55 protein-coding genes (2 of these 55 cut by a window edge) are annotated in these 57,671 nt (G+C 53.6%); 23 read left to right on the forward strand and 32 right to left on the reverse strand.

Features of this window, described 5'->3' with window-relative positions:
• A protein-coding gene (locus VLV32_02380) for a lytic transglycosylase domain-containing protein (protein HUL40743.1) crosses the window boundary here: on the forward strand, nucleotides 1–115 show its end. It extends 395 nt beyond the left edge of the window; 115 of the gene's 510 nt are visible here — the last part of the coding sequence; the start codon falls outside the window, past its left edge; it ends in the stop codon at nucleotides 113–115.
• Nucleotides 116–125: 10 nt separating this feature from the next.
• Here VLV32_02380 and VLV32_02385 read toward each other — a convergent pair whose 3' ends face one another.
• Complete coding sequence (locus tag VLV32_02385; GenBank protein HUL40744.1) at nucleotides 126–650, reverse strand: TlpA disulfide reductase family protein; 525 nt, start codon at nucleotides 648–650, stop codon at nucleotides 126–128.
• Between the two features lie 243 nt (nucleotides 651–893).
• On the opposite strand from VLV32_02385, the gene VLV32_02390 reads away from it, so the two are divergent.
• The gene (locus tag VLV32_02390) at nucleotides 894–2,477 is read left to right on the forward strand and encodes a hypothetical protein (GenBank protein HUL40745.1); all 1,584 of its coding nucleotides are present in this window, start codon (nucleotides 894–896) and stop codon (nucleotides 2,475–2,477) included.
• A 28-nt stretch (nucleotides 2,478–2,505) separates the two neighbouring features.
• Here VLV32_02390 and VLV32_02395 read toward each other — a convergent pair whose 3' ends face one another.
• Nucleotides 2,506–3,738 (reverse strand): YihY family inner membrane protein, encoded by a 1,233-nt coding sequence (locus VLV32_02395; GenBank protein HUL40746.1) that lies wholly within the window; start codon nucleotides 3,736–3,738, stop codon nucleotides 2,506–2,508.
• A 62-nt stretch (nucleotides 3,739–3,800) separates the two neighbouring features.
• Here VLV32_02395 and wrbA point away from each other — a divergent pair, with 62 nt between their 5' ends.
• Nucleotides 3,801–4,391: an NAD(P)H:quinone oxidoreductase gene (gene wrbA / locus VLV32_02400; GenBank protein ID HUL40747.1), complete on the forward strand. Its 591-nt coding sequence runs from the start codon at nucleotides 3,801–3,803 to the stop codon at nucleotides 4,389–4,391.
• The gene (locus VLV32_02405) at nucleotides 4,388–5,083 is read left to right on the forward strand and encodes a DUF2470 domain-containing protein (protein HUL40748.1); all 696 of its coding nucleotides are present in this window, start codon (nucleotides 4,388–4,390) and stop codon (nucleotides 5,081–5,083) included. The genes wrbA and VLV32_02405 overlap by 4 nt, the downstream gene beginning before the upstream one ends.
• Before the next feature lie 125 nt (nucleotides 5,084–5,208).
• On the opposite strand, the gene VLV32_02410 is transcribed toward VLV32_02405, so the two are convergent.
• From VLV32_02410 to VLV32_02460, 11 genes are all read right to left on the reverse strand, one after another.
• Nucleotides 5,209–5,613, reverse strand: a complete 405-nt coding sequence (locus VLV32_02410; protein HUL40749.1) for a hypothetical protein — start codon at nucleotides 5,611–5,613, stop codon at nucleotides 5,209–5,211.
• A 443-nt stretch (nucleotides 5,614–6,056) separates the two neighbouring features.
• Complete coding sequence (locus tag VLV32_02415; protein HUL40750.1) at nucleotides 6,057–7,142, reverse strand: hypothetical protein; 1,086 nt, start codon at nucleotides 7,140–7,142, stop codon at nucleotides 6,057–6,059.
• A 158-nt stretch (nucleotides 7,143–7,300) separates the two neighbouring features.
• A complete protein-coding gene (locus VLV32_02420) occupies nucleotides 7,301–7,549 on the reverse strand; it encodes a GlsB/YeaQ/YmgE family stress response membrane protein (GenBank protein HUL40751.1) in 249 nt (82 codons plus the stop codon).
• 53 nt (nucleotides 7,550–7,602) lie between these two features.
• Nucleotides 7,603–7,923 (reverse strand): hypothetical protein, encoded by a 321-nt coding sequence (locus VLV32_02425; protein HUL40752.1) that lies wholly within the window; start codon nucleotides 7,921–7,923, stop codon nucleotides 7,603–7,605.
• Nucleotides 7,924–8,034: 111 nt separating this feature from the next.
• Nucleotides 8,035–8,244 carry a hypothetical protein gene (locus VLV32_02430; GenBank protein HUL40753.1) on the reverse strand — a complete coding sequence of 70 codons (210 nt, stop codon included), beginning with the start codon at nucleotides 8,242–8,244 and terminating at the stop codon, nucleotides 8,035–8,037.
• Between the two features lie 269 nt (nucleotides 8,245–8,513).
• The gene (locus VLV32_02435) at nucleotides 8,514–10,058 is read right to left on the reverse strand and encodes a 2-isopropylmalate synthase (protein HUL40754.1); all 1,545 of its coding nucleotides are present in this window, start codon (nucleotides 10,056–10,058) and stop codon (nucleotides 8,514–8,516) included.
• 226 nt (nucleotides 10,059–10,284) lie between these two features.
• Nucleotides 10,285–11,082 (reverse strand): CDP-diacylglycerol--serine O-phosphatidyltransferase, encoded by a 798-nt coding sequence (gene pssA, locus VLV32_02440; GenBank protein HUL40755.1) that lies wholly within the window; start codon nucleotides 11,080–11,082, stop codon nucleotides 10,285–10,287.
• 5 nt (nucleotides 11,083–11,087) lie between these two features.
• A complete protein-coding gene (locus VLV32_02445) occupies nucleotides 11,088–11,732 on the reverse strand; it encodes a phosphatidylserine decarboxylase (GenBank protein HUL40756.1) in 645 nt (214 codons plus the stop codon).
• A 65-nt stretch (nucleotides 11,733–11,797) separates the two neighbouring features.
• Nucleotides 11,798–12,814 carry a ketol-acid reductoisomerase gene (gene ilvC / locus VLV32_02450; protein HUL40757.1) on the reverse strand — a complete coding sequence of 339 codons (1,017 nt, stop codon included), beginning with the start codon at nucleotides 12,812–12,814 and terminating at the stop codon, nucleotides 11,798–11,800.
• Nucleotides 12,815–12,823: 9 nt separating this feature from the next.
• On the reverse strand, nucleotides 12,824–13,315 hold the full coding sequence (ilvN, locus tag VLV32_02455; protein HUL40758.1) for an acetolactate synthase small subunit: 492 nt from the start codon (nucleotides 13,313–13,315) through the stop codon (nucleotides 12,824–12,826).
• A 156-nt stretch (nucleotides 13,316–13,471) separates the two neighbouring features.
• Nucleotides 13,472–15,178, reverse strand: coding sequence for an acetolactate synthase 3 catalytic subunit (locus tag VLV32_02460; GenBank protein HUL40759.1), 1,707 nt, complete (start codon nucleotides 15,176–15,178; stop codon nucleotides 13,472–13,474).
• A gap of 135 nt (nucleotides 15,179–15,313) precedes the next feature.
• Here VLV32_02460 and VLV32_02465 point away from each other — a divergent pair, with 135 nt between their 5' ends.
• From VLV32_02465 to VLV32_02480, 4 genes are read left to right on the forward strand one after another with little or no spacing between them, the layout of a single operon-like run.
• A complete protein-coding gene (locus tag VLV32_02465; GenBank protein HUL40760.1) occupies nucleotides 15,314–15,880 on the forward strand; it encodes an RNA polymerase sigma factor in 567 nt (188 codons plus the stop codon).
• On the forward strand, nucleotides 15,877–16,254 hold the full coding sequence (locus VLV32_02470) for a DUF3619 family protein (protein ID HUL40761.1): 378 nt from the start codon (nucleotides 15,877–15,879) through the stop codon (nucleotides 16,252–16,254). The genes VLV32_02465 and VLV32_02470 overlap by 4 nt, the downstream gene beginning before the upstream one ends.
• Nucleotides 16,230–16,679 (forward strand): DUF3106 domain-containing protein, encoded by a 450-nt coding sequence (locus VLV32_02475; protein HUL40762.1) that lies wholly within the window; start codon nucleotides 16,230–16,232, stop codon nucleotides 16,677–16,679. Before VLV32_02470 ends, VLV32_02475 begins: the two co-directional genes overlap by 25 nt.
• Nucleotides 16,680–16,698: 19 nt before the next feature.
• Nucleotides 16,699–17,139, forward strand: coding sequence for an RDD family protein (locus tag VLV32_02480; GenBank protein ID HUL40763.1), 441 nt, complete (start codon nucleotides 16,699–16,701; stop codon nucleotides 17,137–17,139).
• Between the two features lie 36 nt (nucleotides 17,140–17,175).
• On the opposite strand, the gene lptG is transcribed toward VLV32_02480, so the two are convergent.
• Both lptG and lptF read right to left on the reverse strand, forming a co-directional pair.
• Complete coding sequence (lptG, locus tag VLV32_02485) at nucleotides 17,176–18,246, reverse strand: LPS export ABC transporter permease LptG (protein ID HUL40764.1); 1,071 nt, start codon at nucleotides 18,244–18,246, stop codon at nucleotides 17,176–17,178.
• Nucleotides 18,243–19,322: an LPS export ABC transporter permease LptF gene (gene lptF / locus VLV32_02490; GenBank protein HUL40765.1), complete on the reverse strand. Its 1,080-nt coding sequence runs from the start codon at nucleotides 19,320–19,322 to the stop codon at nucleotides 18,243–18,245. The genes lptG and lptF overlap by 4 nt, the downstream gene beginning before the upstream one ends.
• Nucleotides 19,323–19,422: 100 nt before the next feature.
• On the opposite strand from lptF, the gene VLV32_02495 reads away from it, so the two are divergent.
• Genes VLV32_02495 through VLV32_02510 form a run of 4 tightly spaced genes read left to right on the forward strand, consistent with a single transcriptional unit; the run spans nucleotide 19,423 to nucleotide 24,762 of the window.
• Entirely contained in the window at nucleotides 19,423–20,916 is a 1,494-nt protein-coding gene (locus VLV32_02495; GenBank protein HUL40766.1) for a leucyl aminopeptidase, read from the forward strand.
• A 5-nt stretch (nucleotides 20,917–20,921) separates the two neighbouring features.
• Nucleotides 20,922–21,356, forward strand: coding sequence for a DNA polymerase III subunit chi (locus VLV32_02500; protein ID HUL40767.1), 435 nt, complete (start codon nucleotides 20,922–20,924; stop codon nucleotides 21,354–21,356).
• An 8-nt stretch (nucleotides 21,357–21,364) separates the two neighbouring features.
• Nucleotides 21,365–21,781, forward strand: coding sequence for a hypothetical protein (locus VLV32_02505; GenBank protein HUL40768.1), 417 nt, complete (start codon nucleotides 21,365–21,367; stop codon nucleotides 21,779–21,781).
• Between the two features lie 41 nt (nucleotides 21,782–21,822).
• Nucleotides 21,823–24,762, forward strand: coding sequence for a valine--tRNA ligase (locus VLV32_02510; protein HUL40769.1), 2,940 nt, complete (start codon nucleotides 21,823–21,825; stop codon nucleotides 24,760–24,762).
• On the opposite strand, the gene VLV32_02515 is transcribed toward VLV32_02510, so the two are convergent.
• From VLV32_02515 to VLV32_02530, 4 genes are all read right to left on the reverse strand, one after another.
• A complete protein-coding gene (locus VLV32_02515) occupies nucleotides 24,759–25,457 on the reverse strand; it encodes a glutathione S-transferase family protein (protein HUL40770.1) in 699 nt (232 codons plus the stop codon). The two genes, VLV32_02510 and VLV32_02515, sit on opposite strands and share 4 nt — an antisense overlap.
• Nucleotides 25,458–25,477: 20 nt before the next feature.
• A complete protein-coding gene (locus VLV32_02520) occupies nucleotides 25,478–25,705 on the reverse strand; it encodes a sulfurtransferase TusA family protein (protein ID HUL40771.1) in 228 nt (75 codons plus the stop codon).
• Complete coding sequence (locus tag VLV32_02525; GenBank protein ID HUL40772.1) at nucleotides 25,702–26,028, reverse strand: rhodanese-like domain-containing protein; 327 nt, start codon at nucleotides 26,026–26,028, stop codon at nucleotides 25,702–25,704. The genes VLV32_02520 and VLV32_02525 overlap by 4 nt, the downstream gene beginning before the upstream one ends.
• 71 nt (nucleotides 26,029–26,099) lie before the next feature.
• Entirely contained in the window at nucleotides 26,100–27,395 is a 1,296-nt protein-coding gene (locus tag VLV32_02530; GenBank protein ID HUL40773.1) for a serine/threonine-protein kinase, read from the reverse strand.
• Between the two features lie 348 nt (nucleotides 27,396–27,743).
• Between VLV32_02530 and chrA the strand changes: the two genes are divergently transcribed.
• On the forward strand, nucleotides 27,744–29,072 hold the full coding sequence (gene chrA, locus VLV32_02535) for a chromate efflux transporter (protein HUL40774.1): 1,329 nt from the start codon (nucleotides 27,744–27,746) through the stop codon (nucleotides 29,070–29,072).
• Nucleotides 29,073–29,074: 2 nt separating this feature from the next.
• On the opposite strand, the gene VLV32_02540 is transcribed toward chrA, so the two are convergent.
• Nucleotides 29,075–30,499, reverse strand: a complete 1,425-nt coding sequence (locus tag VLV32_02540) for a M48 family metalloprotease (GenBank protein HUL40775.1) — start codon at nucleotides 30,497–30,499, stop codon at nucleotides 29,075–29,077.
• A 53-nt stretch (nucleotides 30,500–30,552) separates the two neighbouring features.
• Here VLV32_02540 and moaC point away from each other — a divergent pair, with 53 nt between their 5' ends.
• The 10 genes from moaC to VLV32_02590 all read left to right on the forward strand — a co-directional run bounded on the left by moaC (nucleotide 30,553) and on the right by VLV32_02590 (nucleotide 39,389).
• The gene (gene moaC, locus VLV32_02545) at nucleotides 30,553–31,071 is read left to right on the forward strand and encodes a cyclic pyranopterin monophosphate synthase MoaC (protein ID HUL40776.1); all 519 of its coding nucleotides are present in this window, start codon (nucleotides 30,553–30,555) and stop codon (nucleotides 31,069–31,071) included.
• Nucleotides 31,072–31,388: 317 nt separating this feature from the next.
• The gene (gene soxY, locus VLV32_02550) at nucleotides 31,389–31,865 is read left to right on the forward strand and encodes a thiosulfate oxidation carrier protein SoxY (protein HUL40777.1); all 477 of its coding nucleotides are present in this window, start codon (nucleotides 31,389–31,391) and stop codon (nucleotides 31,863–31,865) included.
• A gap of 158 nt (nucleotides 31,866–32,023) precedes the next feature.
• Nucleotides 32,024–32,344 (forward strand): thiosulfate oxidation carrier complex protein SoxZ, encoded by a 321-nt coding sequence (gene soxZ / locus VLV32_02555; protein HUL40778.1) that lies wholly within the window; start codon nucleotides 32,024–32,026, stop codon nucleotides 32,342–32,344.
• 22 nt (nucleotides 32,345–32,366) lie between these two features.
• On the forward strand, nucleotides 32,367–33,287 hold the full coding sequence (locus VLV32_02560; GenBank protein ID HUL40779.1) for a lysylphosphatidylglycerol synthase domain-containing protein: 921 nt from the start codon (nucleotides 32,367–32,369) through the stop codon (nucleotides 33,285–33,287).
• Nucleotides 33,288–33,294: 7 nt separating this feature from the next.
• Nucleotides 33,295–34,404, forward strand: coding sequence for a UDP-N-acetylglucosamine 2-epimerase (locus tag VLV32_02565; GenBank protein ID HUL40780.1), 1,110 nt, complete (start codon nucleotides 33,295–33,297; stop codon nucleotides 34,402–34,404).
• Nucleotides 34,404–35,222 carry a class I SAM-dependent methyltransferase gene (locus tag VLV32_02570; protein HUL40781.1) on the forward strand — a complete coding sequence of 273 codons (819 nt, stop codon included), beginning with the start codon at nucleotides 34,404–34,406 and terminating at the stop codon, nucleotides 35,220–35,222. The genes VLV32_02565 and VLV32_02570 overlap by 1 nt, the downstream gene beginning before the upstream one ends.
• 29 nt (nucleotides 35,223–35,251) lie before the next feature.
• The gene (locus tag VLV32_02575) at nucleotides 35,252–36,220 is read left to right on the forward strand and encodes a glycosyltransferase family 2 protein (protein ID HUL40782.1); all 969 of its coding nucleotides are present in this window, start codon (nucleotides 35,252–35,254) and stop codon (nucleotides 36,218–36,220) included.
• Between the two features lie 19 nt (nucleotides 36,221–36,239).
• A complete protein-coding gene (locus VLV32_02580) occupies nucleotides 36,240–37,082 on the forward strand; it encodes a class I SAM-dependent methyltransferase (GenBank protein ID HUL40783.1) in 843 nt (280 codons plus the stop codon).
• A gap of 57 nt (nucleotides 37,083–37,139) precedes the next feature.
• A complete protein-coding gene (locus VLV32_02585) occupies nucleotides 37,140–37,766 on the forward strand; it encodes a class I SAM-dependent methyltransferase (protein ID HUL40784.1) in 627 nt (208 codons plus the stop codon).
• 75 nt (nucleotides 37,767–37,841) lie between these two features.
• Nucleotides 37,842–39,389, forward strand: a complete 1,548-nt coding sequence (locus tag VLV32_02590) for a hypothetical protein (protein HUL40785.1) — start codon at nucleotides 37,842–37,844, stop codon at nucleotides 39,387–39,389.
• A gap of 40 nt (nucleotides 39,390–39,429) precedes the next feature.
• Here VLV32_02590 and VLV32_02595 read toward each other — a convergent pair whose 3' ends face one another.
• From VLV32_02595 to VLV32_02650, 12 genes are all read right to left on the reverse strand, one after another.
• The gene (locus VLV32_02595) at nucleotides 39,430–41,325 is read right to left on the reverse strand and encodes a hypothetical protein (GenBank protein HUL40786.1); all 1,896 of its coding nucleotides are present in this window, start codon (nucleotides 41,323–41,325) and stop codon (nucleotides 39,430–39,432) included.
• A gap of 53 nt (nucleotides 41,326–41,378) precedes the next feature.
• Nucleotides 41,379–42,248: a glycosyltransferase family 2 protein gene (locus VLV32_02600; GenBank protein HUL40787.1), complete on the reverse strand. Its 870-nt coding sequence runs from the start codon at nucleotides 42,246–42,248 to the stop codon at nucleotides 41,379–41,381.
• A 35-nt stretch (nucleotides 42,249–42,283) separates the two neighbouring features.
• Nucleotides 42,284–44,251 (reverse strand): hypothetical protein, encoded by a 1,968-nt coding sequence (locus tag VLV32_02605; protein HUL40788.1) that lies wholly within the window; start codon nucleotides 44,249–44,251, stop codon nucleotides 42,284–42,286.
• Nucleotides 44,252–44,350: 99 nt separating this feature from the next.
• Nucleotides 44,351–44,791 carry a pilin gene (locus tag VLV32_02610; GenBank protein HUL40789.1) on the reverse strand — a complete coding sequence of 147 codons (441 nt, stop codon included), beginning with the start codon at nucleotides 44,789–44,791 and terminating at the stop codon, nucleotides 44,351–44,353.
• A 161-nt stretch (nucleotides 44,792–44,952) separates the two neighbouring features.
• Nucleotides 44,953–46,638, reverse strand: coding sequence for an HD domain-containing phosphohydrolase (locus VLV32_02615; GenBank protein HUL40790.1), 1,686 nt, complete (start codon nucleotides 46,636–46,638; stop codon nucleotides 44,953–44,955).
• Nucleotides 46,639–46,643: 5 nt separating this feature from the next.
• The gene (locus VLV32_02620) at nucleotides 46,644–49,013 is read right to left on the reverse strand and encodes a GspE/PulE family protein (protein HUL40791.1); all 2,370 of its coding nucleotides are present in this window, start codon (nucleotides 49,011–49,013) and stop codon (nucleotides 46,644–46,646) included.
• A gap of 38 nt (nucleotides 49,014–49,051) precedes the next feature.
• Nucleotides 49,052–49,366: a hypothetical protein gene (locus VLV32_02625; protein ID HUL40792.1), complete on the reverse strand. Its 315-nt coding sequence runs from the start codon at nucleotides 49,364–49,366 to the stop codon at nucleotides 49,052–49,054.
• Between the two features lie 95 nt (nucleotides 49,367–49,461).
• On the reverse strand, nucleotides 49,462–51,723 hold the full coding sequence (locus VLV32_02630; protein ID HUL40793.1) for an adenylate/guanylate cyclase domain-containing protein: 2,262 nt from the start codon (nucleotides 51,721–51,723) through the stop codon (nucleotides 49,462–49,464).
• A gap of 219 nt (nucleotides 51,724–51,942) precedes the next feature.
• Nucleotides 51,943–53,211 (reverse strand): FHA domain-containing protein, encoded by a 1,269-nt coding sequence (locus VLV32_02635; GenBank protein ID HUL40794.1) that lies wholly within the window; start codon nucleotides 53,209–53,211, stop codon nucleotides 51,943–51,945.
• Between the two features lie 7 nt (nucleotides 53,212–53,218).
• Complete coding sequence (locus tag VLV32_02640) at nucleotides 53,219–54,079, reverse strand: Stp1/IreP family PP2C-type Ser/Thr phosphatase (protein ID HUL40795.1); 861 nt, start codon at nucleotides 54,077–54,079, stop codon at nucleotides 53,219–53,221.
• A complete protein-coding gene (locus VLV32_02645; GenBank protein ID HUL40796.1) occupies nucleotides 54,066–56,633 on the reverse strand; it encodes a serine/threonine-protein kinase in 2,568 nt (855 codons plus the stop codon). The genes VLV32_02640 and VLV32_02645 overlap by 14 nt, the downstream gene beginning before the upstream one ends.
• A 422-nt stretch (nucleotides 56,634–57,055) precedes the next feature.
• Nucleotides 57,056–57,671 carry the 3' end of a tripartite tricarboxylate transporter permease gene (locus VLV32_02650; protein ID HUL40797.1) on the reverse strand. The gene runs 899 nt beyond the window's last position, so 616 of the gene's 1,515 nt are visible here — the last part of the coding sequence; its start codon lies off the right edge, out of view; its stop codon occupies nucleotides 57,056–57,058.

Below are 57,671 nucleotides of genomic sequence, written 5' to 3' on the forward strand. Positions count from 1 at the left end.
GGCGCTCGGCCGCTATAACGGAACCCTTGGACAATCGAAATATCCCAACCGGGTGGTCAGGGCATGGATCACCTCTTGGAAATACCCGGCGCGCGGTTACTCAAGACAAATCTAACCGGGCTGATTCACCAAGCCGGGAAAACCGGTGTTCGGGATGCAAGATAAACACCGGACCATTCCACAACCTGCTTTTTGAGACCCAGAAACTGTTCGATCCGCTGCCGGTTGAGGGGTCCGACGTGACGCATAACCAAGTCGCCGCTGGGATTGAATATGAAACTGGTGGGTAGCCCGTTGACTTTGCCGATTTGCGCAGCGATTTTCTCGTCTCCCAGCACCACCGGATAAGATATGAACATATTGTCCGCGAATTCAATCACCGCTTTTGAATCCCGGTATTCCATCGCAATACCGATAACTTCCAGTTCATTTCTATGGGATTCGTACAGCGACACCAAATCCGGGATTTCTTCAAGACAGGGCGGACACCAAGTCGCCCAGAAATTTACCAATACCCATTTTCCACGGTAATCGCTAAGCCGGTGCGTTTTCCCCTGCGTGTCGGTCAAGGAAAAATCCCCAGCATGCGCCGCGCCCGCGAGCGCCAGACAGGCGGCCAAAAAAAACTGTTTTGTTAAAATCTTTTGCAATTGCGATCACTAATGGATGCGGATAATCGGGACAACTGACCGCGCATTTTGCGGTGACGCGAGCGTGCAGCGCCTATTGACACCTCTGTTGCTTTCTGCGTGAATACTTGCCATTTTGCGTCTATACTTGCTTTGTGCAAAATAATGGCCAGGTTCGCCGCTCGGCCGCTAACAATTAGTTCGCTTTTCGGGAGACTTCTTTCGAAGGTACAGTACCTGTTCATTGGTCCTGTATATTAATTTATGCCAATTAAACTCAGTTTGCCTGAAACCGGCGAAACTTTGCAATTGAAGGCGGAAACCCGCCCAAGGCGGGTTAAAGCGTGGCTGGAGGCGTTACCGCTGGCCAACATCGTGGAAGCCGCACGCAGTGTTTCCGATGCGCTCATTTCGCTTAACCGGACTCCGCTGGATATTGAGAACCGCCTCAAGTTGCTCGAGCTGTATACTGCCGCGATCAACAATTTGGTTCCCGAATTGGAGCATAAATACACGATGGTCGCACTGCCGTTGCCTGAGAAGAGCCGCCAGGCTGCGAATCTTGCACGCCGGTTGTACGTTGAGCTGGCCTACGGTTACAAGATCATTCTGCTCGACCGGTTACAGAAAAAACGCCTTCGGATTGCAGGCCGCGCGCACCTGCATCTCCTAATTCAGCGCGCCATGGACGCCTTGAGCAAAGCCTTGGGCGCGTTTTACAAAACCTATTCCCCGGCGCCGCCCGGGATGTGGTCGGAAATCCACCAACTGGCTCAGCTCGCGCTGCAGCGTAAGCTGCACGATGAGCCGTTGGACGGGGGCCGCAACAGCATCAGCTCGACGTACAAACGTGCGCTGCTGCTTGGCTTGGCGAATCCTTACAAGCTCATGCAAGGAGAAGTAGAAAAGGTTACCGATTACCTGGAGCAGCAGGGGAATCTGGCCAAGCTCTATCCCATGCAGGATAAGCAGAATGCCTCGGGAGTTTTTGTGATTAATCTGGATAGCGACGCCCCGCCAAAATCCCTCGAGCAGGATACAAAAGCCACAATGCACAATCACATCCTGCTTGGCACTGACGCCCTGGTTTCCGCCTTGGAGGACGACATCGCGAGACTGGAAGCGGCAAACTTGCAAAAAGCGCTGAGTCTGCCGGATCACACCAAACAGGTTTCATATGTCAGCCTATTACGGCGGCTCGGCAGGGACTGGACGTTCATGCCCAAGCGCAAATTCCAGCGCATGAATAACAATGCCCCCATGGAAATCTGTGTGGGCCTGCGCGCGACGTGTCACTATGTCTCGGCCCAGCCTGAGCTGGCCGAACAGAGCGCTCTGGATTTCAGAATTGACACCATCGGCGGCTCGACTGGCACGGCCAAATCCGAACGGGCGCATTTTGCCACGAGCCAGTGGGCGGTTACCAACGAAAGCGCCGGCGGAATGGGACTGAAATCCGTCACCAACATCACGCAGCCAATCCGGATCGGGGAAATAATTGGGTTGCGCTCAGCGGACAGCCGAATCTGGAATATCGGCGTGGTACGAAGGGTGTTCACCGGAAACTCGGATAATGTTGAGCTCGGGGTGCAGATGTTGGCGCCTACAGCAACTGCGGTAACCATCAAGCCGGTTGTAGCGGGCCCCAAGGAAACGTTCCAGGCGGCTTTGCTTTTGCCCGAACTGCGCCCGCTGCAACAGCCTGCCACGATCGTCGCGGCCCCGGCCACATTCCGCAGCAAACTTGAATACCTTCTCTACATGAACGGCGTTGTTAGCCATGTGCGCGCCATGCGCCTCGTCGACCAGACCGCCAGTTTCGACCTGTTCCAGTTCAGCATCGAATAGGCCGCGGAATCGAGTGCGTCGGGGGCCCTCAGGGCGTTGCTTGGCTGACACCGCTCCCGGCTTCGGAAAACAGCGTTTTCAGTGGAATTTTCATTTCTCCTTGCTCAAGCATATCCTGAAGTAATGTATCAGGTATACCGGAGTGAGGCATCCTCGGGTGCGCGCGCGGCGGATCAAATACAAACAAGCGGTAGACATCTGCCACCGTAAGCTGTTCCGGATCACGCACCAGCACCCATCCCTCGCCAGCCGCTTTGCGCACCCAGTTTGCCGTACTCAGACGCTGCAGCACATCTTCAATTTCTTCTATGCCAAGTCGCAATTGCTTGTGTAATTTCGGCAGGTTCATCACATCCCCGGTTTTAAGCGATTGAATGAGGGCCCGCAAGATTTGCAGGGCATGGTAAAACTGGTAACCCGGTGCCCTCTGTTCCGGGTCCACGTCCCCGCGCCAGTTCGGCAATGACGCCGCAATGACTGCACCGAGGAGAAACACAAGCCAAGAAAGGTAGATCCACAACAGAAAAATGGGAAGACTGGCAAAGGTGCCGTAAACCAGCTTATAGCTGGGAACGTGCGCGATATAAAACGCAAAGCCTCGCTTCATTGCTTCAAAACCCACGGCCGTAACGATGGCACCGGCAAACGCGTGATTCACCGGAACATAGCGATAAGGCACGGTGAGAAAAAGCAGCGCGTAGGCGACCGTCGACAATAGCAGCGGCGTGAGCTTGAGCAAAAACAATTCCATGGCCGGGAGCTGCTTGGTAAATCCCAGAGCCGTCGTGAGCATCCAGGACGTCATCGACAGGCTGGCGCCGATCAGAAGCGGCCCCATGGTAAGCACCGTCCAATAAATCAATAGCCTGTTTAGCAGAGGGCGCGGGCGTGTCACTCGCCATATGGTATTGAGTGTACGGTCTATCGTTAGCATCAACATGAGCGCGGTCACGCCCAGAAAAATTATCCCCAGCGCCGTGAGTCGCGCCGCGTGCTCGGTGAACTGCTTCAGGTAAACGGTGACAACTTTACCCGCCGCTTCTGGAAGCAGGTTGTTCCATATGAATGTTCTTAGCTCAGCAGAAAAATTTGAAAACACCGGGAATGCCGTCAATACCGCCAAGACAACGGTAATGAGCGGCACTAAAGACAGCAAAGTGGTGAAAGTAAGGCTGCCCGCCGCCTGGAGGCAACGGTCGTGCTTGAAGCGCTTCCATACAAACCGCAAATAGCCAGAGCCTGAGTAGATTCGTCTCGGCATAAGCAGAGGGAATGAATTTGGTTGCTATATAATACCTATGATTCGTCGTTAATGCTTCCTTTATGAAAGAAATCCTCGTTCTCTATTACAGCCAGTACGGCGCAGTAAAACAAATGGCGCGGGCGATTGCACACGGCGTTGAACAGGTACAAGAGGTGAAAGCGCGCATCCGGACGGTTCCCAAGGTGTCTACCGTTTGCGAAGCGGTGGAAAAAGAGGTTCCCGATGCAGGCGCGCCGTACGCCGAAGTCAAGGATCTTGAAGAATGCATCGGCATTGCATTGGGAAGTCCGACGCGCTTTGGCAACATGGCCGCGCCTCTTAAATATTTTTGGGACGGCACCGGAAATCTGTGGATGAAGGGCAGCTTGGTCGGCAAGCCCGCGGCGCTTTTTACATCCACCTCCAGTCTGCATGGCGGACAGGAAGCAACGCTCCTTTCGATGATGCTGCCGCTATTGCATCATGGCATGGTGATCATAGGTATACCTTATTCCGAGCCGGAGCTTATCAGCACCAAAAGCGGCGGCACGCCCTACGGCGCGAGCCACGTTGCCGGTATGGCAAGCGACCAACCGGTCACGGAAGAAGAACGAAAACTCTGCATCGCGCTCGGCAGGCGGCTTGCCGAAACGGCATTGAAGCTGGCATGACCAACGCTGCTGAAGCGCGGCGGTTGTTGCGCAAAAGGCGTTTCGGCATGCTGGCCACCCTTTCCAAGAAATTCGGTGGCCATCCGTTCGGCTCGATCACCCCTTACGTTCTCGACCACGACGCGCGACCCGTGATACTTATCAGCACGCTCGCCGAGCACACCAAGAACATCGATAACGATAACCGGGTAAGCCTGCTGGTTAATGAACCCGGCACCAACGTGCAAGCGGAAGCGCGCCTAACCGTGCTCGGCAACTGCGCTCGCATGCAGGATCAGGAACAGGTGAAAACACGCTACCTGCGCTATTTTCCAAATGCATCTGGCTATTTCGACACCCACGATTTCTTTTTCTACCGCATTCAGCCCATGGTGATTCGCTATATCGGCGGCTTTGGCGAAATCCATTGGATTCCAGAAAAAGATTTCGCGTGCCCTGAGAACAAGCTCGCGGCACAGGAGCAAAGCATACTTGCGCACATGAACCAGGACCACGCCCAGAACTTGCGCGACTATTGCCGCCGTTATCAAGACAGGAATGTGAAGAATGCCGAAATGATCGGAATAGACTGCGACGGCTTCGATGTCCGCGCCGACGGAGAATTATTGCGCTTCGATTTCGAAACTCCAGTGCTCGACGCCCTGCAAGCGCGTGCAGCGCTTGTGAAAATGGCGAAGGAATGCAAAGCGTGAACAGCGAGTTATTGAGACAATTGAACGCGCGGTGACGTGTTGCGACGGAAACAATGGTTTTTATTGTGCGACCAGCCGGCACAAAAACCAATTATGGCACGGCACTTCCAGCCCATCCACACTATTTAAATGTTGGGAGTGTTTGGGAGACAGTAATCTACATACCAGAAAGACCCGACCAACCACAGAACACCTGCCACTACGAGAATCAAAGCAAGTAGCATCGACCTACGCATAGCGGACAAGTACCAACCAGCTTTCCCCGGCTTTTGCTTTACATCCCACATCTTGTACTGATGTCGCCAATACGCTGCCGAGATTGCCGCGACCAGACCAAACGACATTAAGGTGATAAAAAGCAAAAACGCAAGCATATTTGCGTACTGGAGGATCTTGTCCAGTTGGGAAATGGCTGCAACGACAGATCCGCCAGCCACAGCCTGTAGCATGCCTATAGCAAAAGCTTCGTTACCAAATATCTGTTCTCTATCCGGATGCATTGGCGGACGTTCAGGTTGTTTTTCCGTCATAGCGATTTTTGTGCCGTAAAGCTAGATATAGACACCGGAAAAACTGCAATTAATTACGCCAAATTCAGCATGATTTTGTCATCCTACACCAGAACAAGTTTGCAAACGGAAGCCGTTTTGGCTTGAGAATTTTCCCCTTCTGAGCCGCCGAATACCGCAGCCAGACTTGGGAGCAGTCGGCGAGCACTGTCTGAGCGCGGAACGCGCGAGTTGCGCAGCCGCCAAGTTTGGTGAGGAACGGAGGAAATTCCATGGGGGCGGCGAGGCAGGGTTGCGTTTTCTTTGGTGACTTTCTTTTGGCGACGCAACAGAAAGCCACCAGCTCCCGGTCTGCCACCGGCGAACTTTAGATCAAAGGTCAAAATGTGTTTTTATATTTACGAACTGACTTCTCAAAACCTGACCACCCATTGTTTCCTCGCGTCTTGAGGCAACCGATCGGATCATTTTTTTTCAGCGCGGTTCCGAAGGGCTTCTAACATATCCTTGATGTACGGCGCCATGACAGTACGCGCCACGGGGCGCGCCGCGGCAGATTTGAATCCTCCAACCTGGTCGGTCGAGACGCGGGCGACATAGATCAGTAGCGTGCCGTCCTTGGTCGGGATCGCCGCGACGATCTGCTGCATCGAGTTGTAATCGTGGCTGGCGTAATATGTGCGCTCGACGTTGACATAGGCATAGTCTACGAACATGGCCATGCGGTGCGTCAGTATGTAGGTCGGACGGTCGAAGAGTTCGACGTTGAACCAATGAAAGGATTCTTCGAACTTATCCTTCGTTACTTTTTCCTTGGCAGCCGGGTAGTGCAGAAGCAGGTCGTGCAAGTGGGGCACGTGCTTTTCCAGCCCCGCGCTTTCCTTGGTGGCAAGGAGCAATTCGTCGCGGACAGACCGTTGTGAGTTCTTCCCGCGCTGGTACGGGGCAATGCCTGCCAGGCCCTTTGTCCGATAGGCCTGATACCTGGCCAGCAGGTCCTGACGGACGAGTTGCTCCACTTCCTTTACCGGCACAGCCTTGCCTTTACTCGCTGACTTCAGCGCCTGAAAGGCGGCCATCTCCTTGGCATCCAGGTTCAGCGTGCTGCCCGGTTCGGCATCCAGATAGCGCTGGGCTTCTTTTTCGGGATTCGGCTGCAGATCCACCGCCGCGAAGTCCGCCAGCGTCCCTGCTCCAGGAATCGTGACGCGCACCTTGAAAGCCTTGACCGATTCTGTATCCTGCGTTTCTCGATACAGCTTTGCAATTTCCTCGGGCTTGGCCTTGATCAGCAGGGCAAGGCCGATCGAGAGCGACCGCTCGGATCCCTCGCCTACAGATCTCTCGACGATCTTGCCTTCCTTCGCATTTTCCAAATCTCCCTTTGTAAATTTCAGGTCTCGGAGAAGCTCATCGACAGGAGGCAACTTGGTTTCGGCTCGAAGCGGCGCACTGAACAGCAGGCAGGCACACAGGCTGACAATTGCGGTACCCGCGGTCCTGGCGCGCCACGCACCAGGAGTAACAGGGCAAATTTCACGCATGATCATATTTCCTCAATGGTAGTCCAGAATTTCCACATGCTTTAACAATTGCGGATCTCTGCAAATACTACCGCCTATTTCTGAATTTGATTTACGTTCATGTGAACTTATCTCCCCACTGTTTTCGTCGCAGCTCCGGCAGCTTGGGCTGAATTCAGGTTAGATTATTTGGAGCGCTTGATCAAACGTAAGACGAAAATAAGTATGATCGCGCCAATTGTCGCAACAATGATGCTTCCGAGCAGTCCACGACCTGCGGACACGCCCAGAGAACGAAACAGAAACCCTCCCAACAACGCTCCAACCACACCGACGACAATGTCCCCAACGACGCCAAATCCTCCGCCCTTTACCAGCTGCGCCGCCAACCATCCTGCCACCAAACCGATCAAAATGAACCAGACGAAATCCATGATGTTCCCCTTGGCTGGAATTAATCAATTGACATCTCACACCTGACCGTGCGTCAGCCACTTAAACCTTTCGCGGTCTTTCGCCGCGCGTGCTTCTTTTTTCGTGCCTTTTTCTTCGGTCGTTTCTTAGCGTCCTTAACGCTTTGGAGCAGCTGTTCAGCCAGAAGTACTTCGCCGGAGATCAAGCCGGCGGCCTTCGCGACTGCAAGCTTGGCCGCAGCCTCGTTTTCGTTTGGATTAGCCAGGAGCAGCTCCCGAATAGCTTCCCGTATCGCTTTCTCGGCATTCTGCTTCAGGCGGGTGTGCTCGCTCCTTTTGAGCACATGCATGATTGCATCGACAACCGGTTTAATTAGCGCCGCTTCAATCGCCATATTGATTTCTAACGTGAGCCGCCAAGCAGCGAGATAAAAACAGTTACCGGCCGCCGGCTGGCCGCAAGCGGACTTCGATTCCCGCGCTCCCTTGTTTTCTTAAGGATTGGCTTAGTGATCTTCCTTAAATGCGTCTTCACGTTCGTTCCGATACTCATCGTAACTTTTATGTTCCGGATCGCAGTTAGGTGTTCCCGAGCGATCCATGCACTGTTTTTGGTATAGAGCCTCATAGGTGCTGCGCTTGAGCTCATCAGATGTGCAGCCGGGCAATGCCAGCATAAAGAAGACAACGATTCCCACGAAGACGTTTCGGTTCATAGAAGGTGTAATTAACTGTGCCAAACGCAGTGATTCTGTCATTGTACAAAATCAGAATCAACGCATTTTAGTTTTTGTATCCCCTGCGAGCCGCCAAGCGACGAGGGCAAACCGGGGGAATTGAAGCGAGCACTGTCTGAGCGCGCAGCGCCCGATTTGGCCGAGGAACGCGGGGGAAATCGGCGAACCGGGGCGCCTTCTTTTTGGTTACTTTTTCTTGGCGAAGCAAGAAAAAGTAACCAGCCGCCGGTCTGCCACCGGCTTTTAAATCACACCGTCATTGCCTGCGGGTTGATTCTTTCCAGCTTGCTGTGCAATTTATTCAGCGCGCTGATATAGGCCTTGGCAGATGCCACCACGATATCGGTATCCGCCCCCAGCCCGTTGACGATGCGCCCGCCCTTCTGCAGCCGCACCGTCACTTCGCCCTGCGACTCAGTGCCCGTCGTGATGTTGTTGACTGAAAAAAGTTGCAGCTCGGCGCCACTCTTCGCGATGCTTTCAATCGCCTTGAAGGATGCATCCACCGGACCGCTGCCGTTCGACTCGGCGCGCTTTTCTCTGCCGCCTGTGGTAATCACCACGCTGGCATAAGGCAGTTTACCGGTTTCCGAATGGGCTCTGAGCCCCACTAGTTTGTAATGCTCCTGCACGTGAGCCGCGGCCTCTTCTGAAACCAACGCCTGCAAATCTTCGTCGAAGATTTCATGCTTCTTGTCCGCCAATTCCTTGAAGCGCACAAAAGCTGCGTTGACCGCTTCCTCCGATTCGAGCTCGATACCAAGCTCCATGAGGCGGTTCTTGAACGCATTGCGTCCGGAATGCTTGCCGAGCACTAGCTTGTTCGCGCCCCAGCCCACATCTTCAGCGCGCATGATTTCGTAGGTCTCGCGATGCTTGAGCACGCCGTCCTGGTGAATTCCCGATTCATGGGCAAACGCGTTCGCCCCGACGATGGCTTTGTTCGGCTGCACTGTAAAACCGGTGATACCCGCGACCAGGCGGCTCGCCGGAACAATCTGGGTGGTGTCAATGCGCGTATCGCACGGGAAAATATCCTGCCGCGTGCGCACCGTCATAACGATTTCCTCGAGCGCGGCGTTGCCGGCGCGCTCCCCAAGACCGTTGATGGTGCATTCCACCTGGCGCGCTCCGTTCAATACAGCGCTCAACGAATTCGCGACCGCCAATCCCAGGTCGTTATGACAATGCACCGAAAACACTGCCTTGTCCGAATTGGGAATGCGTTCGCGCAACTGACGGATCAGCGCGCCGAACTGCTCGGGGACGTTGTAGCCCACAGTGTCAGGGATGTTGAGCGTTCTCGCACCCGCCTTAATCACCGCTTCCAGCACTCGGCAAAGGAAATCCACTTCCGAACGCCCGGCATCTTCGGGTGAAAACTCAACGTCGTCGGTATATTCGCGCGCCCAATTCACGGCCTTTACCGCCTGCTCCAGCACCTGCTCGGGCGACATGCGCAGCTTTTTTTGCATGTGGATCGGGGAGGTGGCGATGAAGGTGTGCACACGCGCGGCGGGCGCTCCCTTGAGCGCGTGACCTGCGCGTTCGACGTCCGCTTGCATAGCGCGCGCCAGTGCGCATACGGTGCTGTCCTTGATGGTTTTGGCGACCGCTTGCACCGATTCGAAATCACCATTGCTCGCCGCCGGAAAACCGGCTTCGATCACATCCACGCGCATGCGCTCGAGCTGCTTGGCAATGCGCACTTTCTCTTCGCGCGTCATGGACGCGCCGGGGCTCTGCTCGCCGTCGCGCAGGGTCGTATCAAAAATAATTAACCGTTGTTTCATTTCGTTCTCCGCTCGAAAAATCTGCATATTACAATTCAGAAACCGGTATTCGGTTTCTGAAGCTCAGGGCAATGCTGAATGGAAATTAGGAGTGTTTAGCGCACGAGGCGCAGCAGCAGACCCGCCAGCAGAGCGCCGGCAAGGCGGGAAACGAGGCTAATGGTGCGGACAGAACTCATGGTGCAGGAAATATAATGCCTTTTTGCCGAATATGCAAGAAGCGCTTTTATTCAGGCACGGATTTGTCTCTCGAGGCTGCCCTGACCAAAGGTTTGCCTTTTCTGTGCTCCCAGAGCGCCATGATGTAGCCGGACAGCGCGTAAGCAACAAAGACGCTGAATAGCACAGTGGGCGGGTCGACCGAAATGAGAACGAACGACAGCACCAGAAGCAGCATGAACACGAAGGGAACGCTTTTGCGGAGGTTGATGTCCTTGAAGCTGTAGTAGCGTAGGTTGTTCACCATTGACAGCCCGGCAAAGACCGTTACAAACCAGGCGAGCCAGCGCACATCCCCGCCCCTTATCTCGTAATCATTCATCACCCATACCAGTCCCGCGATCAGCGCCGCAGCTGCGGGGCTGGGTAACCCCTGGAAGAAACGTTTGTCGGCCACTTCGAGCATGGTGTTGAAGCGCGCGAGCCGCAGCGCAGCCCCCGCGCAGTAAACGAAAGCGGCAATCCAGCCAAGCCGGCCCATGCTTTGCAGCGCCCAGACGTAGGATACCAGTGCCGGGGCCGCACCGAAGGAAACCATGTCGGAAAGGCTGTCGTATTCCGCGCCGAACGCGCTTTGGGTATGTGTCAGGCGGGCCACCCTGCCATCCAGCCCATCCAGCACCATCGCCACAAGAATCCCAACCGCGGCATATTCGAATCGCCCGTTCATTGCCTGGACAATCGCATAAAACCCGGCAAACAGTGCCGCTGTAGTAAAAAGATTGGGCAGCAGGTAGATTCCGCGCTTAGGCAACTTGCCCTTCAGCAGCCATTTGTTGGGTTGTTCCGGATCGTACATTTCCATAATTCTTACCTCGGCAACTCAGCCAGGATACTCTCTCCCCCGTACACCTTATCACCGATACCTGTTTTGACCAAGACGCCCGGCGGCAGGTAAACATCCACGCGCGAGCCAAAGCGGATAAAACCGTAGCGCTGCCCGCGCGCGAGCGAGTCGCCGCTGCGCGCGTAACAAAGAATGCGCCTGGCTATCAATCCCGCGACTTGCACGCAGACAATGTCAAGACCGTCGGCGGTTTTAATCCACAATGCTTTGCGCTCGTTTTTCTCGGACGCTTTAGACAGCGCAGCGTTGAAAAACGCCCCCGGATAATACCAGTCTTTCTCGATCCGTCCGGTCACGGGACTGCGGTTGGAATGCACGTTGAATGCGTTCATGAATACGCTTACTTTCAATGCCTCGCGCAGCAGGTAGGGATCTTGAGCGCGCTCCACCGTAACAATGCGCCCGTCCGCCGGCGATACCACTGCGCGGTCGTTGTCGGGCACCCTGCGCGGAGGGTCACGGAAAAACTGCAGAACAAAAAGGCTTGCAAGCCATAAAGGCAGGCTGCAATACCACGGTGCAACGAGCGTCGCAACTACTGAACCGACTACCGCGATCGCGAAATACGACCAGCCTTCGCGCGCGATGATGGGATGAGGGTAATTCATCAACGAAGTGAGTGCGCAAAAAGCTGTTTCCGCGTTACCCCTTGCCGCTCACCGCTTTCTCCTCGCTAGTTTTTAGTAACATCCACCAGTTTGTTTTTCTTGATCCACGGCATCATGTTGCGCAGTTTCGCCCCAATCTCCTCTACCGGATGCTGGGCGGCGACCCGGCGCATGGCTTTGAGCGAAGGCGCGCCCGCCCGGTTTTCCAAGATAAATTCCTTGGCAAACTGCCCGCTTTGGATTTCTCTGAGTATGTTCTTCATCTCGGCACGGGTTTTCCCAGTGATGATGCGCGGGCCGCGGGTAAAGTCGCCGTATTCCGCGGTGTTGGAAATCGAATAACGCATGTTGGCGATGCCGCCTTCGTAAATCAGATCGACTATCAGCTTTACTTCGTGCAGGCACTCGAAGTAGGCCATCTCCGGCGCATATCCCGCCTCCACCAGCGTTTCAAACCCTGCCTGTATGAGCGCCGTCAGGCCCCCGCACAGCACCACCTGCTCACCAAAAAGATCGGTTTCGCATTCGTCCCGAAAAGTGGTTTCAATCACGCCGGCGCGCGTGGCGCCGATGGCGCAGGCATACGAGAGCGCGACATCCCGCGCTTTGCCCGAGGCGTCCTGCTTTACAGCAATCAGGCTGGGCACGCCGCCGCCTTGGATATAAGTTGAGCGCACCAGGTGGCCGGGGCCTTTAGGCGCAATCATGATAACGTCGAGATCGGCGCGTGGCTCGATCTGACCAAAATGGATGTTGAAGCCATGTGCGAAAGCCAGGGCTGCACCCTTCTTGATGTTTGGCTCGATTTCCTTACGGTAGACTTCGGGATGGTGCTCGTCCGGAAGCAAAATCGTCACGACGTCTGCGCCTTTTACTGCCTCTCCGATGTCCTTTACCGCCAGCTTGGCTTTCTTCGCCTTGTCCCATGAGGCTCCTCCCTTCCTCAAGCCGACCGTTACTTTAACGCCCGACTCCTGCAAATTGTTGGCGTGTGCATGTCCCTGCGAGCCGTAACCGACGATAGTGACTTTTCTTCCCTTGATCAGGGACAGGTCGGCATCTTTATCGTAATAGACTTTCATGGCTACCTCTCAGATTTTGAGTATTCGTTCCCCGCGGCCGATACCGGAGGCGCCGGTACGCACTGTTTCCAGTATCGCGCCGGGTTCCATGGCCTGCAGGAAGGCATCGAGCTTCGACCCGGTGCCGGTGAGTTCTATGGTATAAGCTTTGTCGCTGACATCGATAATGCGCCCGCGAAAAATATCCGCCATGCGTTTCATTTCCTCTCGATCCTTGCCCGATGCGCGGACTTTCACCAGCATCAGCTCGCGCTCAATAAACTCACCGTCGTTCAAATCCACAACCTTTACCACGTCCACCAGCTTATTTAACTGCTTGGTGATCTGTTCAACGACATCGTCGGAACCCCTGGTAACTATGGTCATGCGCGACAGCGTAGGATCTTCAGTAGGCGCCACCGTCAGTGATTCGATGTTGTAGCCACGGGCGGAGAACAGGCCGGACACTCTGGACAGCGCGCCAGCCTCATTTTCCAAAAGCAAAGAAAGGATGTGTCGCATGTATTTAAATTATACGTTTCTTAAACTGGAGCTGATGAACAAGTATTTTGGGTCAAAACAGGGCGTCAAATTTTGCGCGAACGGAGCATACGCGAAAAGCATGTAACCATCCCAAAAAGCAGCACTACACCGTATCAGCCCAAAAGGCGCCATTCATCAAAGATCTTCTGCGAGTATCATTTCTGATATCCCCTTGCCGCCCGGCACCATCGGATAGACATTTTCGTTTTGATCGGTGATGAAATCCATGAACACCAGTTCGTCTTTCCGGCTGAATGCTTCTTTGAGTGCGGGCTCGACGTCGGCTGGTTTCTCGATTTTCATGCCGATGTGCCCGTAGCTCTCGGAGAGCTTCACAAAATCGGGAAGCGCGTCCATATAGGACTCGGAGTAACGGTTGCCGTGAAAAAACTGTTGCCATTGCCGCACCATGCCCATGTAGCGGTTATTGATATTCACGATCTTTATTGGCAGCCGGTACTGCTTGCAGGTGGAGAGTTCCTGAATGCACATCTGGATGCTGGCTTCGCCGGTTACACACGCCACGATTGCGCCCGGATTGGCTAACTGAACGCCCATCGCTGCAGGCAATCCGAAGCCCATGGTGCCCAGACCACCGGAATTGATCCAGCGGCGCGGTTTGTTGAACTTGTAAAACTGCGCCGCCCACATTTGGTGTTGGCCGACATCCGAGGTGACGAAAGCATTGCCTTTGGTAACGTCGTAGAGCTTCTCCAAAACCAGTTGCGGTTTGATAATTTTGCTTGCGCGGTCGTACTTGAGACAATCCCTGGACTTCCACTGCTGGATCTGCGACCACCAGGCCTTGAGGGCAGCGCCGTCGGGCTTTCCCTTGGAGGACTCGAGAAGCTTGATCATTTCGTTGAGAACGTCCTTGACATTGCCGACGATGGGCACATCCACCTTGACCCGCTTGGAAATTGACGAGGGATCAATATCGACGTGGATGATTTTGCGGTTCGGGTCGTAAAAATGCTTCGGATTGCCGATTACCCGGTCGTCAAAGCGCGCGCCGATTGCCAGCAGCACGTCACAGTTCTGCATCGCCATATTGGCTTCGTAAGTACCGTGCATTCCCAGCATTCCGACAAACAATGGATCGGTCGCGGGATACCCGCCCAAACCCATCAGCGTGTTGGTGCAGGGGAAGCCCGACAAGCGCACCAGGCGGGTCAATTCATCCGAAGCCGCGTTCAATATTACCCCGCCCCCGGTGTAGATCATCGGACGCTTGGCTTCCATCAAAAGCTGCACCGCCTTCTTAATCTGTCCCGGATGCCCTTTGGTTACCGGGTTGTAGGAGCGCATACTGATAGATTCCGGGTATGCAAACTCAGTCTTCTGTTGCGTGACATCCTTTGGGATATCCACCAACACCGGTCCGGGACGACCGGTTGCGGCAAGGTAAAACGCCTTTTTGAAAGTGGTGGCGAGGTCCTTCACATCCTTTACTAAAAAGTTGTGCTTGACGCAAGGACGGGTGATGCCCACAGTATCGCATTCCTGGAATGCGTCCAGTCCGATAGCGTGAGTCGGCACTTGCCCGGTGATAATAATCAAGGGAATCGAGTCCATGTACGCTGTGGCTATTCCCGTCACCGCGTTGGTTACCCCGGGCCCGGACGTGACGAGACAAACCCCTATTTTGTTGGAAGAACGTGAATAGCCGTCCGCAGCATGCACAGCGCCCTGCTCATGTCTGACCAGGATGTGCTTGACCTTGTCTTGCTTGAAGAGCTCATCGTAAATAAACAGCACCGCGCCACCGGGATAGCCGAATACGTGCTCGACCTTTTCTTCCCAGAGACAACGCACTACAATCTCTGCGCCCGTCAATTCCATCGCGTTAAACCGCTAAAAACATGGGGAATCTTAAACAGTACCGTGTCGCCGATTATTGGTCAAGTGCGCGCGCAGGCCGCTCGCGCCACATGAATTTGGGCACAGCCGTTGTTTGAGCTAACGAGGTTACTTTAACTGGCTACATATCAGGAACTCTCTAATTTTCTCGCCGGGGTGGATCGCCGCGCCTACAAGCAGGCGCTGTTCTCGGTACGGGATGAAGAAGCTGCCTTGGATATTGTCCAGGACTCAATGCTAAAACTTGCCGAGAAATATGCGGCAAAGCCTCTCGCTGAACTGCCCTTGTTGTTTCAGCGCATTCTGCAAAACACCATTCGTGACTACTACCGCAGGCAAAAGGTGCGCTCATTCTGGACCATTTTGATTTCAGCGCTTCACCCCGGTGCCGAGGATGAGGAGCGGGACCCCTTGGATACGTTGCGACCCGCAGATGGATCACGGGTAATAGACGGTCCTTCCGAGCAGCTTGAACAAAATCAGGTTATTGCTATTATTGAACAAGCATTAGAAAGTCTGCCGTGGCGTCAACGCCAAGCGTTCCTGCTACGTTATTGGGAAGAAATGGACGTCGCCGAGACAGCCGCTGTTATGGGCTGCTCGCAAGGCAGCGTTAAAACACATTGTTCTAGGGCGGCGCATGCTCTTGCTGCCATTTTGAAGCAACGAGGAGTCGAACTGTGAATGAATCCCATCTGGGCAGCAAAATTGCCGAGCAACTGGAGCGTGCGGCGAACCAGCTCAGGCAGGGTACGTTCTACAGTCTGCAAGCCGCGCGCGATCTAGCTTTGCAAAAATACCGCCCTCAACCGGAATCAAGGGTTGCGGGGGACGGGCGCGCCGCTTCAGGGCTTCGCCGCGGCCATTTGCTCAGTGCCCGGGTGCTCCTTCCGCTGGTGATCGTATTGCTGAGCCTGGGCGGAATCATCTATTGGCAAAGCGCCAAGCAAAATAACGAGGTAGAGGATATCGACGCACACCTGCTTACCGGTGATTTGCCCATCAACGCGTATCTCGACAAGGATTTTGATTCATGGCTCAGGCGTTCCTCGCAGTAATTATTGCTTGGCTATGTTTCGTCGTTCCCGCGTTTGCTGCTGATACCAAAGCTCCGTCCTGGGGAGAACTGACACCTGCGCAAAAAGAGATTCTCGCCCCGCTGCAGCAGAACTGGAATGAGATGGAGCCGCAGCGACGCAGGAAATGGTTGAAAATCGCAAAACAATATCCCGAAATGCCAGCTGAGAAACAGCAGCGAGTGCGTTCGCGGATGCGGCAATGGGTAGAACTCACGCCTGAACAACGCGAACAGGCACGACAGCGATACAAACGCATGGAACAGTTGCCTCCTCAACAGCGGCAAGAACTCAAGAATAAATGGAAGCAATACGAAGCAGAACGAGACCGTCAGTCCAGTACCCATGCGCCAACCCCCGGCGGCCCTCCTGCCGCGCCTAATACTGTGCCACAGTCGGCGCGCTGAATTCCATGCATATTTAACGGTGGATCTCCCCGGTGCTGCAACTGCGCAAAATACCCCCGAGCCAGCCGGACTGTTACGCCGTCTATTAAGCATGCTGTACGAGGCTCTGTTGTTGTTCGCGGTGTGGTGGGCTGCAGGCTTTCTGTTTGTGGGGGTGGCACACGGCGTAAGCTCGCCTTGGGTCAGATCAGTTTTTCAGCTTTATCTATTGAGCGTTGCTGCAGCTTATTACGCCTGGTGCTGGCTGCACGGAGGACAGACCTTAGCGATGAAAAGCTGGCATATACGGTTAGCCGCCAAAGACGGGAACCGCGTCACTTTAGGTCGGGCCCTGCTGCGTTTTGTGATAGCGGCGGCAGGAATCAGTCTCGCGGGAGCCGGACTGCTCTGGGCGTTGTTTGATCGTGACCGTCAGTTTCTCCACGACCGGCTGGCGGGCACGAAAATCGTGCGCTGCTAAGCGTTAGGGTCGCGCGCCGCCCTTGAATATTGCACTTTATCGCTTTTCTTCCCACCAGATCATCGCTGTTGCGGCAACAAAGAACAAAATTGTTGGAGCTGCGGCGGAGAAAAACGGCGGCCAGTCGCTTAATAAGCCGAGATGAGCGAAAAGGTTATTCAAAAAAAAGAACCCCAGGCCAAGCATGATACCAGCGAATATTTTTGCACTGATGCCGCCGGTGTGCCTCTGGTATTGAGCAAACGGAAGTGCCAGCAGCATCATCACCAGAACTGCGATAGGATAAATTAGCTTTTTCCATAGCGCTAGATCGTAGCGCGATGTTTGCTGATTATTTTCGCGCAAGTGCTCTGTGTATAAATAAAGGTTCCACGCCGACATCTTGTCCGGCACCACCATGAGCACGTCCAAAATGTTTGGATTCAGTACCGAATACCACGTGGCCTCGGGAACCGACTCCACAGTCGTCTTCTCGTCATCGAATCGCGTTAGCATCACATCGCTCAAGCGCCATTTATTGCCGTTGAGGTACTTGCCTTCCTTGGCAAAGCTGATTGTGCGCAGATGCTGCTGCGGATCAAATTCGTAAATTTTCACACCCTGTAACGTCGAATCAGGAAGAATTTGCGAGATGTTGACAAAGCTCTGTTCATCCTTAACCCACAGGCCCGAGCGGAATTCCTGCGCTACCACCAGGTTTAATGATTTAAGGCGCACTTCCTGAGCGGCGCGCTCGCTAGCCGGTTCGATGAATTCGCCGAATACAAAAGTCAACACTACAAATACCAATCCGGTCTGCAGCAGCGAGAAAACCATGCTTTTTGCCGACACCCCGGACACGCGCATTACCGCGTACTCCGAATGCACAGCCAGCTGCGCAAGCGCAACCAGGGTGCCGATAAGCGCCGCAATGGGAAATAATTCGTACACGTGGCGTGGAATGATGAGCAGTACATACAGCAGGATACGGCGCAATGGGTAATTGGAACTGATGTCGCCCAGCTCATGAATCAGGTCGAACAGAGTAAACAAAATGAGAAGTGCGCAAAATACAAGCAGGGTGCTGCCGAAAATATGCCGCCTGAGATAGCGGTTAAGAATCCTCATCGCGCAATTCTGAATAAAGAAAACATTGCAAGACGCCGGTAAAACAGCGCCAACAGCAGCAACAGCATGAACGCATGGACTCCCCAGAATCCAAGCTCCAGTCCAATTTTCTGCTGAGCCACAAGTCCGCGAGCGATGCTCAAACTGTTGCTGTAAACCATATAAACCGCAAGCGCCAAAATCAGGTTGAACGAACGCCCAACGCGCGGATTGACAAAGCTCAAGGGTATCGCCAGCAGGACAAGTAACAATGCGCTCACCGGCAGGCCAGCGCGCCATACGAATTCGGCAAGGCTCGCCGGAGTATTCTCGCGCAGTAATTCCAGCGTGGTAGCTCCTCGTTTTTGCGGCACTACTTGATTCGCTTCATAAGGCTCGACGCGTATTTCATACTTGTCAAAATCCGTAATTTTGTATGCGGCGGAGCCCGGCGCTCCTTCGTAACGCGTGCCGTGCATCAGCACCAGAAAACGGTCGCCGTTCTTGCGCGTCTCCTGATAGCCGCTCTTTGCCACCATGATGCCCAATTGCTGGTGCTGAACGGAGCTTACAAAAATATCGGATACGGTGTTGCCCGCGCCTGCGGCGCTTCCCACGAAATAAACGCGGTCCGCATGTTTGGATTCACGAAATATCCCAGGGGTAGGCGTCGCGACGTCTTCGCGAGCTTCCAGCTGATGCCGGTATTGTTCGCTTTTGTCAAACGCCCACGGGGAAAGGAACAGGCTTAGCGCCGCGATCACCACGACCATAGGAATGGCGAACGTTAACACCGGGCGAATCCAAGCCGTGATGCTCATGCCGGAACTGAACCACACAACCATTTCGTAATCCCGGTAGCTTCGAGTCAGGCTCAGTAACACCGAGATAAACAGTGTCAACGTCATCAATACCGGGAGATAGTAGAGGGCCATGAAGCCAAGCAGCGCCAACACGCCTTCCGGAGCCACCTCCCCGCTCGCTGCAGCGCCGAGAAAACGCACGAGCTGTGTGACGATAACGATGGCAAACATTACTACAAACAGCACCAGCGCAACGTCGGCGAATTCGCGCAGCAAAACACGGCGGAATATCATGACTTCTTCATCCGCTGATTTTGACTTATCATAAAAACTCTGTGGATAATGCGATGTTGCGCGGCATTACTGAAAACACATCAGATGGAAGGAGCAAAGTGTGGAATTTAGCATAAAAATTGGTGACTTGGAAAAGCAGCGCGCTGCGTGCGTGGTGGTTGGGGTATTCGCAGCGCGTGAACTTTCACCGGCGGGAAAGTCCATAGACCGGGCTTCCGGCGGGTACCTGAGCAGCATTCTCCGCCGCGGCGATATGCACGGCAAGCCGGGTTCCACTCTTCTGTTGCACAACGTTCCAAAGATTGCATCCGACAGAGTGCTGCTGGTGGGCCTGGGAAGCAAACAAGAATTCAACGAGCAGAAATATCGCGAAGCAGTGCGCGCGGCCGTTAAGATGCTCAACACAACGGGAGTGCCCGAAGCCGTACTGGGCCTCACAGAACTGACGATTAACAAGCGCGATGCCGGTTGGAATGTCCTGCAGGCCGTTTTGGTGGCACGGGATTCGACCTACCGATTTGACCGCCTGAAAAGCAAGCATGACGAAGAAAATGATCGGCTTCGCAAATTAACCTTGATGGTGGCGGCGCGCGGCGAATTGAAACGCGCTGAAGCGGCGCTCGCGCGGGCGCTTGCCATCGCGGAAGGCGTGAAACTCACCAAGGATCTGGGCAATTTGCCGGCCAATATTTGCACGCCGACCTATCTCGCGGAACAGGCTTTGCAGCTTGCCAAAAAACATCATCTCAAGGCCGAAGTGCTTGAGAGAAAAGACATGGAAAGGCTTGGCATGGGCTCGCTGCTGTCGGTTGCGCGCGGAAGCAGTCAGCCGCCCAAGCTGATTACTATGCAGTATTCGGGCGCGGCCCGGAAGCAAAATCCCATCGCGCTGGTCGGCAAGGGCGTCACTTTCGATACCGGCGGCATTTCGATCAAGCCCGCCGCGGAAATGGATGAAATGAAGTTCGACATGTGCGGGGCAGCGAGCGTGCTGGGCACAATCCTAGCCGCAGCGCAGATGCATCTGCCGCTTAACGTGGTAGGCATCATTCCTACCACGGAAAACATGCCGGGCGGCAACGCCAGTCGGCCGGGTGACGTTGTCACCAGCATGTCCGGGCAAACTATTGAAATTCTCAATACCGACGCCGAAGGACGCCTGATCCTTTGCGACGCACTTACCTATGCAGAGCGTTTTCACCCGGCCCTGGTAATCGACATCGCCACACTTACCGGCGCCTGCGTGATTGCACTTGGACATGTTGCATCCGGCCTGTACAGCAACGATGAAACTCTTGCGCGCGACCTGCTTCATGCCGGCGATTACACGCAAGACCGTGCTTGGCAGCTGCCGCTTTGGGAAGATTACCAGGAGCAGCTAAAAAGCAATTTTGCCGACATGGCGAACATTGGCGGCCGCCCCGCGGGAAGCATCACCGCGGCATGTTTCCTGTGGCGCTTTACCAAGAAATACACCTGGGCACACCTCGACATCGCGGGCACGGCGTGGAAAAGCGGCAGGGAAAAAGGGGCCACCGGACGGCCGGTGCCGCTGCTTTCGCAATTTCTGATCCAGAGGGCGGCTAACGCCTGATACCCATGACACAAATTGACTTTTATTCTCACGCTGACAACAAGCTGCAAGTTGCCTGCGGCTTGTGCGCAAAAGCCCTGGAACGCGACGCGCGCGTGATGGTTTACACCGCGGACTCGGAAACCAGCGACAAGCTCGACAAACTGATGTGGTGCCACCCAGCGATCGGCTTCATCCCGCATTGCCGCGCTGCTGACCGCCTGGCGGAGGAAACACCGGTGATCATCGATCATATCGCCGAGCCGCTTCCGCACGACGAGATATTGATTAATTTGCGTTCTGAGCTTGCGCCGTTTTTTAGCCGCTTTCAGCGTCTCATCGAAATTGTAAGCATGGATAAAATCGACAGCCAGGCCGGTCGCGAGCGCTTCCGCTTCTACCGCGACCGTGGATACGAGATCCATCATTATGATCTCAGCCAGTCCCCAGGCATTTTGTAAGGCCCGTTATGCCAAAGCAAGACGACATTCTGGATAAAATGGATGCACTAATGAGGAAGCCCGACGCCCTGAGCCGGGACGACGCCATACCTACGCTCACCGACGTGGTCGCCAGTGGCACGGAGCGCGCCACTATGCCGGACCTGAGCCCGGAGCAGTTGGAAGCGATCGCCATCGAAATCTACCAACATGTATTGCAAAATCTGGATGCCCGCATTAGTAACGAACTGCAGCAGCACCTTAAGCCACAGCTCGCAAGGATGCTGGAGCAAGTATTGGAACGGATGCTCGCCGAACTCAAGAACAGCACCAAGAATATGGTTGACGATGCAATTGCCCATGCGCTGGATGCGCAACTTGAACATCACCGGAAACCCGCAGGATCCGCTTCTCTTGTAGCAAACCGTTCCAATAGTGATAAGTAACGATAAGATATAATCGTTGCTTTTCGCGTTAGCGTCTCACCATGGAGCTCCCCAAGAGTTTTGACCCGCACGTCATAGAGAACCGCTGGTATAAGGAATGGGAAAAGCGCGGCTATTTCGCCCATTCCCCAAGTTCGGATAAGCCGGCCTATTGCGTCCAGCTGCCTCCGCCCAACGTCACCGGCACTTTGCACATGGGGCACGCGTTTCAACAAACGCTAATGGACATTCTCATCCGTTACCACCGCATGCGCGGGTTCAACACCAACTGGGTGATGGGTACTGATCATGCCGGCATCGCTACGCAAATTGTCGTCGAGCGCCAGCTCGATATGGAAAACAAGACGCGTAGCGACCTCGGTCGCGAGAAATTCGTTGAGCGCGTATGGCAATGGAAACAGCAGTCGGGCGCCAATATCACGCGCCAAATGCGCCGCCTCGGAGTCTCGGGCAACTGGGACTACGCGAGCGCCAATGGCCAGCATGCCGGTTATTTCACGATGGACGAGCGTATGTCGCGCGCAGTCATCGAAGTGTTCGTGCAGCTGTATGAACAAGGGCTGATTTACCGCGGCAAACGCCTGGTCAACTGGGACCCGGTGCTCGGCACAGCAGTGTCCGACTTGGAAGTCGACAACGAGGAAGAAGACGGCAAAATTTGGGAGATCCGCTATCCGATGGAAAACGGCGCGAACGGCGTGGTGGTCGCAACCACGCGACCCGAAACCTTGCTGGGCGACGTGGCGGTGGCGGTAAATCCCGGGGACAAACGCTACAAATCCCTTGTAGGAAAGCACGTCAGACTCCCTCTCACCAGCCGAATCATTCCGGTCATAGCCGACGAATATGTGGATCCGGTATTCGGCACCGGCTGCGTGAAAATCACGCCGGCGCACGACTTCAATGACTATCAGGTTTGGTTACGCCACAAGGATTTATCCTATCTTCCGATGTTCAGCATCCTAACTCTTGACGCGCGGATAATTGGCGGTTCGATTTCACCCATCGGCACCCAATCTCAGAAGCATTTCGCCTCCAATGAATATGGCGGGAAAACTGAGTCAGTAGACACACAGCAGCTTGCAACGGACCTCGGCATTCCGAAGGAGTACTGGGGCCTCGACCGCTTCGAGGCACGTAAGCGCATCCTCACGGACCTCAAAGCTCAGGATCTGCTGGTTTCAGAAAAGCCGTACAAGCTGCGCGTGCCTCGCTCCGGACGCACCGGCGTGATTGTCGAGCCGATGCTCACCAATCAGTGGTTTATCGATCTCACCCGCGATACGCGAGCCGACTGGAAACCGGGCCCGGGCGGCCGCATCGCGCTGACTAAACCGGCGGTAGATGCTGTTAGAAGCAACGCTGTAAAGTTCTTTCCTGAACATTGGGCCACCACATACAACCACTGGCTGGAGAATATCCAGGACTGGTGCATCTCGCGCCAATTGTGGTGGGGCCACCAGATTCCTGCATGGTACGACGAAAAAGGCAATTGCTATGTTGCGCGCGATGAAGCGGAAGCAAACACGAAAGCCGCCGCAAAAGGCAGGATCGCGTTGACACGTGATGAAGATGTGCTGGATACCTGGTTTTCCTCGGCGCTGGTGCCGTTTTCCTCGCTCGGCTGGCCGGAAAAAACCGAAGATCTCGAAATATTCCTGCCGTCCTCGGTGCTGGTGACGGGTTTCGACATTATTTTCTTCTGGGTGGCGCGGATGATCATGATGACGCTGCACTTCGCCGGTAAAGTGCCTTTCCGCCATGTTTACATCAACGCCATCGTGCGCGATGCCGACGGCCAAAAGATGTCGAAATCAAAAGGCAACACCGTTGACCCCCTTGATCTGATAGACGGCATCAGCCTGGAGGAACTGCTGGCGAAATCCACGATCGGTCTGTTGCGTGACGAGCACAAAGGAAAAATCGAGAAATACATCCGCCGCCATTACCCGAACGGCATTCCTTCCTACGGCGCGGATGCGTTGCGCTTTACGTTTGCCTCGCTCGCCAGCTTCGCGCGCACGCTCAATTTCGACCTCAATCGCTGCGAAGGCTATCGCAATTTCTGCAACAAGCTGTGGAACGCGGCGCGTTTCGTGCTTATGAACTGCGAAGGCAAAGATTGCGGGGTGGGCGAAGCGAAACCTTTTGTGCTTTCTTCCCGAGACCGGTGGATTATCAGCCGCCTTCAGCGGACCGAGGACGAAGTGGAACGAGGTTTTTCCGAATACCGTTTCGACAATGTGGCGAACGCCATTTATCAGTTCGTATGGGACGAGTACTGCGACTGGTACGTCGAAATTGCCAAGGATCAGCTGGCGAAAGGCTCCGAAGACGAGCAGCGTGGCGCGCGTCGAACGCTGGTTGCCGTACTGGAGGCGGCACTGCGACTTGCGCATCCGATTATCCCGTTCATTTCCGAAGAACTGTGGCAGCGGATCGCACCGCTTGCAGGGCAGAGCGGCGAAAGCATTATGCTCGCGCCTTACCCAAAGTCGCAGGCCGAGCGTATTGACAAACAGGCCGAGGCAGAAATGGGCCGGATGCAAGAGCGCGTCAACGCGATCCGCAAGCTGCGCGGCGAAATGGGAATTCCTCCCTCGCAGCGTGTCTCGCTTTACGCGTCGGGGGACGGCGACATGAATGAGCTTCAGGCAAGTGTTGCAGCGACGGTCGCGCTCGCGCGCTTATCCGACTTCAATATCGTCCCCAAGCTTCCCGAGCACGACGCGCCGGTTTTGCACGTCGGTGATTGGCGCCTTATGGTGCAGGTAGAAACCGACGTTGCCGCTGAGCGCAAGCGTCTGAAAAAGGAAATCACTCGGGTAGAGGACGAAATCGCCAAGGCAATTGCCAAGCTGGCTAATCCGGAATTCATCACGCGCGCTCCCACCGATGTTGTTGAGCGGCAAAAGGAACGTCTCGCCAACTTCGGTGCAGCGCTGGAGAAACTCAGCGCACAGCTTGAGAAACTGCGTTAAGGGTAATACCTTGCCCGCATGCGCTGGCAATATGCTTCGAGGTGCGGGCATTTAAGGGCGTGCTGCTTGAGCGCGGAATCAAGCGGAACCAGAATGATATTGGCGAGAAAAGCATAAGCGGTTGCGTCCAGCGACGTCGGATTTTCTCCCATGAAAAACGGTTTGCCGCCCAGGAATTCGGCGAGCGCAATAATGTCGATATTGCCGATGTGGTAAACCTCTTCCGCGCTGTGTCTGCCCATGCCTTGTCCCCACAGTTGCCTGGCAACGCCACGGCGCGCCAATGCGGAAATTGGCCTGCGCAGCAATACCGGAACAGGCTTGAAAAACTCCGCCCGGGTCATTTTCCAGCCTTGCGGCACCATCCAGCGCGCATACACAATCGTCCAGTAGAGATTTTCTTCCATCATTCTGCGCAGGGCGAGGGCTTGCGCGTTCTCAAGAGCCGTGAGCCTTGCATCAAGCGGATCCCCATAAGCCGATTTGAGGTATTCGATGATGAAGCTGGAATCGGCGACAATCTTGCCGCTATCGCGGATGTAAGGCAATTTTCGTTTGGGCGCCTTGAAATGGCTCGCATTAGGTGCGATCTCATAGGGGATACGCGCCATGCGCAGGTAGTTTTCCACTTTCATGCAGAAGGGACTCGCGTTTGGCAAGCCAAATGCGGGTTGGAACTGATAAAGCGCGATCATGGCGGTTATCGGCGCGTGTATTACCGCTTTTTCATGAAGAAAATAAATTCCCCGCGCTCCTCAGATTGCGACAGCAATTCGTTTCCGGTCTGTCTGGAGAACGCAAGAAAATCCTTGACCGATCCGGGGTCGGTCGCTAGCACCTTCAATACCTGTCCCGAAGACATCTCGGACAGCGTTTTTTTGGTTCGCAGAATCGGCAGCGGGCAATTCAAGCCGCGCGTATCGATTTCCTTATCGAAGTTCATGGTGCGCGGCCTTCGAGTGGCCGTCCGCTGCGCACCCACCTGCTAGCGCTGCCCTGCAGGTGATACGACTTGTTGAAACCTTTGCCCGCAAAAAACGCGCAAGCCTGCGCCGAACGCGCGCCTGACTGAAAATAAAACACGTTCGGTGTTGTGCTATCCCTCTCGCTTACTTTGCCGGGCAGCAGAGACAGGGGAACATGCAATGCAACTTGGATCAGGCCGCGCGTTAATTCGGCGTCGCTGCGGATGTCTATCAGCCTTAAGCTTCCTACGGACTGCATATCCTGCAATTCGTCGGGATTAATCTCCTTGAAACCTTGCATGAAGGAATTTTCAAGTTATCGGGGATTTACTATACCAAACATCCGTGGAGGGCTACAGCGCCGCAAATGGATCAGAAAATGCTGATCTTGCGGTCGAGCAGTAACTGCGAGAGGCGGATATTGGCGGCGGACAGGCGGTCAACCAGAACCTCAAGAAAAGCGCGGTTAAATTGATGACGGCAGTTTTCCGATGCCTGCGCCAAGGATTCGGATGTGATCTCAATCGCCGTTACATCGCTTGCCGAGGTAATGCTTGCGCTGCGCGTGAACTGGGTTTTTCCCAAGTACGCCATTTCGCCGAAGCATTCGCCAGCCTCCAATATATTGAGAAGTTTACCCTCCTTGGTCACATTAACCTCCCCTGAAGCAAGAATGAAAAACGATTTGCCGATTCCGCCTTCTTTGATCAGGGTGATCCCCGGCCCATATTTGCGCCAGCGGGTAATTCGCATGACCTCCCACAGCTCGACATCGCTAAATTGGTTGAAGAACGCCAGCTTGCGCAAAACATCGAATCTTTCACCTTCGGAAACGTCCTCCTTGGGTTTCTCCAGATTGTTGAACGCCTCGATCAGTTTTTGAGCAAATTCTTCCCAGGTCTGATAGCGCGTTTCCAGGTCTTTGCGCAGCGCGGTTTTGACGATTACATCTAGATGGGGCGGGATTTCAGGACGGTATAAGCTCGGCGGCGGCGGGTCTACATTAATAATCTGGTATATCGTGCTGTAATTGTTGTTTCCAGTGAATGGCAGCCTCCCGCTCAACAATTGATACATCACTACTCCCAGCGAATATATATCCGTTTGGTGGGTCAGCGGCTGTTCCTTTACCTGCTGTGGCGACATATAGGCTGGAGAGCCGACGCCTATGACCTGGGTAGTTTCTGTCTGGTCGGTGAGCGCCGCTCCAAAATCGGAAATTTTGATGTCAAAACCATCGCTGAACATGATATTCGCCGGCTTGATATCGCGATGAATAATGCCGTGGCGGTGAGCAAATGCCAACGCTTTGCTGCATTTGAAGATGATCTCGATGACTGTATCTATCGGCAGCAAGTTTTCGACTTTGCAATACTTTTCCAGGGTCGCGCCCGGGACATACTCCATGACGATGTAGCAGAGTTGGTCCTCGGCCACCGCATCATAAATTGCCACGATATGCGGGTGCGACAGCTTGCCTACCAACGAAGCTTCGGTGAGGAACAGCTTCTTATAACGCCGCCCCTTCTGTTTATCTCGCAACCCTTCGGAGTTGACCAGTTTAATTGCCACTTGCCGCCCGCCAAACGGGTCATGCGCAAGAAAAACCGAGCTGGTCGCCCCTTTCGCGATTTCTCTCACAATTTCGTACTTGCCGATTTTTTCCATGTTCACGGCGCGGCGAACTAAATATACATACGATACAGTAAACCTCTAGTTAAGTTCCACGCGGTTGCGACGGCGCGTTGTCTTCAACCGGGTGCGCGAAGCGAGGTGCAGCCAATAGGCACGCTCCTTGGGCAAGCCGAGCAACAAAGCAGAGCACAGGAACAAGCCCGTCCCTCCGTTTTTGTTAAAATGCGGCGTCAGCGTCGTTGCACGCCTCCGCTCGCTACGGCCTTCGTCGCGCGCCTTGCATCCTTCCGCATTTTACCCGCAACGTAATGAGCGGAGGATTTGTTCAGAGGTTCCATAGTTTATAGAAGCCAGCGTTAGATGGACATATCGCCCAAGACGATGTCTCAAATATCACGCGCAGAGGCTTTCCGCTACTGGTTAAAGCTTGGCTTCATCAGCTTTGGCGGACCGGCCGGGCAAATCGCGATCATGCATCAGGAACTGGTGGAAAAGCGACACTGGATTTCAGACAGGCGCTTCCTTCACGCCCTCAACTATTGCATGCTGCTGCCCGGCCCCGAGGCGCAGCAGCTCGCGACCTACATTGGCTGGCTCATGCACAAGACTTCAGGCGGACTCGTCGCGGGGGTGCTGTTCGTGCTGCCTTCGCTGTTTATCTTGATTGCGCTAAGTTGGATTTATTTGTCTTATGGCAACGTACCACTGGTCGCCGGATTATTTTATGGCATCAAGCCTGCGGTAACCGCAATCGTGGTGTTCGCTGCGTACCGCATCGGCTCGCGCGCTCTTAAAAACGCCTGGCTCCGGCTTGTCGCTGCCGCCGCCTTCATAGCCATTTTCGCATTTAAAGCTCCCTTTCCTTACATCGTGCTGGGCGCAGGCATCGTTGGCTTTCTGGGCGGGCAATGGGCTCCGGATGAATTCGCCATCGGCGGCGGGCACGGAGTGCAGGACAAACGCTTTGGCCCCGCCATCATAGATGATGACACGCCGACACCGCAACACGCGCGCTTTAGCTGGCCACGCTTCGCTTATTACAGCTTGGTCGGCCTGTTGTTATGGGGCGCGGTGATGGCAGCCCTTGACATGCTTTTCGGCTGGGACGCAACGCTCACCCAAATGGGCTGGTTTTTCACCAAGGCCGCCTTGGTCACTTTCGGGGGCGCATATGCGGTGCTCCCGTACGTTTATCAAGGGGGCGTAGAACATTATGGGTGGCTTACCGCTACGCAGATGATAGACGGTTTGGCGCTGGGTGAAACCACTCCCGGGCCCCTCATCATGATAGTAGCATTTGTGGGATTTGTCGGCGGCTGGACACGGGAAGTGGCCGGTCCGGGAATCCAGTTTATATCAGGTGCAATCGCCGCGGTGGTGGCAACTTATTTCACGTTCCTGCCATGCTTCCTGTTTATCCTGCTAGGCGGCCCATTTATCGAAACCACCCACGGCGACATCAAGTTCACCGCTCCTCTTAATGGGATTACCGCCGCGGTGGTAGGCGTGATGCTTAATCTCGCCCTGTTCTTCGCTTATCACGTGCTCTGGCCACAAGGCTTTGGCGCGGGATTCGAATGGCCGCTGCTGTTGATCGGAACGGCCGCATTGCTGGCGCTGATACGCTACAAAATCGGCATCATCCCAATAATTGGCAGCTGCGCCGCTACCGGGCTCATCTACGCGCGGCTGGTTGTTGTGCTTGGCTGATGCTATTGCTTTTTTGAGTCCGCCTGGAGCGAGCGCAGTTCTTTGAGCCTCGCTTCAACCGCTGAAAGCTGGTAAAAATCGCCATCGCCGCTTTTTTGCGCGATTTGCAGCTGCTCGACTGCGCCCGGCAGATTACCCAAAAGGTAATAGGCTTCGGCTTGTGATTTATGCTCGAGAAGTTTTTTATCAAGCGCTGCGTAGCTTCTGGCCTGCAGTAGATACAAGTGGTAATCCTGCGGGTAATACTGCAAGCGGTCGGAAATCAAATTGAGCGCTTGTTGCGGCTGATGGTTCAACAGGTAAACATTGCTGGTGGCATAAACCAGTGGCCGGTATTCCGGGTAGTTTTTCAGCGCCGCCTCGTAAATGGCCACGGTATCGGCATTTTTCCCCTCGCCCAGCTTTATTTGGCCGGCCACCAGCTCGATGAGCGGACTGGGTTGCGCCATTTTTCTCACCTGCGACAATTCCTGGTCGGCACGCTCGTAGTTTTTTGCGCGCATAAAGGCGACGGCAAGCCCAAAGCGCTGCGACGACTCCATAACGTACCTTTTCTCTTGCAGATTGGTTTCAAAAAAGGTGATCCCATCTTGCGGCGGAGTTTCCTGGGCCTGCAGGCGCGCGCGGATAAACTGGAAATCCTGACTGGGTGGAACCTGCCGGTAAGGCACACTCTGCGCGCGGTTTTCCATATCGGCGATACGCTCGGCGGTTAGCGGGTGGGTGCGCAGGTACGACGGAGCGTTGCCCTCGACGAAGCGCGTTGCTTTCTGCAAGCGCTCAAAAAACGCCGGCATGGCGCGAACATCAAAGCCGGCGCTTTTCAGAGTCTGAAAGCCGATGCGGTCTGCTTCTTGTTCATCTTGACGGGTAAAATTGAGCTGGGTCTGCGTCGCCAAGGCCTGAGAGCCAATCAACGCTCCCTGCGCCATGTCAGCGTTGGAGCGCGCGGCGAGTATCGCTACCGCTATCCCGGCCAGCGATGTCGCGAGCGACCATTTCTGCTGCGCCAGCAGGCGCGCGATGTGATGTTGCATTATGTGTCCCATTTCGTGCGCCAGTACCGAGGCAAGCTGGGATTCGTTTTGCGTAAGCAGAATAAGACCGGTATTGACGCCGATGTAGCCTCCGGGCAGCGAGAATGCGTTGATTTCGCTGTCTTGAATCGCGAACAGGTCGAGACTGGTCTGCGGGTCGCGGCTACTGGAAATGAGGCGGTAGCCCAAATTGTTTAGATAGTCGTTCAGCGGCGGATCGTCGTAATAGCTCGGGTCGGCGCGAATTTCCCGCATAATGCTGTCGCCGAGTTGCTGCTCCTGCAACGGTGAAAGTGTAGTTTGCGACGGTTCTCCCAACTCCGGCAGACCTTCCGCAAACGCCTGCGGCGCGAGCACCAGCAACGGGATGATTAGATAGCTTAAGCGCATGATGCTATGATAAAACTTTTCAAGCTGAGTTCCTAATTAGGCCCCGGAAATCTATGGCAAAGAAACTCACGCATTTCGATGCCCAAGGGCGGGCAAGCATGGTCGATGTGGCGAAAAAAGGGGAAACCCTTCGCATTGCAAGCGCTTGCGGCAATATCTACATGTTGCCCGCAACGCTCAAGAAGATCCTGGCTGGCAGCGCCAAGAAAGGCGATGTGCTGGGAGTCGCCAGAGTTGCCGCAATCCAGGCCTCGAAACGCGTTGCCGAACTGATACCGTTATGCCATCCGCTCGCGTTAACCAAAGTGTCAGTGGACTTCAACGTGGATCGGGCAAATAGCGCGGTGAAATGTCGGGCTACCGCCGAAACCGTGGGGCGCACTGGCGTGGAAATGGAAGCCCTCACCGCGGTAAGCGTTGGACTGCTGACCGTCTACGACATGTGCAAGGCCGTAGATCGCGGCATGCGCATGGAAGGCATCCGCCTGCTGCACAAGCAAGGCGGCAAATCCGGGGTGTGGCACGCCAAACAGGGCAGTTCGCCAAAATCCGCAAAAACCGTAAAAAGCTAGTCTTGGCCGGCACACCGCGGTTTTGCGCTGCAATCGCGCTGCCGTGCCAACACCACTAAACCTTCGGCGGCTTCACCATCGGAACCCTGCTGGCGGAATTAAACGGAATCCGGTTTCAATCTATAGAAAGCATGCTATAAGTTCTAACCGGCTATACGGGGTCAGATTGTGGAAAGTGTCGGGTACCTCCCTGCATAAGGGTTTGCGAGAGCAAGCTGTGAAGCCATTTGACCGAATTGAAGCTGAATCGTCGGCACATGATATGCCGTGGAATTTGCGATAACATAACTGCTAAACAATTCACCTATTCATACCCCATGGTAATCAAGCATACGGATAAACTGCGCAGAACTTTTTTGCTAAACGCCGTCGCGACTGCTGCCGCATTTATTGCAGGCGTCATCAAGCCCGCCGGCATTTGGGCCGCCACCTGGAATAAATCCGCGTTTCAGGCCAGGGCGCTCGCCGACGCCCTGAAAGAAATAGGCGCAACCGACGCCGAACGGAGCAACGACATCCTGATACGAGCGCCGGACCTCGCGGAAAACGGCGCGCGGGTGCAGCTCGAGGTAACCAGCAACATTCCGGGCACACGGACTATAGCAATCATTGCAGAGAAAAACCCGTTCCCGCTCGTCGCAAGCTTTCAGTTCTCCAACGGCGCCGAAGCCTACATTTCAACCTATATCAAAATGGGTGAATCTGCTAACGTTCGGGCGGTGGTGAATGCCGACGGCAAGGTTTATACCGCCGCGAAAGAAGTCAGGGTAACCATAGGCGGTTGCGGCGCATGATATGCACCAATGGCGCCCAATCCATCCCAGCATTGCAGGAGCCCGCTCGTAAATGCTCGTTCGCTTCCACGCACACTCGTTTATGCCTGCGGGCTGCGCCGCTACGGGGCGCATAATGCATCAATTTGTGATTCGTGCCTCATACGAGGACATAAACTATGGTTGAAACAATGAAAATCCGGGCGCGCATGCAAGGCGATGTCGCCGATGTTAAAGTGCTCATCATTCACCCGATGGAAACCGGCCAACGCAAGGATCCGCAGGGTCAACGAATACCGGCCCATTTCATAAAGCAGGTCACAGCGACACTCAACGGCACGGTGGTATTGGACGCGCAGTGGAGCCAGGGCATAGCCAAAAACCCATTCCTCGGATTTAAAATCCGAGGCGCCAAAGTCGGCGACAAAGTCATTGTGGGCTGGTCCGACAATAAGGGCGAAGCAAATTCAATCGAAACCAAAATCGCTGCAGTGCTCTGACCAACTGGCACGAGAAAATCTCTTGAAGTACCTGAAAAATGCCTGGCTCGCGTTGTTTGTGCTGGCAAGCTTGGTCTTTTTATTCAATTACTTCCACCAGCAATCCGAAAAGCTTACCGCGCCACTGCATTTCTCCGCGCCCTACCTGGTCCTCGCAGCATTATTGCAAATAGTATTTTGGGTCAATGCGGCTTGGTGTTGGGGCAAGATCATCTCGCTCACGACCTCGGTGCAGCTGCCGCTGCTGGTTAGCGTTTCACATCTTGCTTTGACCACGCTTGGAAAATATTTTCCGGGAAAAGTGTGGGGCATGGCAGCTCGCGCCACGCTCATGAAACAACAAGGCATTCGCATTAACAGTACTCTGCTTGCAACCTTTCACGAACAGGTAATTTTTTTGCATGCCGCCGTGGTTTTATCCTCTATTCTGGTTGCAATTCTCTTCAATGCCGATTGGTCTTGGGCAGTAGGATCCCTTGGAGTAATTAGCATTCCAGCGGTCATGCTGTCGCAAGATTATGTGGTCAGATTTTTCAATTACATAGCGCCAAGATTCTGGATCAAAGGCCAATTTGAAAGCTGGCGGAGCATTCCGAGAAAAAACTACATTTTTTTGTTGCTTGCTTTTCTGGCGGTATGGGTCTTGAGCGGGTTGGCTTTCGCCAGCATTTATTTCACATTTTTCGGCGCCGACCTTAACGCTCGCCTCGTTTTGGCGATGCTGCTAGCCAACGCTGTAGGCAATACACTGGGATTTCTTGCACTGTTTGCACCCGGCGGAATCGGTGTCAGAGAAGCAGTGGCGAGCGGGATTCTTGCAGGATTCATCCCGCTCAATGATGCAATCATGTTGAGCCTGCTTTTCCGGCTGTGGATGACATTATCCGAACTGCTGGGCGCATGCACCCTACTCTGGCCCGGCATTAGATCGTTCAAGGCGTAAGCGGGCTATGTTTACCTGCTTCGTGGGCACGCGCGCGCAACTGATAAAAATGGCGCCCGTGATCCTCGAGATTGAAAAGCGGGGCTTGCCGTTCAATCTAGTCTTTACCGGACAACACGAAGAAACCATGGAACAGCTGCTGAACGATTTTGGCATTCATGCCGCCCGCAGCTATTTGTATCGCGGAAAGGAAATTACCGGAATTGTGCAAATGGGCAGCTGGTTTGTGCGCTGTTTATGGAAATGCCTGCGTGAATCGGATAAATTTGTTCCAGGTCCAAGCGCGAGCAGCGTTATGCTGGTCCATGGCGACACTTTCTCCACGCTGCTTGGGGCTATTGTCGGCAAACTGAAAGGTATAACGGTAGCGCATATTGAGGCCGGCTTGCGATCCGGCAACATTTTCCATCCGTTCCCTGAAGAACTGACTCGCCGCGCAGTGTTCAGGCTGTCCGATCTCGCCTTTTGTCCAGGAGCGTGGCCCTACGACAACATGAAAAAATACCGTGCCAAACGCATCGACACCGGGCAAAACACCCTACTCGATACACTCGCGATAGCACTCGCTGTTCCCCAAAAAAGCGCGCCGCCTTATCCTATGAATACGTATGGCATTGTGTCACTGCACCGCTTTGAAAACATTTTTTACGTGCGCCGCCTGGCGCAAATAATCAACTTGCTCGAAACAGCTGCCGTACGGTTTCCGCTGGTCTTCGTTTTGCACCCGGCGACGCGAAAAAAACTGGCCCAATTCGATCTGTTATCCAAGCTTGAAAGCAATCCTCGAATCAAGCTTCTCCCACGCATGGGATATATCGAATTTGTGAAGCTAATGCAGGGCGCCAAGTTTGTAATCACCGACGGCGGCAGCAATCAGGAAGAATTGTCCTATCTAGGCATACCCACGTTGCTGATGCGCAAGGCAACCGAGCGGCAAGAGGGTCTCGAGACTACGGCAACCCTTTGTCCCTATGATGAGAAAATTCTTGAACGCTTTATGCGCGATTTAGCTGATGCACCCACTGTTATACCCGCGATAGGCTCAAGTTCGCCATCAGAGATGATCGTTAATCAGCTCGAGTCTTACGTCCAAACGCGGCGCGACTCCCATAGTTGATGAAATTCGAAGAATCCAGTTATTGGAGAGAACGGGTAACCGTTGACGCCGACCTTGGGGTGGTTGGGCACCGTTCCCTCGGACGCGGATACAACGAGTATATTTACCGGCGCAGAACGGAATGTCTGTTGGATACCTTGAACAGATTGAACATTAAGCCGTCGCAGTGCAACGTGCTGGACCTCGGCTGTGGCAGCGGATATTATGCGGCGTTTTGGAAAGCGATTGGCGTGACCGAGCTTACCGGAATTGACATAGCAGACGCCGCCATCGACCGTCTGCGCGCGAAGTTTCCGGAATACCGGTTTCTGCAAGCTGACATTACGCAGGCAGATGCCGCCGTGCGAATCGGCGGCCTTTATTCCATTGCCACGCTATTTGACGTGATTTACCACATCAGCGACGATGCGGCGGCGTTAAATGCGCTGAAAACCGTTGCCCGCATATTAAAGCCGGCCGGGCTTCTGCTGTTGTTCGACCAGCTCGCAACAAAGGACTACTCCCTGCTGCCGCACGTCAAATTCCGAGGTAAAATGAATTATTTAGCGCTGCTCGACGCAGCGGGGTTGGAAATCGTTAGCCGGGAGCCGCTGTTCGTGTTTTTGGCGCCGCCCGTCTTCGGATTCAAAGCCGTCGATATAATGGTGTCCGGCCTGTACAAGATTATCGGTGCATTTATCAAAAACCGGGAAAGCGCCGGCAGGCGGCTTGGCAACGCCGTTTACGAACTGGACCGGTTTCTCATAAAAAAAAGGGTCCGCTTACCCAACCATGAGCTTATCGCTGTCAGAAAGCGAACTACTGGCGCGCTCGCCTAGCTCGCGCCCCTGGTGCAATTCCGTCCTGCATGCAGATTGATATCGTTATTCCATGCTACCGCGTAAGCGGGCAAATCATCAATGTCGTTGAGCAAACGCTCGCGTTGCATCACGTGCGCAACGTCATCGTGGTGGACGACGGATGTCCGGAACACAGCGGCCAGGTCGTGCGCGATCATTTTCCGGATGAATCGCGCGTAGTGGTAATAGAACACAAGACGAACCAAGGCGTGGGAGCCGCGATGCTAAGTGGCTATGCGCACGCATTTGCGAACGCCGCCGATGTCGCAGTCAAGGTAGACGGAGATGGGCAAATGGATCCACAGCTCGTTCCTTTGCTGTTGGCGCCGCTGGTGCAAGGCAAAGCCGATTACGCCAAGGGCAACAGATTTTTTTACCCCAAACATCTTGCTGGCATGCCACGCTCGCGACTTTTCGGCAACGCGTTCCTGTCGTTAATCAGTAAACTTTCGTCGGGTTATTGGTCCATAATGGACCCGACCAACGGTTTTACCGCGTTGCATTTCGCGGCCTTCAGGCAGCTGGACACCGAGAGCCTGGACCGCGGATATTTTTTTGAGAGCGACATGTTGTTCCAGCTTGGCATTGCTAATGCAGTGGTAATGGATGTGCCTATGCTGCCGCGTTACCGCGGGGAAACCAGTAGCATGAACATTCCCAAGGTTGCGCTTCAGTTTCCCGGAAAGTATTTCAACAGATTCCTCAAGCGCATTGCATTCAAATATTTTGTCCGCGAATTCAACATCGCGTCATTGGAAATAATATGCGGCGTTCCCGCCATGATCGCCGGGCTGACCTATGGGATTTATCATTGGGTGGGGCCTGCGTATATTGGGAAACCCACTCCGGCGGGAACAGTCATGGTTGTGGGCTTGCTGCTTTTGATGGGGTTCCAGCTGCTGCTTTCAGCGGTAAATTACGACATTACACACGAACCCAGCATTCCTCTGACACAAAGAAATGCAACGCCAATCTAGCGAGCGTCCGGCGATCACGATGTCTTTGCCGCTCCATTCCGGGCTGCCCAGAATTCCGGATTATCACCGGCTGTTGCAAAGCAATCTGTTTAAGTCGATGGAGGATTTTTCCGGCAGCTTTCTCCACTCACAGTCGCGACATTTGAAACGGTACCAGGGAAAATGGGTCGCTGACCCGCTGCACCAGTGGAGCAGGCAATGGGAATATCCGTATGTGTTCTCCAGGATTTCGGATTATGCGGGTAACGCGAGGCAGGAATCTGAGTTGCGTATTCTTGACGCAGGCTCGGGCGTGACTTTTTTTCCTTATTTCCTGTCATCCCGCTTTAGCAATGTGATCGTCTCCTGCTGCGATTACGACTTTTCTTTGGGCGAGGCCTATTCCCGCCTGAACCATTGCCTCGGGGGGCGTGTACGGTTCGTTCCCGGAGACTTGCGCAGCCTGCCATTTCAGAACAACGCTTTTGACATTGTTTATTGCGTATCCGTATTAGAGCATACTGACGCGTACCAAAATATCGTTTCAGAATTCAGGCGAGTGCTCAAGCCGGGAGGAATACTGATCGTCACCTTTGATATTTCGGTTGACGGCGAAGCGGATATTCCGGTGGAAAAAGCGGAGCAGCTGCTTGGAATACTTTACCAACATTTTCCGCGCAGCAAGCAGATAGCGTACGCAAACTTAAGGCAAGAAGTGCACGCACAAGATCTCGTAACAACTCGCTTTATCCGCCAAATGAACCCCCGCCTTCTGCCATGGAAGTACCCGCTCCTTGCTGCGTTAAAACCACTTATAAAGCGGCGATGGCCCAGAGCTCTTTTTCGCAACCTGACGTTCTATTGCCATTCCTTCGATTATTAAACAGCTCTTGACATTGAAACCAAATTGAATGCTATCGACAAAAATTACCGCCGCCAGATGGAAAGTATCTACCGCGGCCTAATGCAGAGCGCGGCGCCTGGCGAATATGACGAAAACGCCCTGCCATCGTATACCCATCCCAACCAGCTCATGGCCTGGCTATTTTGGAAGAGGATCGACACCGCCCTGAGCTTGATGGGTGGACTATCCGGAAAAACCGTTCTCGACTTTGGCTGCGGCGGCGCGGTAACCTTCAAATACCTAGACCAAAGGCATTGCAGGATCGTTGGTTGTGATGAAAATGTGTTGCTGGCGCGGCGTGTCCGCGACGCATTGCAAGTCAACGCCGATCTCTATCAAGTTCTATCGGCGGTAGGCGGGCTTAAATTCGATTACATTCTCGCATTGGATGTGCTGGAACATATTGAAAATAGCTCCACTCTGATTGACAAATTTAAAGTTCTGCTTCAACCGAAAGGCAAGGTTATTTTATCGGGACCGACTGAAAATTTCTGGTACAAGGCGGGGCGTAAGCTGGCGGGCTTCAGTGGCCATTATCACGTTAAGAATATCTACCAGATCGAGCGAGAATTTGCAGGGCAGGGATTCAGTGCAGAAATAATTCGCACTCTCTATTACCCTATTCCACTTTTCAGGGTGAGCCGGTGGGGCATTGGTTTATGAAACTGCGATTCCGAAACTTCATGTATAGGATTTCCTGTCAACAGGCTAACATAACAATAGAAAGGGCAGAAACCAATGCACTGGAAACTTGAGACGCTCTTGTTGACAGCGGGCTTTGTCGCATTATCAGCCATGTATATCGCGCTGGGTTGGTCGCATGAACTTTCCAGCGCCGGAGGAGACAGCGCCGGATACATGCTTGCGGCACAATATTTTTCACCTTTTCAACCGCATTCCGCGATACTCACCGAATACAGCAAGCAAATCATTTATCCACCGCTTTTTCCCTGGATTCTTGCCCTAACAGGGGGCGGGGAAAGCGTCCTGGTCGCGCATTTGGTGGTCATGATCTTTTTACTGCTTGCCGTGTTGGTTCTGTTTTTTTGGCTACGGCAAGAATCGCTTTCCGTATGGCTGAGCGCCGCGGTCAGCCTGATCTTTGCTTTAAGGGTCAACACCTATCTGCTTTCGCTCGATATTTGGACCGAAAACCCATATATTTTCTTCAGCCTGTTGGCTATCCTTGGAGTCAGTCTCGCCACGCGGAAAGAGAATCACAACTGGTTTTGGCTTGCAGCATTTGCCATAGCTTGTGCAACCTTGGTTCGCGTTGCCGCCCTCTCGATTCTAGTGGCTTTTTGGTTGTTTCTTTTGGCCCATAGGCCGAAGAATTTTCTTTATTTGATGGTGGCGTCCGCTCTTCCATTCGTATTGTGGGCCGTGATTAGTGCTTCCACGCAAGTAGGGATTTCGGGCTACACACATTCCTGGCTGAAGGTATATCTAACAACTCCACTGGTTCCGCTTATTCTTCACCAGCTTCAAAAAGGATTGGCGGCCGCGTACTTAACGTGGCAATTCGGGTGGCTTGGTACCAGTCAACCGTCAGCCTTGGTTATTGTCGTTGCAGTTTTCGGTGTACTTTGTATTGCTGGCTGGTTATACCGCTTGAGATTCCTCAAATTTGACGCGATTTATCTTGCCATTTATTTAGGCATGGTATTCGCGTGGCCCAATCCCGAGCCGTTGCGCTACTTTTATGTAGCGACACCGGTTTTCGTCGCTCAAGGTTTCCTGCTATTAAGCGACGTCACGCGAAGCAGACTGCGAATAGGGGATCCCAGATCGATTGGAATGGGTTTGGCGATCATTCTCATACTGACTCTGTTGCCCACCTTTGTTATCAACGGCCGTTATTTTCTGGAGCCCGTTCCACCCGAGATAACAGCCGGCAAGCATATTGCTGAGTGGTTTGATGACAATCGAAAAATTGCGGTCGTCAGCGCGTATTTTCATGTCCGTCTGCTCCAGCACCTCAAAGAAATCAGCGCCCTCGTTCCGGAAAACGAATGCATATTCGCAATCAAACCGACGCTTGTGACGTTTTACTCCAGGCGGTCCAGCTACGGCCCGCCAAAGGTTGACGTGAGCGACCAAGAGTTCTGGCAGCGCATGGAAAAATGTCACTACGCTTATTTTCTGCCTTTTGAAAGCCCCACGTATGGAGCGTCGTTTTACCCTCTTTCACGGCTCGGCAAAAAAGCAAAGATCATATCGATAAAACAATTAGGCTTAAACGACAAACTGCCCCCGGTGGGAGTACTGGCTAAAATAGAAGAATAATACCGAGGCGCAGCAATGGCGCAGTTTCCTTGGAGTCTTGTCAAAGGCTGCGAATATTGGTCCGAATCCTATCAATGACGGCTGAAAAATCCTGATGGTTTCTCTTGGCCACTGCCTGCGCGTGCGCGAAATACCTTTCTGCTCTTGCCTTATCTTGGGCCTGGATTAGCCACTCGGTCGCGAGGAATAAGGGCGCAGCATTCGAGTCGTAAGCCTGAAATGCTGCGTCCAGCGCGGCTAACGCGGCTTGGGAATTTCCTGCCTTATGCAAATAATGCGCTTTGTACATCCACAGCGATTGGACGCTTCTGTTGTTGATGACGTGGGCGACTAAAGCTTGATCGAGGATCCGAAGATACTCATCGCCGGAGAAAGCGCATTTGTCGTCCAAGCCCAGATTGGCCAGTTCGATCAAGCCCTGCACTTCGTAAGTTGTGATCTTGCTGTCAGTTTGAAACGTAATCTTTTTGAGTTGTGCTGGAGAAAGCTGACCGCTTTCACGGCAGGAAATATAAGCGCGCTGCAACTCAAAACCCGGGCCCACAAGGCCGGCGAGCGCCGCTCTCGCCGCATTGAACTTTGCGCCTTCCGTGTAATCGCTGGCCAAAGTAATTCGCAGCCGTGGCGAATCGGGATGAACCAATGCAATCTGGGCAAACATTTTCTGGTGGCTACTCCACATATTCACATATCCGACAGTTACCGCACAGGTTGCGCCGATCGCCGCCACAGCCAACGTTGCAAGTACAAAGCGCGCGGCGAACAGTCCGGCCAGCGAACATGCGGTCAGAATAATGCCGTATATCGCGAGATAATTCCGGTGCTCGAACATCAATTCCAGAGGAAAAAAACTCGATTCCAGTAGGTGCGCCGCGAAAAAAAAGAAAATTCCGAATGCCGCAATGCTGCTAACGGCGCGAAGTAGCCAACCAAGGTATAGCAATGCCAGCAGCGCGAACAGGGAGAATGCTGTAGTTGGCGGAGACCACAGCGCTGTGGAAATCGCAAAATCGTCATGCAGAAACCCAAGATTGCCCTGGTGCGGAAGCAACATCTCGTAAAGATAATAAACGAGCACGCGAAACTGGGTGATCACCCTTTCATAAAGTGTAAAATTGCGTACCTCGTAGCCGTGTCGCACCAATTGGTCAAAATGACTAATTACGAAAGCGCTACCCACCGCAGCCGGCACGAACAATCCCACTACAAAACACGCAGCGAGAAATCGCTGGACCGTACGTTCGCCTTTGAAGCCAAAAAACAAAGCCTCCAGCAAAAGCGCGTAAACTGGAAACAGCAGTCCGGTTTCCTTGCTGAACGCGGCGAGGGGGAAACATACGACAAATGACAAAATAATCCAGATCCGTCCATGCGGCTGACCGGTCAACTGCCTCTCCCGACCCACGAAATAGGCCAATAGTCCGGTCAAGCTAAACAGCGCGGACAACTGTGTCATCCTTTGCACTGTGTACAGAACCGTGCTTACTTGCAGCGGATGAAGCAGCCACAGTGCGGCAACGACGAGCGCCCAGTAGTGCGGTTCTCCACGCCAGCCTCTAGCCCGCAAGGCAAATATGCGCGCACTTAGCGCAAACACTATCGCTCCACAAAGCAAATGGATGGCGAGATTGGTGAATTTCCACCACCAAAAATTTGTTCCGCTCACGGCCGCGTTGACAAGGAAACTCAACATGGCCACCGGGCGTCCCAGGACGCCGCTTTTGCTTACTGCGGCGTTCTGCCATGCAGCGGCGCCAACGCTATCAAGTATCGGGTCTAGCTGAGGATAGTCATCCAGCACCAGCGGCCCGGATAGGCCTGGAAGATAAATAACGAAGGTCAACAGCAATACCACGCAAAAAATCACGTTGGCCGCAAAAGCCGGCCCTACTGTCCTGTTCAGATTGAAGCTGAGAATGGTGGGCCGTTCTGCCACTTTTAATTCGCGGTCAGCAGTATCCGCCGGGTCGCGGCAAAACTTCGATCACGTTATTTGGGTTCACTATCTTTATAATGCAGCATCGTTACCTGTTCCGAAACCAGCCCGATGAGAAAAATCAAAACCGAGGTGATGAAAAGCAGCCCGCTCATGTTGGTAAAGCGGTGGATGGTGAGGAACGTGTACAGGTAGTAACCCAATCCAATCATAAAAAACATCAGGCTTACCGGGAAAAACAGGCGCAGCGGCGAATAAAGCGTGCCGATTTTAAAGATAATGAGCAGAAATCGCGCGCCATCGCGCAGCAAACGGATATGGCTTTTGCCGACGCGCTTCTGCGCCACGATGGGCACATACGCTACCGGGAACCCGGCTCGGAAAAAACTCATGGTGACCGTCGTGGGATAAGAAAATCCGTTCGGCAGAAGGTAAAGGAATCTGCGGAATTTGTCTGCACTAACCACTCTGAATCCGCAAGTCAGATCTTCGATCTTCTGCCCCACCATCCAGCTCGCCAACCTGTTATAAAACGAATTGGCAAAAGCGCGGTGCGCACCGGCGTGCGAGTCGTAGGTGCGGGCGGCCACCACCATTTCATATCCCTCTCCGAGCTTTTGCAACAAGCGTGGAATATCTCGCGGCTGATGCTGGCCATCGGCATCCATGAAAATCAAAACCTCGCCCCTCGCTGCCCTAGCCCCTGACTTTACCGCAGCCCCATTGCCCATGCTATAGGGCTGGGAAATCAAGCGCACACCATTGTTCTGGCACACCGCCACCGTTTGATCGGTAGACCCGTCGTCAATGACGATTATTTCCTCGTCCGAAAATAATTCGTGCAACTTCGGTAGCAGCTGTTGCAATGATGCCGCCTCATTTTTTGCCGGAAGAACGATACTGAAACGGGTTTTTTCTGCCATATCTGCCCCTTGTTTTCTAGCGAAAGCCACGATCGCTAATGCTTTACCCGGGCGGTAGTCGCTGACCGGGCGGCTTTTTGTAGCTTGCGTACCTGCTGTTCCCATTCATCAATTCCACTTCGGTACAGCCACCGCGTCAATGGGTTGCGTTCGTTCGCTTCCCGCGCTTTCTGCACATAGCGCAAAGCGTCATCGTACAACCCGGCGCTGGCGAGCCATTTCATTTGCAGCAATGCAAAGTCGGCCGTTGGCTCAATCGCGTAGGCTTTGTCCATGGTTTCCATGGCCGGATTGAGCAGGCCCGCAGTTGCGTACAGTCTTGCCTGCAAGGCATATAGATTTTTGCGCGCCAAGTAGTAGCGGGGATTTGCAAGCAGCGCGTCCATACATTGCTGCAATTCCTGGTAGTTTAGCCGCTGGCACTGGTTCTTTTCGCGAAGCATAACTATTTCTTCCATTCTGCCTACTGGCACAGTGGAATAGGCGCTGATTTTCAGCGTGTCAACAACGGTGCGCATGTTCGGCATTGGTAAATCCCTATCAGTGCACGTCAGCCGCATCCAGTGCATGTACCCGCTTGCATCGCGTGGATGCAATTCGATCATACGCTTGAAAACCTTCAACGCTTCATCGTCTTTTTTCTCAACTATCCACACTCCTGCCAGGTACTCCTGCGCCCGGCTGGAAAGCGGTCTTTCGGCCGCCCATGTAATTGCTTGCCGATAAGGGTTGGCCCAAAGCAAGCTTTCATTCCAGGTAATAGTAACAATTAACCCCAGCATGATCACCCCTAAAAAGGGTACCAGACGCCGCAAATTTCCGTGCAGCCCAGTGGCGTAGAATGTCGCGGCAAACACAGGGCCCAACATGGACAAATAGTTTCGATGCTCGTAATAAAGCTCAAGCGGGATAAAAGTGGACTCGAGCAGATGGCCGGCGAAGAACCACAACACGCCGAAACTGAAAGCGGGCTGGCGTTTTCGGTATTTGATCGCCGCGCCGATCAACCCGACCACGACCAGCAACGCCGGCAGCGTGGACAGGGGCTTAAGCAGGCTCCTCGAAACAGGATAATCGTCAAACAGCAAACCGAATGCGCGCGGATGCGGCAGGAAAATTTTTGCAATGTAGTCAACCAGGACGCGTGGTTCAGTCAGCAAACGCTCGCCGAGAGTAAAATCGCGAAGCGTGTAACCGGCGAGAATTTTCTCGTGATTTAGCAGAAGGTAGGCTGCGAGCGAGAGTAGTGGCATAAACAAAAATACCGCGGCCCACGGTCGCCAATGCTTGGGCTTGGAAAGTGAGGACAACAGGGTCGCTTCCAGAACCCATATGTAAATCACCAGCAGAATTCCGCTTTCCTTGCTCAATGTGGCGAACGCGCCTCCTAACACCACTCCTGCCGAAAGCCACAGGTAGCCCAAGCCGTCCTCGCCTCGCAATAACCGCTCTCTGCCATGGAAATAAGCGAGCAGCCCGGCCAGAGTAAATAACGTACTCAACTCGGTCATGCGTTGCACGACATACAGAACGGTCGATACCTGCATCGGATGCAGCAGCCAGGCACCCGTAGTGGTGAGAGCGATCGCCAGTGTGCGGCTGCGCGGCCAGCCTACAATTTTGCCGAGTCTCAGAAGAAACCAGCAAAGCAGGCAGCCGTTCATCACGTGTAGCGACAGATTGACGTACTTGAACGCGCGCGCATCACCGGGCCAGTCGGCGTGTTGCAGAGCAAAGCTGAGCAGCGCAACCGGGCGTCCCAACGCTCCGGAAAACCCGCCCAACACATATTCCGCAATTTGCTTCCAGCTAGCCGGTTCCCCGATCTCAGTTAGTCCCCGCAAATTCGGGTAATCATCGAGCAGAAATCCGCCATTCAAGCCGGGGAAATAAATCAAAAAAACGCAGCCGAGAATCAACAGGAAAATCGCGGCCGCTAGTATTTCGTGCTTTTGCGCAGCGCCTGAATTATCTGCTGCCGCTAAAATGCCGGAGATTTTCAATATCGTTGACCAAATGACCCGTAAAAAGCCGCTATTCTACGGTAAGTGAAAATAAAAAACCCGCCCAAAAGCAGGGCGGGTTTTTAAGACCAGTTACTATTAACGGCAAGCTGAAGGACGGTATTTCGATAGAATCGTCGAATTAGCCCCCGTGTTGCTGCACGTCCAGGTTTTACCACCATCGCCGGTTTCTAACATCAGGGTTCCGCCAGCGACCAGTTTGCTAGCAGTGGTTCTCATAGTCGCCATGATTTGCAGCACGCCCGTCGAACCTTGGGCCGTAAGCTGTTGCACACCCTGAACATATTTGCCGATGGTATTGCCCATGACCGAAGAAGTTGACGTCGGCCATACACCCTTGTCGGAAAACCACTCGGCGTACGGCGTTTTGCCGCCGGACATCAGTTCGACCGCTTCAGACACTTGGGCGCGTGCCGTATAGTCCTGATAAGCCGGAATCGCGACCGCAGCCAATATGCCAATGATCGCTACCACGATCATCAACTCGATTAACGTAAACCCCATTTGTAAATGTTTCATGAAAATAGCTCCCCAAAAAAATTGCGAATAAAGTAAAGACAGCGTATTGCAGCTATGACTGGAGCAAGTCACATGCCAACCTATCTGTACAAAATACCGTTTAAAATCAACGGACTTCTTTGCATTCGGCAGCGAGATCAGGCATAAACTGCCGTATTTTGTCAGCTTTCGGAATTGGGCCGACCCGAATCCGGTCGTTTGGAGTATCCAGGGATTTTCGACTCGTCCACATCGTCGATTTGCTCTGGATCGAGGAACTGCTTGGCGTACGCGAGATAAACTTTGTCCCGGACGAATACATCAAACAAATCAGGATCAATATGCCCATCGATTTTGAGCCTGCCTAGGATATTAAGAGATTCGGTAAGTGTTTTTCCTATTTTGTACGGCCGATCCTTGGCGGTGAGTGCCTCGAAGATGTCGGCAATGCCTATGATGCGCGCTTGCACTGACATGTCTTCGCGCTTTAACCCGCGCGGATAACCCTTGCCATCCACGCGCTCATGATGCCCACCAGCGAATTCCGGCACCTTGCGCAGATGCTTCGGCCATGGCAGCGCTTCCAGCATTTTGATGGTGACCACGACGTGGTTGTTGATAATTTCACGCTCTTTTTCGTTCAGCGTGCCTCTGGCGATGCTCAGGTTTTCTGATTCGTCATCGGTAAGAAATTTCTTCCGCTTGCCGTCGATGCCAACCCAGCGATAGCTGGCAATCTCTCTTACCCGTTGCAGCACCTCCTCATTCACAAATTCGCCGCCGATGTTGGTTTTGCGCAAGAACTCGCGATCTTGATTCAGCTGTTTGATGCGGCTGCGATATTTGGCCTCAAGTTTGGCGATGCCACGACGATCTTTTCCCAGCCGCTGCTTTGACTTCAGCATACTGACTTCGGCATCACGTTTTAGAACTTCGAACCGAGTGTCTATTAGGTTAATGCGGTCGTAGATGGTCTCCAGCTTGGTGGCTTTGTCCACGACATGGACCGGCGTTGTCACTTTTCCACAGTCATGCAAGAGGCCAGCGATTTCGAGTTCGTAGCGGTCTTTTTCATTCATGTGAAAGTCCTTGAGGGGACCGATTTTAGTGTTGTTCACCGCTTCCGCAATCATCATGGTCAGCACCGGAACCCGCGCGCAGTGCCCCCCGGTATAGGGCGACTTTTCGTCGATCGCGGTATTGATTAGGCGAATAAACGATTCAAACAGATCTTCGAGCTGGCTGATCAACAACCGGTTGGTAAGCGCGATCGCGGCCTGAGACGCCAGCGATTCGCCCAACTGTTCATCGGTCGCTGAAAACGCGATGATTTCTCCGCTCTCGCGGTCTTTGGCGTTAATGAGCTGCAATACCCCGATGATCTCTTTCTCATGATTCTTCATCGGGATCGTTAGAAATGACTTCGAGCGATACCCGGTTTTCTTATCGAAATTCTTGGTGCCGGTAAAATCGAAGCCACGCTCGGTATAGGCGTCGGCGATGTTGATCGTTTGATCATGCAACACCGCATAGGCCACCACCATGGAATTGTTGGGTTTGCCAGTTTCGTCGTACAGCGCGATCGGGTTAAACGGAATTGCTTCGCCGGTGGTGCCCCCCATGGCGATATTAAGGGAATCAGTGCGGATAATTTCGAATTTCAGGTTGCGATCGTCCACCATTCGGTACAGCGTGCCGCCATCGGCGTTGACGATATTCTTCGCAGCAATCAGTATGTTTTCCAGCAGACGATTGATGTCCTTTTCCTTGGACAACGACGCACCGACGCGGTTTAGATCTTCCAGCCGCTGCAGCAAATCACCAGAAGTGAGCACCTGTATCCTATGCGATTCCTGTGCTTGTCGCATGTTCGTTATTTAATGCAAACTGCGCGGACTTGATGAATATTAGTAATGCCTTGCAAAACCTTTTCTATCCCGTCCTGCTTCAGGGTGCGCATCCCATCGTCCAGCGCTGTAGCAAACATTTGTGCAACATGCGCGTGCTCCTGAATATCTTTCTTTATGGCATCGGTCCCAACCAGCATTTCGTGCAGGCCGACACGACCCTTGTAGCCGGTGTTGTTGCAAACTTCGCACCCCACCGGTTGATAAAGGGTGAACTGCCCTTTCTCATTGCCAAAGGATTTCACCCAATCTTTGTATACCTGCTCGTAGGCGCCCTTCGCGTCCTTCTTCCATTGAGCGGTATTCTTGAGCTCCTCACAGTATTCTGCGAGCAGCGCTTTTATTTCGTCCTGATTGGGGACATAAGCTTGCTTGCATTTGCTACATAAGCGCTTAGCCAGGCGTTGCGCGAGCACGCCCAACAACGCGTCGGAAAAGTTGAACGGGTCCATCCCCATATCCAGCAAGCGGATGATGGACTCCGGCGCACTGTTGGTGTGCAACGTGGCAAACACCAAGTGGCCGGTAAGCGAGGCCTCAATGCCGATGGAAACGGTTTCCTTGTCACGCATCTCACCTACCATGATCACATCCGGGTCGCAGCGTAAGAAAGAGCGCATAGCGACCGCAAACGTAAGCCCGGCCTTGACATTCATTTGCACCTGACGCAAACCTCTCTGGGTGATTTCCACCGGATCTTCCGCCGTCCAGATCTTGGTTTCCGGGGTGTTGATGTAGCCCAGCACCGAGTGCAAGGTGGTGGTTTTACCCGAACCGGTGGGGCCGCACACAAAAAATAATCCGTAAGGCTTGGAGATCACCTGTTTCAGTGTCTCCAGATTATGGGCGCTCAGGCCCAGTTTTTCCAATGGGATCGGCTCGCCCGCACCGAGAATCCGCATCACTATGTCTTCCACGCCGCCCTGTGACGGTATCGTCGCGACCCGCAATTCAATATCCAGCGGACCGAATTTCTTGAATTTGATCTTGCCGTCCTGCGGTTTTCTTTTTTCCGAGATGTCAAGATCGCACATGATTTTTAACCGCGTCACTAAAGCGCTACGGTAACTCGCTGGAATTTCAATGTACGGCACCAGCGTGCCGTCTTTGCGGAAACGGATTTCTGTCTTGGCTTTTCCGGGATAAGGTTCAATGTGAATGTCCGAAGCGCCTTGATGGTAGGCGTCCACGATGATCTTGTTGACCAGCTTTACCAGCTCGTTGTCTGCGGCTGCAGAAACATCATCCGCCCCCGCGCCTTCCCCCTCGAGCTCCTCGTCCAGGCCCGACAGCAGTTCGCCCACCGAAGAGGCATCCATTCCGCCAGCTCCGAACAACAAATCCAAAGTGCTTATAAACTCGCGGTTGGTACATACCCGGTAAATTAACTTATGCTTCGGGAACACGTTATTCGCGACGCGTGATCCCTTGATGCGTTCGGGATCAGTGGTAAGAATTATCAACCCATCCTTGTTTTCCTCTATCGGGACCCACAAGCTACTTTGCACGAAGTCGCGTTTCAGATTTTTCAGTAAGTCCGCAGGCTTAATTCGGTCGGCGCGAAAGGGTTCGTAGGGCACTTGATAGAATTTCGACAACGATTGCCCTAACGAAGGGAGCTTAACCTGGAATTCGTCAATTAAAATGTCTTCGATGTCGAGGTTTTTCCGGCGCGCCGACCGCGTTGCAAGTTCAAATTCTTCCGCCGAAATCACCGCGTCCGCAACCAGGTAATCATATTTCGTCCGCACCATATGTTGCGGTTGCTGGCGCTGCTTGAGGGCTATGGCAAGGGTTTCGCAAATAAAAGTCACGCCTTCTTCCATCACCGGCGCAAATGGTGTTCCTCCCCTGTTATTGATGATCTGCACCACGCCGATTGTCTCATTGCTGCTTGCGTCAATCACCGGCGCCACCAGCATCTGTTTGGTGCGATACCCTGTGCGCTTATCGACCTCTTTGAGGAAACTCAATTGTGGACTCAGCGCCCTTAATTCATTGTCGTCGTAAACATCCCTGATATTGACCAGCTTTTTGCTCATCGCCACGAAACCGGCAATGCTTTGTTCGTTGATGGGCAGTTTCAGGTCCTTGAATGAATTGAGTCCGGTTTTAACCTTGGAAATTATTGAAGTCTTATCATCGGCCACGGTATAGATGGTGAGACGGTCTGCATTGAACAGAGAGCAGATGTCCTGGCTTACCTCGAGCATGATTTCATCAATGTTGTAGGCAGCATGAATCTTGTTGGTGACCGCCTGTAACTTTTTTGTGAAATTCAGCTTCTCGGTAAGGACATCCTTAGTTGCCGGTTGTGCCTGAAACACCGTACTCATGGCCAAAACCTCATTTCTACAAGGTGAAATATACCGGATTAAAACACAAATATCCGGTTGTGTCGCAGCATTTTCTGGCAGTAATTCGAGATCTCTTGCGCCGTCAGTTTGGCGTGCACGGATATCGCACTGCTGTGCGTCCATCCAGCCATTTCCATCAATAAAGTGTTGCCGCCGACAATGTGAAGACGCCATCGACTAACGCAGACTTGATTGATCCAGGTGAGCTCCTGGAAACCGAGTCCGCCCGCATCAGTGTCTACATCAATCAGGATATCATTATCCTGGAGCATTGAGGCGTAACGCAAGTGGCTGCCGATTGTGAATGCGCATACCAATATCTTGCCTTTCATGAGTCGTGCGATTGCTGCAGCTGCACGCAAGATTCATTCCCACTGATTTGGCTCTAGCGCAAATGCTGAACCACATGATTGATACACTAGAAAGCTCATTTGGTTTCATACACCCAAACGCCTGTCCACCCTGGCTTGGGCGGATTCGTGCGAAGTTTCTTGATGCGCTCCAGAAACAGCTGATACAGGTGGGCAGTGGGTGCCATTTTCCGCAGATTAATCAGTTGCAGTTCCGCCAGGTCCCAGTTCTGCGCGCGATAAAGTTTCAACACCCTCTGAAACAGCGTCAGTTCATCCAGCACCACCTCGTCCACTTGTCCCTCATACCCTAGCGGCTCGTAAATGAGTACCGGTTCGTCCTTGCCCTTTACTCTCACTTGATCGAGTTCACGGTACACAATGCCGGAGACCACGTCCTTGGTCATTTCACTCACGATAATGTCTGCACCATATTCCTTGCAGAGCCCCTCCAGCCTCGAAGCCAGGTTCACGGAATCGCCCATAACGGTGTAGGCTTTGCGTACCGCTGAACCCATGTCGCCCACTACCATGACGCCGGTGTTGATGCCCACGCCGAGCCTGATTTCCGGCCAACCGCGGGCCTTGAACTGCTCGCGCAACTGCCGCGCGGTAGCTTGCATTTCCAGGGCGCTGATCACTGCATTGCGAGGGTGATCCGGGTCGTTTACCGGCGCACCCCAAAACGCCATAATGGCGTCGCCGATATATTTGTCCAGCGTGCCGCGGTGTGCACGGATAATATGCGTCATCGTGGTTAGATACTCATTGACGAACGCAGCTAGTTCTTTAGGCTCAAGACCCTCGGAAATCGAGGTGAAGTCGCGCACGTCCGAAAATAGCACGGACAACTCCTGGCTTTTGCCCTCCATGCTGTAACGCTTCGGATCCTCGCTCATTTTATCCACCAGTTCCGGTGGAACATATTGTCCGAACAGATCCGCGAACTGCCGCTTGATCCGTGATTCCTTAAAATAGCCGTAGGACATGTTGAGCGCGAACAGCCCAAGAATCAGCAACAACACGCTTGCCATCGGCAACACGAGGTTGCCGTAATGCCAGGCCACGATGTTGGTGGTGAGCACAAACAGCAGAACAATCAGAGTGAAAAGTCCCCATCTTATTGGACTGAGTAAAGGCATCAACAACGTCAACCCTATCCCTGCGAAAACCAGCAAAACCACTTCGGCGCCGCGCACATAAGGTGGTTTTTCCTTGATATTTCCATCCAGCATTCCAGCGATCAAGTTGGCATGGATTTCAACTCCGGGAAAGGCTCTACCGACCGGTGTCGATCGCAAATCCTTGAGCCCGGGCGCAGTGGTGCCGATCAGCACTATCTTATCCTTGAGTTCGGCGGGATCCAGCCTGTCATTTAGCACGTCCGTAGCCGATACATACTTGAAACTGCCCTGCCTTCCGCGGTATGGCACCAGAGCCGCAACATTCTCATCCACCGGAATTCGGAGCGGCCCCACCTTCAAGAATTCAAGCCTGGAAAAGTCTTTTGCCCCAAGACCCATTCGTAGAAGCGGATCAGTTGCATAACCCGGTTCGACCTTGGGAAACCCCAGCAAAGCACGTACCATAGCAAGTGATAGCGGTTCATAATAGGCGTCTTTGTACTTGGCAAGCATCGGTACACGTCTGTTGACCCCGTCAGCTGCATCGTAAATCGGGTTGATATGGCCAGCACCACTTGCGGCTTGTTGCAGCTCGCTGAGGTTTGCCCCATAGCCATCCCATGTGACAAATTGAACCCCTTTGCCTGGAAAGGATCCTGCGGGTAGCACAGGGGACGGGAGCGTGTTGACTGCTACGTACTTGCCCGCGACTTCTTCATTCGTAAAGTAGTAGCCTAACAGTACTGGGTGCTTTTTCAGGCTTGCGGCAAATATCTGGTCGTATTCGAGTTGCGGCCGCACCCGTGCGAGCGCGGCCTGAAACTGAGGATCGTCCTTAAACTGCTTTTGCGACAAGTCCTCCAAAACCAACAGTCCGGAGCTTTCGTCTTTGTCCGCGAACACCATGTCAAAACCTGCAATCGCAGCGCTATAACGGTCAAACAGCTTGTCCACAAGGAGTGCGAGGCGGTTGCGGCTCCACGGCCAGCGTCCTTCTTCTGCCAAGCTCTTTTCATCGATGTCCACGATGACGATGCGGTTGTCAACGGTACCGGGCATGGTGAACCGCAGGCGGGCGTCGTAAATGATTGAATCGAGCTGCTCCAAGAATGTGAACTGGTAAATCTTTGCCGCATGACCTATGAAAACCAGCGTGATTACCAAGCCTAAGACAATGCGAACCGGATTTTTTTTAAAGTCCAACAAGCGACCCACCCTTGTTAGCGGCCAAGAAAAGGAAGGCCTGAGTGACGCGAGGTGAAAGAATCAAAGAAACAGCAATCAAATGGAAGGCGGTACGGCTGAGCCCTTGACGCCCAAATGCCCACTGTCCGCCGTGAGCGGGTTCCAAATGCTGCGTCGTTACTTAACGCGGCGGCATTCCGCTGCGTTGCACTCATCTGCCCCCTTTTGTTTGACCTGTAACGGCTCAGGCTATTTTAGAAAGAACTCCATTTTGATTCCCCCGAGCTCGATGATGTCGTGATCGTTCAAGGGGTGTGCTTGGGCATCGAGAGCTTTTCCGTTAAGCAGTGGAAACGTCGCACCTTCTACATGGGTAATGAAGTAGCCTTGCGGCCGGCGCGTGATTACTGCGACCTGCACGCCCGGTTTGCCCAAGGTGGTCAGACTTTTGGTCAAATCCAGTTCCTTGCCGGCGCTGGGACCCGTTAGTATCTGGATCGCTCCAAGGCGAGCCGATTTAACATCTGCTGGCGTTGAAGGTTTTCGCTCTGCTGTCGCCACAGCCGGTTTAGGCGCAGACGGCTTGAGTTTGGCTTCGACGGGCTTAGCTTCTGCCGGTTTGGCTTCCGGCACCGGTTTTACATCTACAGCGGGTTTCAGCTCAGATGGCTTGATTCTCAGTTCAGCGCCCGGTCTCGACTCAGTTACCTGTTTCGCCTCAGTCGCCGGTCTCATCTCGGTGGCTGATTTCATTTCCGCGGCCGGTCTTGCTTCGACGAGCGGTTTCATCTCGGTTGCTGGTCTTAGCTCGTTTGCCAAACTTGTGCCGGCCGCCGGTTTCACCTCGGTAGCTGGTTTTGCCTCGGCTGCCAATCTTGTGCCGGCAGCCAGTTTCACTTCGGTCGGGGCCTTGCTTTCGGTTGCCGATTTCGCCTCAACCGATGGCTCCAGCTGATTCGCCGTCTGTCTGCGCTCAACCGGCTTCGTCTCAGCAGCATGTTTCACGGCAAATGCAGCGTTAGGAATGGTGTCAGGTGGTTGTGGCTGTAATTGCGGTTGCGGTGGCAGTTGCGGTTGTGTTTGCGTTTGCGACTGCGACTGCGGTTGCGGTTGCGGTTGCAACTGCTCCGCAGGCTGCAAATTTTGCGGCAACCCTTCGGCTGTCTTTAGGCCGGGTTTGGGGTGTATCACCACAGTTTTTTCATAATTGCCCCCAGCCACCTGGCTTGGCTGTTCACTAATGAATTTGAGCTTATACTTGCCAAGCTCAATGATGTCATTGTTTTGCAGGAAATGCTTTTTCACCATGTTGCCGTTCACTAGGGTACCGTTCGTGCTGCCCAGGTCTTCCAGGAACGAATCATTGAGTATGGTGACGATGACTGCGTGCTCGCCGCTCACTGCTAGATTGTCAATCTGGATATCATTGCTAGGTTTGCGGCCAATAGTAGTCCGCTCCTTGCTGAGGGTAATCTCCCTCAAAACCAAGTTGTCCATGCTCAGAATTAACTTAGCCATAATATTCTCACACCGTAGCTAACCTGAACCATGATGATATCCGGCTTATCCAGTCCGCACCAGCGGGAAGATGGCGTAATACACGCACCAAAATTACCGATACGTTGTCGCGCCCGCCATTATCGTTGGCCATTTGCACCAATTGGCTGGATGCAAGCGGCAAATTGGCTTGCAGGCTTGAAAGCGTAAGTTGAATTTCGTCGTCTTCCACCATATCACTCAATCCGTCAGAGCAAACCAGGTACAGATCGCCCACTTCCACTTCGTACGTATGAATCTCGGGCTCGACTTCGGGGTCAATTCCCAAGGCGCGCGTCACTAGATTTTTGTTCAGCGAGAACTTTGCCATTTCCTCGGTAATCATGCCGGAGTCAATTTGTTCCTGCAACAGCGAGTGATCCCGGGTAATCTGTTTAAATTCATCCCGGCGCAAACGGTACAGACGCGAATCGCCGAGATGCGCCACGCTTAGATGTTTATCATAAAACAATCCGATCACGAGGGTAGTCCCCATTCCGGCATATTGCGGCTGACTCTTCGCCGCCTGATATATCGACGCGTTGGCCCCCGCAATCTGCTCTCTCAATATTTTTACTGCCAGCGTCTCGCCGCTCTCTGGCTCGATACTGCCGGGTTCGGCACTTTCCAGAATTTGCTTCAAGCTGGTGCCGAGCATGGCAGTGGCGATGCCGCTTGCCACTTCACCGGCATTATACCCGCCCATGCCGTCGGCGAGGATAACATATCCGCTTGTGGCGTCCACCGCGAGACTGTCCTCATTGTGCGACCGCACCATCCCCGGGTCGGTCGCGGTAGCAATTTCCAGAGCCTTGCTCAGGTCCACGAACGCCCTTTCAAACGCCGACATTCACGATTTCCTGATTTGCCATGCACTGCTTAAGCGCTTGCGCCATTTCCGCACCCGTTTGATAGCGTTCTTCCACTTGCTTTGCAAGTGCCTTGTTGATGATGGCGATCAGACATTCAGGCAAATCGGGATTAATGCCACGGATATCGGCAGGCGGCTCGTTGGCAATCTTAAACATGAGCTGCGCCATGGAATCCCCCTCGAATGGTAATCGTCCGCAGGTCAACTGATATAGACTCACCCCTAACGAGAACAAATCAGAGCGGCCATCTATTTTTTTCCCTGCCAATTGCTCCGGCGACATGTAAGAGGGGGTCCCGAGAACCATGCCGGTTTTTGTCTTGCTGGAATCGGTTATGCGGGCGATGCCGAAGTCGGTCACCTTTAACGTGTCGGTTTCAGGCTCATACATCATATTCGCCGGCTTAACGTCGCGGTGAACAACGTTATGCGCGTGCGCATAAGATAAAGCATCGGCTACCCGGGCTACGATGCTCAACACCTTGGAAAGCGGCAGCAGGTTATCCGCCTTGGTGTGAGACACCAGGTCCGTGCCTTGCAAGAACTCCATTGCGATATACGCCAGGTCGTGTTCCTCCCCGGCATCGAATATGGTGACAATATTCGGATGGTTGAGGCGTCCCGCTGTTTCCGCCTCGCGGAAAAAACGTGCTTTTACCTCTTGCAATTCGTCGGCGCCGAACTCCTGCGACAATGCTAAGGTCTTGATCGCGACAACCCGGCTGATTTTCGGATCCTTGCCCAAATATACGACACCCATCGCCCCCTTGCCCAACTCTTTTTCCACCTGATACCGGCCCAGCATCGGTTTTTCCACCCGTCCGCCTTCAACAATCAGCGCACCGCCGGGATGGCTGGCGCCTGCGCCACCAAAAATCACCGTTTCCGACATCTGCTTAGCACGCGCAAGTTTGTGTTCCAGATCTTTGTAACTCGGTTTGTATTCGCTCATGTGTCGATATACCGATTCCGCCTTGTTGAATTGGCGTTTGCGCTCGAAATCGAGCCCCAGGTTATATAAAAGGTCCATGACGCCGTCGTCGAGCCGAAGTTTGCGGAATTTGTCGAAAGCAATGTCGAGTTGGCCCTGGCCCTGAAATGCGAGCCCTAGCATGCGGTTCGACTCCGCAGACTCGGCTTCGGACCTCTCCTTGCCCCTTTCAGTCAGTAGGAAGCGCTTGGTCGTGAGCACTAAATGGCCAACCAAAAGCAAAGTCGCCGGCAGCATAAGCTTTACCCAGATCGTCTTGCCTACCATAAGCCCGAACTGCGTGCCGAGCAGGGCGGCTAGCAAAGAAAAGGTGACGAATGCCGCGGTTCCGGCCTTCAGTCTCGGGAGCAGCAAAACGAGGTAAAGCGCGATCAACAGGTATGCAGTCCGCTCCGCCCAGGGGCCCCAACGCGGCACGACAAAAAAGTCTTCCTGGAGAATGCTCGATACCGAGTGCGCAAGGGTCAGCACTGGCGCCATGGCCGGCGAGATTGGAGTTACTTGCATAGCTCCGACGCCGGCAGCGGTAGCACCGATCAGCACGATTTTGTCGCGGTACTTGTCAGCCGGAATCTTGCCGGCATAAACATCATAAAACGAATCCACCGGAAATGCGGGTCGGTTGTCCCGATCTTTGTAAAAGTAGATGTACATCTGCAAATTTGGGTCGGTAGCAATTTTCAGGTTGCCAAGTTTGACCCCCTCTCCCAAGCGTACCTCGATGTCGCTCGGCTGGAGGTTAAGGCTTTTCGCTGCCAGCATCAAGGACAGGGACGGAAAATACTTGTCGTAATAACTCAGCACTAACGGTTCAGTGCGGATACCGCCGTCAACATCGGGACTTGCATTTAGATGCCCTATGCCTACGGCATTCTCGCCGAACTCGGCGAGAGGGGCGATCAGTATATTCGTAGTAGGCAAAGGAAGCAGGTCATCAGATGCTTCGGCGACGTTTCCCTCGATATTCGAAAGCTGATTGTTGGCAATAAACTCGGGCAGCGGATGGTCGGGTTTGCCCATCGGCTCGCCAATCTGAAACAGCATGGCAAGCAGCACATTGTTCGCCTGTTGTATGCTTTCTTCAAGCTTGCGATCGGTGTTGAGATTCTGTTCTGCTTCCTTGAGTACATCCCCAATCTGGGAAACCGCCTGTCGCGCTGTCGGATCCTCGAGATTCTTTAGACCCGAATTTGCGTATAGCTGCGTGAGCTTGTTGATGTAATTGAGCCCAGGATCAACTTGGGGCTCAGAAAAAAAAACGGTGTAGCCGATGACTTTGGCCTTGGCACCCGCAAGCAGGTCTATCATCTTGGCGTGTACCTCGCGCGACCACGGCCAGCGTCCGATATTTTCTATGCTGCGGTCATCGATAGCGATTACCGCGACCTTTGAGCTCGGAATGCGTGACGTTGCCTGGACCCCGAGATCATAAGCCTTGCGCTCCAGGCTTTGAATCAAATCGCCGCCGCCCATCAAAAATAACACGATGGCAACGATCAGCACGAGGAACCAATCGGCTTTCCAGAATGCGCTTTTTTTCATCCCTGGACTATAGTCTTATTTTTTGTAAGTGAACTTCTAAATTTTATTTTGCACATTTTATGATATTCATTTGTAAAGTATACGTTTTTTTATCATCAGGCCCGAGGACGAGCAGGCAAAGAGGAATAGATTTACCAATTTTTGAAACAGTTATCGACACCGTGGAATAAATCGGATAACGATAAAGCTTAATAGAATCAAACACTAAAACAGAAAATCTGCAATCAAGCCGAGTCGTGAGTTATATTGAGCTTTGCGCCCGCAGCGAAGACAAAAAACGCACTGAGAGCGCAACTGCTTTTCCTCCGGAAAACCCGAGCGTTCAAGAAAAAGCGGTAAACACTTGGAACGAAGAAAGGGGAAGTTATCCACCGCCCGGTGCCGTGGAAATCGGCTTCCTTAGACTATCAGTTGATCCCACGCTACGAAAATGCGCCGGATCTCGCCGCAGCTTGTATTTTGCGCCACATCATCGAAATGAGAGGCCAGAACAGCATGAGCATGCTGAGCGCAGTGATGGTCCCGACCAGCCCGTTCGACCAGAAGATCGAAAGGTCACCTTGCGACCCGATCATCGCTTGGCGGAACGATCTCTCGGCATGGCCGCCCAGTACGATCGCCAGTACCATGGGCGCCAGCGGATAGTCCAGCTTCTTGAACAAGTAGCCGATAATGCCGAACATCACCATGAAGATAAGGTCGGCCTGCGCGTTCGACAGCGTATACGAGCCGATGGCGCAGACCACGATGATGATAGGCGCGATGATCGAGAACGGCACGCGCATGATCGACGCCCACAGCGGAACCGTCGATAACACGATCGCCAAACCCACTAGGTTGCCGAGATATATCGAGGCGATCAAGCCCCAGACGAAGTCCTTATGCTCGACGAACAGCAGCGGCCCCGGCTGCAGGCCCCAGATCAGCAGGCCGCCGAGCAGCACCGCAGCGGTCGGCGATCCGGGAATGCCGAGCGTAAGCATCGGCAGCAGCGCGCTAGTGCCGGCAGAATGTGCCGCGGTCTCGGGTGCCACCACG

This window comes from Burkholderiales bacterium, from assembly GCA_035518095.1.
Taxonomy (GTDB): Bacteria; Pseudomonadota; Gammaproteobacteria; order Burkholderiales; family JAHFRG01; genus JAHFRG01.

Coding starts and splice junctions, on each gene's coding strand:
- VLV32_02420 (HUL40751.1), bottom strand. CDS start 7,549: ATGGATTTCGTCTGGTTCATTTTGATCGGTTTGGTGGCAGGATGGTTG.
- chrA (HUL40774.1), top strand. CDS start 27,744: ATGTCTCAAATATCACGCGCAGAGGCTTTCCGCTACTGGTTAAAGCTT.
- VLV32_02530 (HUL40773.1), bottom strand. CDS start 27,395: ATGGAAAAAATCGGCAAGTACGAAATTGTGAGAGAAATCGCGAAAGGG.
- VLV32_02640 (HUL40795.1), bottom strand. CDS start 54,079: ATGTCGGCGTTTGAAAGGGCGTTCGTGGACCTGAGCAAGGCTCTGGAA.
- VLV32_02590 (HUL40785.1), top strand. CDS start 37,842: ATGCACTGGAAACTTGAGACGCTCTTGTTGACAGCGGGCTTTGTCGCA.
- VLV32_02575 (HUL40782.1), top strand. CDS start 35,252: ATGCAGATTGATATCGTTATTCCATGCTACCGCGTAAGCGGGCAAATC.
- VLV32_02415 (HUL40750.1), bottom strand. CDS start 7,142: ATGATCATGCGTGAAATTTGCCCTGTTACTCCTGGTGCGTGGCGCGCC.
- VLV32_02410 (HUL40749.1), bottom strand. CDS start 5,613: ATGACGGAAAAACAACCTGAACGTCCGCCAATGCATCCGGATAGAGAA.
- VLV32_02620 (HUL40791.1), bottom strand. CDS start 49,013: ATGAGTACGGTGTTTCAGGCACAACCGGCAACTAAGGATGTCCTTACC.
- VLV32_02580 (HUL40783.1), top strand. CDS start 36,240: ATGTCTTTGCCGCTCCATTCCGGGCTGCCCAGAATTCCGGATTATCAC.
- VLV32_02585 (HUL40784.1), top strand. CDS start 37,140: ATGGAAAGTATCTACCGCGGCCTAATGCAGAGCGCGGCGCCTGGCGAA.
- VLV32_02395 (HUL40746.1), bottom strand. CDS start 3,738: ATGCCGAGACGAATCTACTCAGGCTCTGGCTATTTGCGGTTTGTATGG.
- VLV32_02500 (HUL40767.1), top strand. CDS start 20,922: ATGACACAAATTGACTTTTATTCTCACGCTGACAACAAGCTGCAAGTT.
- VLV32_02625 (HUL40792.1), bottom strand. CDS start 49,366: ATGAAAGGCAAGATATTGGTATGCGCATTCACAATCGGCAGCCACTTG.
- lptG (HUL40764.1), bottom strand. CDS start 18,246: ATGAGGATTCTTAACCGCTATCTCAGGCGGCATATTTTCGGCAGCACC.
- soxZ (HUL40778.1), top strand. CDS start 32,024: ATGGTTGAAACAATGAAAATCCGGGCGCGCATGCAAGGCGATGTCGCC.
- VLV32_02460 (HUL40759.1), bottom strand. CDS start 15,178: ATGGAATTGACGGGCGCAGAGATTGTAGTGCGTTGTCTCTGGGAAGAA.
- VLV32_02405 (HUL40748.1), top strand. CDS start 4,388: ATGACCAACGCTGCTGAAGCGCGGCGGTTGTTGCGCAAAAGGCGTTTC.
- VLV32_02635 (HUL40794.1), bottom strand. CDS start 53,211: ATGGCTAAGTTAATTCTGAGCATGGACAACTTGGTTTTGAGGGAGATT.
- VLV32_02565 (HUL40780.1), top strand. CDS start 33,295: ATGTTTACCTGCTTCGTGGGCACGCGCGCGCAACTGATAAAAATGGCG.
- VLV32_02600 (HUL40787.1), bottom strand. CDS start 42,248: ATGGCAGAAAAAACCCGTTTCAGTATCGTTCTTCCGGCAAAAAATGAG.
- ilvN (HUL40758.1), bottom strand. CDS start 13,315: ATGCGACACATCCTTTCTTTGCTTTTGGAAAATGAGGCTGGCGCGCTG.
- VLV32_02515 (HUL40770.1), bottom strand. CDS start 25,457: ATGATCGCGCTTTATCAGTTCCAACCCGCATTTGGCTTGCCAAACGCG.
- ilvC (HUL40757.1), bottom strand. CDS start 12,814: ATGAAAGTCTATTACGATAAAGATGCCGACCTGTCCCTGATCAAGGGA.
- VLV32_02540 (HUL40775.1), bottom strand. CDS start 30,499: ATGCGCTTAAGCTATCTAATCATCCCGTTGCTGGTGCTCGCGCCGCAG.
- pssA (HUL40755.1), bottom strand. CDS start 11,082: ATGGAAATGTACGATCCGGAACAACCCAACAAATGGCTGCTGAAGGGC.
- VLV32_02425 (HUL40752.1), bottom strand. CDS start 7,923: ATGGCGATTGAAGCGGCGCTAATTAAACCGGTTGTCGATGCAATCATG.
- VLV32_02520 (HUL40771.1), bottom strand. CDS start 25,705: ATGAACTTCGATAAGGAAATCGATACGCGCGGCTTGAATTGCCCGCTG.
- VLV32_02610 (HUL40789.1), bottom strand. CDS start 44,791: ATGAAACATTTACAAATGGGGTTTACGTTAATCGAGTTGATGATCGTG.
- lptF (HUL40765.1), bottom strand. CDS start 19,322: ATGATATTCCGCCGTGTTTTGCTGCGCGAATTCGCCGACGTTGCGCTG.
- VLV32_02510 (HUL40769.1), top strand. CDS start 21,823: ATGGAGCTCCCCAAGAGTTTTGACCCGCACGTCATAGAGAACCGCTGG.
- VLV32_02525 (HUL40772.1), bottom strand. CDS start 26,028: ATGCAAGGTTTCAAGGAGATTAATCCCGACGAATTGCAGGATATGCAG.
- VLV32_02505 (HUL40768.1), top strand. CDS start 21,365: ATGCCAAAGCAAGACGACATTCTGGATAAAATGGATGCACTAATGAGG.
- VLV32_02435 (HUL40754.1), bottom strand. CDS start 10,058: ATGAAACAACGGTTAATTATTTTTGATACGACCCTGCGCGACGGCGAG.
- VLV32_02645 (HUL40796.1), bottom strand. CDS start 56,633: ATGAAAAAAAGCGCATTCTGGAAAGCCGATTGGTTCCTCGTGCTGATC.
- VLV32_02445 (HUL40756.1), bottom strand. CDS start 11,732: ATGAATTACCCTCATCCCATCATCGCGCGCGAAGGCTGGTCGTATTTC.
- wrbA (HUL40747.1), top strand. CDS start 3,801: ATGAAAGAAATCCTCGTTCTCTATTACAGCCAGTACGGCGCAGTAAAA.
- soxY (HUL40777.1), top strand. CDS start 31,389: ATGGTAATCAAGCATACGGATAAACTGCGCAGAACTTTTTTGCTAAAC.
- VLV32_02390 (HUL40745.1), top strand. CDS start 894: ATGCCAATTAAACTCAGTTTGCCTGAAACCGGCGAAACTTTGCAATTG.
- VLV32_02615 (HUL40790.1), bottom strand. CDS start 46,638: ATGCGACAAGCACAGGAATCGCATAGGATACAGGTGCTCACTTCTGGT.
- VLV32_02430 (HUL40753.1), bottom strand. CDS start 8,244: ATGAACCGAAACGTCTTCGTGGGAATCGTTGTCTTCTTTATGCTGGCA.
- moaC (HUL40776.1), top strand. CDS start 30,553: ATGGCAAAGAAACTCACGCATTTCGATGCCCAAGGGCGGGCAAGCATG.
- VLV32_02475 (HUL40762.1), top strand. CDS start 16,230: ATGGCTCAGGCGTTCCTCGCAGTAATTATTGCTTGGCTATGTTTCGTC.
- VLV32_02570 (HUL40781.1), top strand. CDS start 34,404: ATGAAATTCGAAGAATCCAGTTATTGGAGAGAACGGGTAACCGTTGAC.